50 protein-coding genes (2 of these 50 only partly in view) are annotated in these 57671 nt (G+C 62.5%); 32 read left to right on the forward strand and 18 right to left on the reverse strand.

What is annotated here, in order from left to right; all coding sequences use genetic code 11:
* The 8 genes from QQ992_RS10570 to QQ992_RS10605 all read left to right on the forward strand — a co-directional run.
* On the forward strand, window positions 1–581 hold the 3' end of the coding sequence (locus tag QQ992_RS10570; RefSeq protein WP_286113314.1) for an acetate--CoA ligase family protein. It extends 1537 nt beyond the left edge of the window; 581 of the gene's 2118 nt are visible here — the last part of the coding sequence; the start codon falls outside the window, past its left edge; it ends in the stop codon at window positions 579–581.
* Window positions 574–2181, forward strand: a complete 1608-nt coding sequence (locus QQ992_RS10575) for a 5-guanidino-2-oxopentanoate decarboxylase (RefSeq protein ID WP_286113315.1) — start codon at window positions 574–576, stop codon at window positions 2179–2181. Before QQ992_RS10570 ends, QQ992_RS10575 begins: the two co-directional genes overlap by 8 nt.
* A gap of 34 nt (window positions 2182–2215) precedes the next feature.
* The gene (gene alr, locus QQ992_RS10580; RefSeq protein WP_286113316.1) at window positions 2216–3445 is read left to right on the forward strand and encodes an alanine racemase; all 1230 of its coding nucleotides are present in this window, start codon (window positions 2216–2218) and stop codon (window positions 3443–3445) included.
* Between the two features lie 24 nt (window positions 3446–3469).
* On the forward strand, window positions 3470–4648 hold the full coding sequence (locus QQ992_RS10585; protein WP_286113317.1) for a pyridoxal phosphate-dependent aminotransferase: 1179 nt from the start codon (window positions 3470–3472) through the stop codon (window positions 4646–4648).
* A 43-nt stretch (window positions 4649–4691) separates the two neighbouring features.
* Window positions 4692–5393 (forward strand): NAD(P)H-dependent oxidoreductase, encoded by a 702-nt coding sequence (locus QQ992_RS10590; protein ID WP_286113318.1) that lies wholly within the window; start codon window positions 4692–4694, stop codon window positions 5391–5393.
* Window positions 5394–5585: 192 nt separating this feature from the next.
* Window positions 5586–6689, forward strand: a complete 1104-nt coding sequence (locus QQ992_RS10595) for a polyamine ABC transporter substrate-binding protein (RefSeq protein ID WP_286113319.1) — start codon at window positions 5586–5588, stop codon at window positions 6687–6689.
* Window positions 6690–6723: 34 nt separating this feature from the next.
* A complete protein-coding gene (locus QQ992_RS10600) occupies window positions 6724–8136 on the forward strand; it encodes an aminotransferase (RefSeq protein WP_286113320.1) in 1413 nt (470 codons plus the stop codon).
* A 53-nt stretch (window positions 8137–8189) separates the two neighbouring features.
* Window positions 8190–9023 carry a helix-turn-helix domain-containing protein gene (locus QQ992_RS10605; protein WP_286113321.1) on the forward strand — a complete coding sequence of 278 codons (834 nt, stop codon included), beginning with the start codon at window positions 8190–8192 and terminating at the stop codon, window positions 9021–9023.
* Between the two features lie 145 nt (window positions 9024–9168).
* Here the strand turns inward: QQ992_RS10605 and QQ992_RS10610 are convergent, their stop codons facing one another.
* The 6 genes from QQ992_RS10610 to QQ992_RS10635 form a co-directional block, all read right to left on the reverse strand.
* Window positions 9169–10248, reverse strand: coding sequence for a PAS domain S-box protein (locus QQ992_RS10610; protein ID WP_286113322.1), 1080 nt, complete (start codon window positions 10246–10248; stop codon window positions 9169–9171).
* Between the two features lie 85 nt (window positions 10249–10333).
* Complete coding sequence (locus tag QQ992_RS10615; protein WP_286113323.1) at window positions 10334–11305, reverse strand: PDR/VanB family oxidoreductase; 972 nt, start codon at window positions 11303–11305, stop codon at window positions 10334–10336.
* A gap of 78 nt (window positions 11306–11383) precedes the next feature.
* Window positions 11384–12505, reverse strand: coding sequence for an aromatic ring-hydroxylating oxygenase subunit alpha (locus tag QQ992_RS10620; protein WP_105948536.1), 1122 nt, complete (start codon window positions 12503–12505; stop codon window positions 11384–11386).
* Window positions 12506–12625: 120 nt separating this feature from the next.
* Complete coding sequence (locus QQ992_RS10625) at window positions 12626–13618, reverse strand: BCCT family transporter (protein ID WP_286113324.1); 993 nt, start codon at window positions 13616–13618, stop codon at window positions 12626–12628.
* Between the two features lie 2 nt (window positions 13619–13620).
* The gene (locus QQ992_RS10630; protein ID WP_286113325.1) at window positions 13621–14223 is read right to left on the reverse strand and encodes a BCCT family transporter; all 603 of its coding nucleotides are present in this window, start codon (window positions 14221–14223) and stop codon (window positions 13621–13623) included.
* A gap of 193 nt (window positions 14224–14416) precedes the next feature.
* On the reverse strand, window positions 14417–15508 hold the full coding sequence (locus QQ992_RS10635; RefSeq protein WP_119369588.1) for a tartrate dehydrogenase: 1092 nt from the start codon (window positions 15506–15508) through the stop codon (window positions 14417–14419).
* 97 nt (window positions 15509–15605) lie between these two features.
* Between QQ992_RS10635 and QQ992_RS10640 the strand changes: the two genes are divergently transcribed.
* Window positions 15606–16517, forward strand: coding sequence for a LysR substrate-binding domain-containing protein (locus QQ992_RS10640; RefSeq protein WP_119369589.1), 912 nt, complete (start codon window positions 15606–15608; stop codon window positions 16515–16517).
* A gap of 54 nt (window positions 16518–16571) precedes the next feature.
* Here QQ992_RS10640 and QQ992_RS10645 read toward each other — a convergent pair whose 3' ends face one another.
* A complete protein-coding gene (locus QQ992_RS10645) occupies window positions 16572–17054 on the reverse strand; it encodes an Lrp/AsnC family transcriptional regulator (RefSeq protein WP_119369590.1) in 483 nt (160 codons plus the stop codon).
* A gap of 123 nt (window positions 17055–17177) precedes the next feature.
* Here QQ992_RS10645 and QQ992_RS10650 point away from each other — a divergent pair, with 123 nt between their 5' ends.
* From QQ992_RS10650 to QQ992_RS10665, 4 genes are all read left to right on the forward strand, one after another.
* On the forward strand, window positions 17178–18209 hold the full coding sequence (locus tag QQ992_RS10650) for a histone deacetylase family protein (RefSeq protein WP_286113326.1): 1032 nt from the start codon (window positions 17178–17180) through the stop codon (window positions 18207–18209).
* 85 nt (window positions 18210–18294) lie between these two features.
* Window positions 18295–19698 (forward strand): amino acid permease, encoded by a 1404-nt coding sequence (locus tag QQ992_RS10655; protein ID WP_286113327.1) that lies wholly within the window; start codon window positions 18295–18297, stop codon window positions 19696–19698.
* A gap of 195 nt (window positions 19699–19893) precedes the next feature.
* A complete protein-coding gene (gene eutH, locus QQ992_RS10660) occupies window positions 19894–21126 on the forward strand; it encodes an ethanolamine utilization protein EutH (RefSeq protein WP_060497114.1) in 1233 nt (410 codons plus the stop codon).
* A gap of 116 nt (window positions 21127–21242) precedes the next feature.
* Window positions 21243–22040: a helix-turn-helix domain-containing protein gene (locus QQ992_RS10665; RefSeq protein WP_286113328.1), complete on the forward strand. Its 798-nt coding sequence runs from the start codon at window positions 21243–21245 to the stop codon at window positions 22038–22040.
* A gap of 46 nt (window positions 22041–22086) precedes the next feature.
* Here QQ992_RS10665 and QQ992_RS10670 read toward each other — a convergent pair whose 3' ends face one another.
* The 3 genes from QQ992_RS10670 to catR form a co-directional block, all read right to left on the reverse strand.
* Window positions 22087–23358, reverse strand: a complete 1272-nt coding sequence (locus QQ992_RS10670; RefSeq protein ID WP_286113329.1) for a D-arabinono-1,4-lactone oxidase — start codon at window positions 23356–23358, stop codon at window positions 22087–22089.
* Window positions 23359–23388: 30 nt separating this feature from the next.
* Complete coding sequence (locus QQ992_RS10675) at window positions 23389–24156, reverse strand: SDR family NAD(P)-dependent oxidoreductase (RefSeq protein ID WP_286113330.1); 768 nt, start codon at window positions 24154–24156, stop codon at window positions 23389–23391.
* 123 nt (window positions 24157–24279) lie between these two features.
* Window positions 24280–25152, reverse strand: coding sequence for an HTH-type transcriptional regulator CatR (catR, locus tag QQ992_RS10680; protein WP_286113331.1), 873 nt, complete (start codon window positions 25150–25152; stop codon window positions 24280–24282).
* 135 nt (window positions 25153–25287) lie between these two features.
* Between catR and QQ992_RS10685 the strand changes: the two genes are divergently transcribed.
* The 5 genes from QQ992_RS10685 (at window position 25288) to QQ992_RS10705 (ending at window position 30571) form a co-directional block, all read left to right on the forward strand.
* On the forward strand, window positions 25288–26409 hold the full coding sequence (locus tag QQ992_RS10685; RefSeq protein ID WP_060497110.1) for a muconate cycloisomerase family protein: 1122 nt from the start codon (window positions 25288–25290) through the stop codon (window positions 26407–26409).
* 21 nt (window positions 26410–26430) lie between these two features.
* Complete coding sequence (catC, locus tag QQ992_RS10690) at window positions 26431–26721, forward strand: muconolactone Delta-isomerase (protein ID WP_016715677.1); 291 nt, start codon at window positions 26431–26433, stop codon at window positions 26719–26721.
* A 43-nt stretch (window positions 26722–26764) separates the two neighbouring features.
* The gene (gene catA / locus QQ992_RS10695) at window positions 26765–27700 is read left to right on the forward strand and encodes a catechol 1,2-dioxygenase (protein ID WP_286113332.1); all 936 of its coding nucleotides are present in this window, start codon (window positions 26765–26767) and stop codon (window positions 27698–27700) included.
* Window positions 27701–27816: 116 nt separating this feature from the next.
* On the forward strand, window positions 27817–28311 hold the full coding sequence (locus tag QQ992_RS10700; RefSeq protein ID WP_105948547.1) for a GNAT family N-acetyltransferase: 495 nt from the start codon (window positions 27817–27819) through the stop codon (window positions 28309–28311).
* Between the two features lie 163 nt (window positions 28312–28474).
* Window positions 28475–30571 carry a putative bifunctional diguanylate cyclase/phosphodiesterase gene (locus QQ992_RS10705; protein WP_286113333.1) on the forward strand — a complete coding sequence of 699 codons (2097 nt, stop codon included), beginning with the start codon at window positions 28475–28477 and terminating at the stop codon, window positions 30569–30571.
* Between the two features lie 154 nt (window positions 30572–30725).
* Here QQ992_RS10705 and QQ992_RS10710 read toward each other — a convergent pair whose 3' ends face one another.
* Complete coding sequence (locus tag QQ992_RS10710; protein WP_286113334.1) at window positions 30726–31550, reverse strand: aldo/keto reductase; 825 nt, start codon at window positions 31548–31550, stop codon at window positions 30726–30728.
* A 247-nt stretch (window positions 31551–31797) separates the two neighbouring features.
* On the opposite strand from QQ992_RS10710, the gene QQ992_RS10715 reads away from it, so the two are divergent.
* Window positions 31798–32676, forward strand: a complete 879-nt coding sequence (locus QQ992_RS10715) for a DMT family transporter (protein WP_060497105.1) — start codon at window positions 31798–31800, stop codon at window positions 32674–32676.
* Window positions 32677–32992: 316 nt separating this feature from the next.
* On the opposite strand, the gene QQ992_RS10720 is transcribed toward QQ992_RS10715, so the two are convergent.
* On the reverse strand, window positions 32993–33895 hold the full coding sequence (locus QQ992_RS10720; RefSeq protein WP_019097866.1) for a LysR family transcriptional regulator: 903 nt from the start codon (window positions 33893–33895) through the stop codon (window positions 32993–32995).
* 365 nt (window positions 33896–34260) lie between these two features.
* On the opposite strand from QQ992_RS10720, the gene katG reads away from it, so the two are divergent.
* The 3 genes from katG (at window position 34261) to QQ992_RS10735 (ending at window position 39442) form a co-directional block, all read left to right on the forward strand.
* Complete coding sequence (katG, locus tag QQ992_RS10725; RefSeq protein ID WP_286113335.1) at window positions 34261–36516, forward strand: catalase/peroxidase HPI; 2256 nt, start codon at window positions 34261–34263, stop codon at window positions 36514–36516.
* Window positions 36517–36778: 262 nt separating this feature from the next.
* Window positions 36779–37990, forward strand: a complete 1212-nt coding sequence (gene creA / locus QQ992_RS10730) for a creatinase (protein WP_286113336.1) — start codon at window positions 36779–36781, stop codon at window positions 37988–37990.
* A 117-nt stretch (window positions 37991–38107) separates the two neighbouring features.
* The gene (locus QQ992_RS10735; protein ID WP_286113337.1) at window positions 38108–39442 is read left to right on the forward strand and encodes an MFS transporter; all 1335 of its coding nucleotides are present in this window, start codon (window positions 38108–38110) and stop codon (window positions 39440–39442) included.
* A 69-nt stretch (window positions 39443–39511) separates the two neighbouring features.
* On the opposite strand, the gene cahR is transcribed toward QQ992_RS10735, so the two are convergent.
* The gene (cahR, locus tag QQ992_RS10740) at window positions 39512–40519 is read right to left on the reverse strand and encodes a transcriptional regulator CahA (RefSeq protein ID WP_016715689.1); all 1008 of its coding nucleotides are present in this window, start codon (window positions 40517–40519) and stop codon (window positions 39512–39514) included.
* 181 nt (window positions 40520–40700) lie between these two features.
* On the opposite strand from cahR, the gene pssA reads away from it, so the two are divergent.
* Entirely contained in the window at window positions 40701–42029 is a 1329-nt protein-coding gene (gene pssA, locus QQ992_RS10745) for a CDP-diacylglycerol--serine O-phosphatidyltransferase (protein ID WP_286113338.1), read from the forward strand.
* A gap of 14 nt (window positions 42030–42043) precedes the next feature.
* Here the strand turns inward: pssA and QQ992_RS10750 are convergent, their stop codons facing one another.
* Window positions 42044–43009: a DMT family transporter gene (locus tag QQ992_RS10750; protein ID WP_286113339.1), complete on the reverse strand. Its 966-nt coding sequence runs from the start codon at window positions 43007–43009 to the stop codon at window positions 42044–42046.
* 100 nt (window positions 43010–43109) lie between these two features.
* Between QQ992_RS10750 and QQ992_RS10755 the strand changes: the two genes are divergently transcribed.
* Together QQ992_RS10755 and QQ992_RS10760 are read left to right on the forward strand one after the other, a co-directional pair.
* Entirely contained in the window at window positions 43110–44018 is a 909-nt protein-coding gene (locus QQ992_RS10755) for a LysR substrate-binding domain-containing protein (protein ID WP_286113340.1), read from the forward strand.
* A 186-nt stretch (window positions 44019–44204) separates the two neighbouring features.
* The gene (locus QQ992_RS10760) at window positions 44205–45350 is read left to right on the forward strand and encodes a GGDEF domain-containing protein (protein WP_286113341.1); all 1146 of its coding nucleotides are present in this window, start codon (window positions 44205–44207) and stop codon (window positions 45348–45350) included.
* Window positions 45351–45389: 39 nt separating this feature from the next.
* Here QQ992_RS10760 and ppnN read toward each other — a convergent pair whose 3' ends face one another.
* Window positions 45390–46763, reverse strand: coding sequence for a nucleotide 5'-monophosphate nucleosidase PpnN (gene ppnN / locus QQ992_RS10765; protein WP_286113342.1), 1374 nt, complete (start codon window positions 46761–46763; stop codon window positions 45390–45392).
* Between the two features lie 148 nt (window positions 46764–46911).
* Window positions 46912–47973, reverse strand: coding sequence for a YeiH family protein (locus QQ992_RS10770; protein ID WP_286113343.1), 1062 nt, complete (start codon window positions 47971–47973; stop codon window positions 46912–46914).
* 111 nt (window positions 47974–48084) lie between these two features.
* On the opposite strand from QQ992_RS10770, the gene QQ992_RS10775 reads away from it, so the two are divergent.
* The gene (locus QQ992_RS10775; protein ID WP_105948561.1) at window positions 48085–48975 is read left to right on the forward strand and encodes a LysR family transcriptional regulator; all 891 of its coding nucleotides are present in this window, start codon (window positions 48085–48087) and stop codon (window positions 48973–48975) included.
* 63 nt (window positions 48976–49038) lie between these two features.
* On the opposite strand, the gene QQ992_RS10780 is transcribed toward QQ992_RS10775, so the two are convergent.
* A complete protein-coding gene (locus QQ992_RS10780; protein WP_286113344.1) occupies window positions 49039–50049 on the reverse strand; it encodes an aldo/keto reductase in 1011 nt (336 codons plus the stop codon).
* 92 nt (window positions 50050–50141) lie between these two features.
* Between QQ992_RS10780 and QQ992_RS10785 the strand changes: the two genes are divergently transcribed.
* Window positions 50142–51038 (forward strand): LysR family transcriptional regulator, encoded by an 897-nt coding sequence (locus QQ992_RS10785; RefSeq protein WP_286113345.1) that lies wholly within the window; start codon window positions 50142–50144, stop codon window positions 51036–51038.
* A gap of 42 nt (window positions 51039–51080) precedes the next feature.
* Here QQ992_RS10785 and QQ992_RS10790 read toward each other — a convergent pair whose 3' ends face one another.
* Window positions 51081–52085: a GntR family transcriptional regulator gene (locus QQ992_RS10790; protein WP_286113346.1), complete on the reverse strand. Its 1005-nt coding sequence runs from the start codon at window positions 52083–52085 to the stop codon at window positions 51081–51083.
* 301 nt (window positions 52086–52386) lie between these two features.
* Between QQ992_RS10790 and QQ992_RS10795 the strand changes: the two genes are divergently transcribed.
* The 5 genes from QQ992_RS10795 to QQ992_RS10815 form a co-directional block, all read left to right on the forward strand.
* Entirely contained in the window at window positions 52387–53748 is a 1362-nt protein-coding gene (locus tag QQ992_RS10795; RefSeq protein WP_286113347.1) for an amidase, read from the forward strand.
* A 72-nt stretch (window positions 53749–53820) separates the two neighbouring features.
* On the forward strand, window positions 53821–54702 hold the full coding sequence (locus QQ992_RS10800) for a polysaccharide deacetylase family protein (RefSeq protein ID WP_286113348.1): 882 nt from the start codon (window positions 53821–53823) through the stop codon (window positions 54700–54702).
* 56 nt (window positions 54703–54758) lie between these two features.
* Window positions 54759–56117 carry an MFS transporter gene (locus tag QQ992_RS10805; RefSeq protein WP_110741130.1) on the forward strand — a complete coding sequence of 453 codons (1359 nt, stop codon included), beginning with the start codon at window positions 54759–54761 and terminating at the stop codon, window positions 56115–56117.
* 15 nt (window positions 56118–56132) lie between these two features.
* A complete protein-coding gene (locus QQ992_RS10810) occupies window positions 56133–56894 on the forward strand; it encodes an SDR family NAD(P)-dependent oxidoreductase (RefSeq protein ID WP_286113349.1) in 762 nt (253 codons plus the stop codon).
* Window positions 56895–56943: 49 nt separating this feature from the next.
* Window positions 56944–57671 carry the 5' portion of an SDR family NAD(P)-dependent oxidoreductase gene (locus QQ992_RS10815; protein ID WP_105948569.1) on the forward strand. 22 nt of this gene lie beyond the right edge of the window, so the window shows 728 of its 750 coding nt (coding positions 1–728); its start codon is at window positions 56944–56946; the stop codon falls past the right edge of the window.

A 57671-nucleotide genomic window follows, 5' to 3' on the forward strand; every position in this document is an offset into this window, starting at 1 on the left:
CAGACGCCGCACGCGTGGGTTACCCGCTGGTGCTGAAGGCCGTCAGCGCGCAGTTGCCACACAAGACCGAAGCCGGTGCGGTGGCGCTGAACCTGCGCGATGCTGCAGCGCTGGAAGCCGCACTGGTGCAGATGCGCCAGCGCATCGCCGCCTACGCCCCGCACGTAGCATTCGACCAGGTACTGCTCGAACCCATGGCCGAGCCGCCGCTGGCCGAGGTGATCGTTGGCATCAAGCGTGAACACGACTTCGCCCTGGCTCTGGTGATCGGTGCCGGAGGCGTGTTGGTCGAACTGCTCAAAGACAGCGTCAGCCTGTTGCTGCCCACCACCGACAGCGCCATTCGTGCCGCACTGCTGAACCTGCGCAGCGCCAGCCTGCTGCAAGGCTTCCGTGGTCGCCCGGCCGCCGACCTCGACGCCTTGGTTGCAGCCATCCGCGCGGTGGCCGACTACGCCTGCGAAAACGCCGGGCACCTGCTGGAACTGGATGTGAACCCATTGATGGTGGGTGCCCGTGGCACCACTGCGGTCGACGCGTTGATCCGTCTCGGCCAGGCGCAAGGAGAACGACATGAATAACCACAGCATAACTGCCGGCCAGGCGCTGGTACGCCTGTTGGCCAATTACGGCGTGGAGACCGTGTTCGGCATCCCCGGCGTGCATACCCTGGAGCTGTACCGTGGTCTGGCGGGCAGTGGCATCCGCCATGTGCTGACCCGCCACGAGCAGGGCGCCGGTTTCATGGCCGACGGCTACGCACGGGTCAGTGGCAAGCCTGGGGTGTGCTTTGTCATCACCGGCCCGGGCGTGACCAACGCCGCCACCGCCATCGGCCAGGCCTATGCCGACTCCATCCCGATGCTGGTGATTTCCAGCGTCAACCACACTGCCAGCCTGGGCAAGGGCTGGGGCTGCCTGCACGAAACCCAGGACCAGCGCGCCATGACAGCGCCGATCACCGCGTTTTCCGCTGTGGCCCTGCGCGGCGACGACCTGCCCGAGCTGATCGCCCGCGCCTGGGCCGTGTTCGACAGCGAACGGCCGCGCCCGGTGCACATTTCGGTGCCGCTGGACGTGCTGGCCGCGCCGGTAAGCCGCGACTGGAGCAGTGAGGTGGTGCGCCGCCCCGGCCGTGGCCAGCCGTGCCGGGAAACCCTCGACCGGGCGGCCCTGAAGCTGGCGGCGGCCAAGCGGCCGATGATCATTGCCGGCGGGGGGGCGCTGCACGCTGCCGAGCCACTGGCGCAGTTGAGCACTCGCCTGGCGGCACCGGTGTTCACCAGCGTGGCCGGCAAGGGCCTGCTGCCACCGGACGCGCCACTCAATGCCGGCTCTAGCCTGTGCGTGGAGCCCGGTTGGCAACTCATCAGCGAGGCCGATGTGGTGCTGGCCGTGGGCACCGAAATGGCCGACACCGACTTCTGGCGCGAGCGCCTGCCGATCACGGGTGAACTGCTGCGCGTGGACATCGACCCGCGCAAGTTCAACGACTTCTACCCCTGTGCCATGGCCCTGCACGGCGATGCCCGGCAAACCCTGTGCGGCTTGCTCGACCACCTGCCGGAGCTCGCCCGCGAACCGGCTCAGGCCCACGACGCCGTGGCCAACCTGCGCCAGGCCATCCGCAACGGGCATGCGCCACTGCAGGCCACGCACCAGGCCATTCTGGACCGCATTGCCGCCGTGCTGCCCGACGACGCGTTCATCAGCAGCGACATGACCCAGTTGGCCTACACCGGCAACTACGCCTTCCCCAGCCGGGCGCCCCGCAGCTGGCTGCACCCCACCGGCTACGGCACGCTCGGCTACGGCCTGCCGGCCGGCATCGGTGGCATGCTCGCCACCGATCACCGCCCGGGCCTGGTGCTGGTGGGCGACGGCGGTTTTCTTTACACCGCCCAGGAACTGGCCACTGCGGTCGAAGAACTGGACCGCCCGTTGGTCGTGCTGCTGTGGAACAATGACGCCCTCGGTCAGATCCGTGACGACATGCTCGGCCTGGACATCGAACCGGTCGGCGTACTGCCGCGCAACCCGGACTTCATCGGCCTGGCCCGCGCCTTTGGTTGCGCAGTGCGCCAGCCGCGAGACCTGGACGCGCTGCAGGCCGACCTGGCCATTGGCTTCGCCACACCCGGCGTGACCTTTATCGAACTCAAACACACCTGTGTGTGCTAAACCGCGCACAACACCCATAACAAGAGAAACCACCATGCCATTTCGCCGTACCCTTCTGGCCGCTTCCCTGGCCCTGCTGATCACTGGCCAGGCTCCGCTGTACGCCGCGCCGCCGCTGTCGATGGACAACGGCACCACCGCCTTGACCGTGCAAAACAGCAACGCCTGGGTCGAAATCAGCGCCAGCGCCCTGCAACACAACATCCGCACCTTGCAGGCCGAACTGGCCGGCAAGTCCAAGCTGTGTGCCGTGCTCAAGGCCGATGCCTATGGCCACGGTGTCGGCCTGGTGATGCCGTCGATCATTGCCCAGGGCGTGCCCTGCGTGGCGGTGGCCAGCAACGAGGAGGCCCGCGTGGTCCGCGCCAGTGGCTTCACCGGGCAACTGGTGCGGGTACGCCTGGCCAGCCTCAGCGAAGTGGAAGACGCCTTGCAGTACGACATGGAAGAACTGGTGGGCAGTGCCGAATTCGCCCGCCAGCTCGACGCCATCGCCGAGCGCCATGGCAAGCCGTTGCGCATCCACCTGGCGCTCAACTCCAGCGGCATGAGCCGCAACGGGGTAGAGATGACCACCTGGTCCGGCCGTGGTGAAGCACTGCAGATCACCGACCAGAAGCACCTCAAGCTGGTCGCGCTGATGACCCACTTTGCGGTGGAAGACAAGGACGATGTGCGCAAGGGCCTGGCAGCGTTCAACGAGCAGACCGACTGGCTGATCAAGCACGCCAAGCTCGACCGCAGCAAGCTCACCCTGCACGCCGCCAACTCGTTCGCTACGCTGGAGGTGCCGGAAGCGCGCCTGGACATGGTGCGCACCGGTGGCGCGCTGTTCGGTGACACCGTGCCGAGCCACACCGAGTACCAGCGCGCCATGCAGTTCAAGTCGCGTGTGGCTGCCGTGCACAGCTACCCGGCCGGCAATACCGTCGGTTACGACCGCACCTTTACCTTGGCCCGCGACTCTCGGCTGGCCAATATCACTGTCGGCTATTCCGACGGTTACCGCCGGGCGTTTACCAACAAGGGCCATGTGCTGATCAACGGCCACCGTGTGCCGGTAGTGGGCAAGGTGTCGATGAACACGCTGATGGTGGACGTTACCGACTTCCCGGATGTGAAGGGGGGCAACGAAGTGGTGCTGTTCGGCAAGCAGGCCGGGGGCGAAATCACCCAGGCCGAAATGGAAGACATCAACGGCGCGTTGCTCGCCGACCTGTACACCGTGTGGGGCAGTTCCAACCCGAAGATCCTCGTCGACTGAACCCGCCATTGAAGGGAGATTGCCATGCGCTACGCCACGCTCACCCAACGCATCGCCGGCGACGGGGCTGCGGCCTGGGACATCCACTACCGCGCCCTGGCGCTGCAGGCCGAGGGCAAGGACATCCTGTTGCTGTCGGTGGGTGACCCGGACTTCGACACCCCTGCGCCGATTGTCCAGGCGGCCATCGACAGCCTGCGAGCGGGCCACACCCATTACGCCGATGTGCGCGGCAAGCTGGCGCTGCGCCAGGCCATCGCCAACCGCCACCGGCAGCGTAGCGGCCAGGCGGTCAGCGCAGACCAGGTGACCGTGTTGGCGGGTGCCCAGTGCGCGCTGTACTGCGTGGCCCAGTGCGTGCTGGACCCGGGCGACGAGGTGATCGTTGCCGAGCCCATGTATGTCACGTACGAGGCCGTTTTCGGTGCTTGTGGTGCCAAGGTGGTACCGGTGCCGGTCAAGCCGGAGAACGGTTTTCGTGTCTGCCCGCGAGACGTGGCCGAGCGCATCACGCCGCGCACCCGCGCGCTGGCCCTGAACAGCCCGCACAACCCCTCGGGTGCAAGCCTGCCCCGTGCGACCTGGGAAGCACTCGCCGAATTGTGCATCGCCCATGACCTGTGGCTGATCTCCGACGAGGTGTACAGCGAGCTGCTGTACGAGGGTGAACATGTGAGCCCAGCCAGTCTGCCGGGTATGGCCGAACGCACCGCCACCCTCAACAGCCTGTCGAAGTCGCATGCCATGACGGGCTGGCGGGTGGGCTGGGTAGTCGGTTCGGCTGAACTGGCCACGCACCTGGAAAACCTCGCCTTGTGCATGCTGTATGGCTCGCCTGACTTCATTCAGGACGCTGCGGTGGTGGCGCTGGAGCAGCAACTGCCTGAACTGGACGCCATGCGCGAGGCCTATCGCCAGCGCCGTGATCTGGTGTGCGAGCAACTGGCTGGCTGCCCGGGCCTCAAGGCGTTGAAGCCCGATGGTGGCATGTTCGTGATGGTTGATATCCGCGAAACCGGCCTCAGTGCCCAGGCCTTTGCCGACCGCCTGCTGGACAGCCAGGGCGTGTCGGTACTGGCCGGCGAAGCCTTTGGCCCCAGCGCCGCCGGGCATATTCGCCTGGGGCTGGTGCTGGGCAACGAGGCGCTGGTCGATGCCTGCCAGCGCATCGCCCGCTGTGCCGGCGAGCTGATGCAAGGCTAAGCGACGGCGGTAAAACAACCTGTTTTGTGCAAGGAGAACACGAGTGAATGTACTGATCGTCCACGCTCACCCCGAGCCACAATCGTTTACCGCCGCACTGCGCGACCAGGCCGTGGAAACCTTCCGTGCCCAGGGCCACCAGGTGCAGCTCAGCGACTTGTACGCCATGGGCTGGAACCCGGTGGCCAGTGCCGAAGACTTTACCCAGCGTGAGAACCCGGAGTATCTGGTGTATGCCCTGGAGCAACGCCAGGGGGTCAAGCGCGGTGCCATTGCCGAGGACATCCAGCAGGAGCTGGACAAGCTGCTGTGGGCTGACCTGCTGGTGCTTAACTTCCCGATCTTCTGGTTCTCGGCGCCGGCCATGCTCAAGGGCTGGATCGACCGGGTGCTGGTGTCGGGGGTGTGCTATGGCGGCAAGCGCTTCTACGACCAGGGTGGTTTGGCGGGCAAGAAGGCGCTGGTGACCGTGACCCTCGGCGGGCGCGAGCACATGTTTGGCGAAGGGGCGATTCATGGGCCGCTGGAAGACATGTTGCGGCCGATTCTGCGGGGTACGCTGGCCTATGTGGGGTTCGAGGTGTTGCCGCCGTTCGTGGCTTGGCATGTGCCGTATATCAGCGATGAGGCGCGGCAGGGCTTCTTGCAGCAGTACCGACAGCGGCTGGAGCAGCTCTCGGATGATCAGCCGCTGGTGTTCCCGCGGTTGGCGCAGTTCGATGAGGCGCTGTACCCGCTGACCTGATCTTTCTCCTGTACCAACCCTTGGGGCCGCAACGCGGCCCCAACCTGTTATCGGCATACGACATTGCGCAAACCTGGCAATGGCGTCTGCCAAAAACGACCACCCACACATTCGGGGTATGTTCCCCCTCGGCAAATCCCCCGATAGTGAACCCATCGGCTCGATCCGGAGCATTCACACGATGGAGTTGCCATGCGCAAGGTACTGAAGGTGATGGGTGGTCTGCTGCTGGTGTCTGGCGCAAGCCTCGCCCAGGCGGCAGAGGTGGACAGCGGTAACACGCTGCGGCTGTACAACTGGACCGACTACATCGGCGAAACCACCCTGGCCGACTTCGAGAAGGCCACCGGCATCAAGGTCATCTACGACACCTTCGACGGCTACGAAACGGTACAGACCAAACTGCTCACCGGCCGCTCCGGCTACGACCTGGTCATGCTCAACGCATCCTTGGTACCCCCGCTGATCAGCGCCGGGGTGTTCCAGGCGCTGGACAAGCAGCAACTGCCCAGCTGGCACAACCTCGACCAGCAAGTGGTTAACAACCTGCAGGGCTACGACCCAGGCCTCAAGTACTCGGCGCCCTACACTTGGGGCAGTTCGGGGGTCACTTATAACGTCGACAAGATCACCGCGCGCATGCCCGACGCCCCCATCGGCTCGCTGGCCATGCTGTTCGACCCCAAGATTGTCTCGCGCTTCGCCGACTGTGGCGTCACCCTGATGGACGCACCCACCGAGGTCATTCCGCTGGCCCTGCAATACCTGGGCAAGGACCCGCGCAGCGCATCCGCGGCCGACCTCAAGGCCGCCGAACAACTGCTGCTTAGCATCCGCCCCTATATTCGCAAGTTCGACTCGGTCAACTACCTCACCAGCCTGCCCAATGGCGATGTCTGTCTGGCACTGACCTGGTCCGGTGACTACGCCACCGCCCAGGCCCGTGCGGTGGAAGCGAAGAAGGACATCAAGCTGTCGTTCTTCATCCCCCAGGAAGGCTCGTTGATCTGGTTCGACAACCTGTACATCCCCAAGGATGCGCCGCACGCGGCCAACGCTCACCGCTTCATCGAGTTTTTGCTGCAGCCGCAGACCATGGCCAAGGTCACCGACTACATCCACTACGCCAACAGCAACGCCGCCGCCACTGCGCTGGTGCGTGACGACATCCGCCAGGACCCGGCCATCTACCCCGATTCATCCACCCGCGAACGCCTGTTCGCGCAGAAAACCCAGAGCCCCAAGGACATGCGCGCCATTACCCGGGTCTGGAGCACGGTCAAGACCGGTTTCTGAACACTGCCCACCGATTCCCGCCAAGGAGCTGCCCATGGCCACCCCAAGCAAAGCATTCGCCATCGCCCACGACCCGCTGGTGGAAGCCGACAAGGCCCACTACATGCACGGCTACCATGTGTTCGACGAGCACCGCGAGCAAGGCGCACTGAACATCGTCGCCGGCGAGGGCGCGTACATTCGCGACACCCACGGCAACCGCTTCCTCGATGCCGTTGGCGGCATGTGGTGCACCAACATCGGCCTGGGCCGCGAGGAGATGGCCCTGGCCATCGCCGACCAGGTGCGCCAACTGGCCTATTCCAACCCGTTCTCCGACATGGCCAACGATGTGGCCATCGAGCTGTGCCAGAAACTTGCGCAGCTGGCCCCCGGCGACCTGAACCATGTGTTCCTCACCACCGGTGGCTCGACCGCTGTCGACACCGCCTACCGGCTGATCCAGTACTACCAGAACTGCCGCGGCAAGCCGCACAAGAAGCACATCATCGCCCGCTACAACGCCTACCACGGCTCCACCACCCTGACCATGTCGATCGGCAACAAGGCCGCCGACCGGGTGCCGGAGTTCGATTATCACCATGACCTGATCCACCACGTCTCCAACCCCAACCCGTACCGCGCGCCGGACGACATGGACGAGGCCGAGTTCCTCGACTTCCTGGTGGCCGAGTTCGAGGACAAGGTACTGTCGTTGGGCGCTGACAACGTGGCAGCGTTCTTCGCCGAGCCGATCATGGGCTCGGGCGGGGTGATCATTCCACCCAAGGGCTATTTCGAACGCATGTGGCAGCTGTGCCAGACCTACGACATCCTGTTCGTCGCCGACGAGGTGGTGACCTCGTTCGGGCGCCTGGGCACCTTCTTCGCCAGCGAGGAACTGTTTGGCGTTACCCCCGACATCATCACCACCGCCAAGGGTCTGACCTCGGCCTACCTGCCGCTGGGCGCGTGCATTTTCTCCGAGCGCATCTGGCAGGTTATTGCCGAGCCGGGCAACGGCCGTTGCTTCACCCATGGTTTCACGTACAGCGGTCACCCGGTGTGCTGCACGGCGGCGCTGAAGAACATCGAGATCATCGAGCGCGAGCAGTTGCTGGAGCACGTCAAAGACGTTGGCAGCTATCTGGAACAACGCCTGCAAAGCCTGCGCGAGTTGCCGCTGGTGGGGGATGTGCGTTGCATGAAGCTGATGGCCTGTGTCGAGTTCGTGGCCGACAAGGCCAGCAAGGCGCTGTTCCCGGATGAGGTGAACATCGGCGAGCGCATCCACAGCAAGGCCCAGGCCAAGGGGCTGCTGGTACGCCCGATCATGCACCTGAACGTGATGTCGCCGCCGTTGATCATCACCCATGCGCAGGTGGATGAAATCGTCGAGACCCTGCGCCAGTGCATTATCGAAACCGCGCGCGAACTCACCGCGCTTGGCCTGTACCGGGGCCGATGAACCTGGCGCAAAGGGCTGTGCGGGGGCGTGCCTGGCAGGCTAGACTGCCGGGCATGACCCAGGCCACCCCCGACACCCCGCTTACCCTCACCATGGGCGCGCTGCAGCAATGGCATGCGGCGTTGCAGCGCGCGCTGGCCAATAGCGAAACGCCTGAGGCGCTGGAGTATGTGGCCGCTGCCATCGGCCAGCTGGTGCAGGTGGAATCGATGATGATCAGCCTGGAGTGCCAGGGGCGGGCGCCGCAGCTTTTATACCAGCAAGGCATTCCCGAACTGCACCGCGCCGCTGTGCTGGAACGCTACTTCAGCGCCGGTTACCTGCTCGACCCGTTCTGCCTGGCCGTGCAAGGCGGCCTGGCCGAAGGCTTTTACCACCTGCAGGAAATCGCCCCCGACAACTTCTTCGACAGCGACTACTACAAGGCCTATTACCTGGCCACCGGTTGCAGCGAAGACAGCTACTACATCGTCGACCTCAGTGCTGGCCGCAAGTTGTCGCTGAGCCTGTTCCAGGGTTGCAGCGGCACGCCCCTGAGTGCCGGGCAGGTCGACCTGCTACGGGCACTGGAGCCTATGGTGCGCGAACTGCTGGGGCGCTATGCCCGAAGCAATCTTGAGCCTGGCACTGCACCGGCCGAGCGCGGCGGCTTGCAGGCGGCATTCGACAGCTTTGGCTGCCAGGTACTGACCGACCGTGAGCGCGAGGTGGCACACATGATCCTGCGCGGGCACTCGGTCAAGTCCACCGCGCTGGAGCTGGGTATCTCGCCTGAGACGGTGCGCATGCACCGCAAGAACTTGTACCTGAAGCTTGAGATCAACTCGCAGTCCGAGTTGTTTGCGCGGTTTATTGACTGGTTGCGCAGCGATCACCTCGAAAATTAGAGCCTGATCTCGGTCAGTCTAGGTTGCAGGGGGCTGCTGCGCAGCCCATCGCCGGCAAGCCAGCTCCCACCCCGACCGCATCACATTCAAGCCATGCGCCCTACCTGTGGGAGCTGGCTTGCCGGCGATAGGGCCGGTAGCCCTATCACAAAGTGGCCAGCCGGGCCTCCAGCGCGGCAATGTGCGCCTGCAGCCGCTCATGCTCCTGGCGCTCGGCGCTGATGTCTTCGAACACGCTGATCAGGTGCTCCGGCTCGCCATTGGCATGGCGCTGCAACGAGGTGCGGGCGCGCACCCAGATGTACTCGCCGTTTTTGTGGCGCACGCGTTTTTCTACCTCGTAACGCTCGGTTTCACCGGCCAGCATGCGCTGTAACAGCTGCAGGTTCTGCGCCAGGTCGTCAGCGTGGGTGATCTGCTGGAAGGTCATGCCGTAGAGTTCTTCGGCGCGGTAGCCCAGCAGCTCGCACAGGCTGTTGTTGACCCGCTGCCAGGTGCCGTCCGGGTCGATGTAGGCGAGGGCGCCCCAGGCCAGCTCGAAGATCGCCCGGAAGCGTTCCTCGCTTTGGCTCAGCGCCTGTTGGGCCACCTGACGTTCGGTGTTGTCCATGCTGATACCGACCATTTTCACCGAGCGTCCGGCGCTGTCGCGTACCACCGTGGCGCGGGAGGAAATCCAGCGTACTTCGCCATCGGGGCGGGTGATGCGGAAGTCGCACTCACAACCCGTGCCTTCGGCTACCGCCTCGGCGTACATCGCCTGCATGCGCTGCACGTCTTCGTCGGGCAGGTGCTTCCAGAAGTCTTCGTTGTGGTGCACCGGCCAGCCGTACACCTGCTCGACGTTAGGCGAGTAGGTGACTTCGTCGCTGATCAGGTTCCACTCCCAGGTGACGATGCGCGCGCCTTCCTGGGCCAGCTTCATGCGCGTTTCGCTTTCCATGATCTCGGCGGTCAGGCGCCGGCGCAGGTCGGTCATCGGCAGCTCGACCACCTGCGGTTGCTGGATGTTCTGCAGGGCTTCGTCGCCATAGCGCAACCAGATCCAGTTGACCTTGAGAAAGTCGGCCAGCTTGCGCAGGTTGTCGTAGTCGATCTCGCCGCCACGGGTCCACTTGTGCACCGCGGTGCGCGAAATGCCCAAGGCCGTGCCCACGGCTTGCAGGGTCAGCTTGTGATGCTCAAGCAGTTCCTTGAGGCGGAAGGCGAAGCTGTTTTCCAACATCGGCAGGGTGTCCTGATCTGGGCCAAGAGCCTGCCAGTATACGCAAGCCGTCAACTTTTGGTTGACGGCCTTTGCAGCGGGTCACTTACAGATCCAGCACCAGCCGCGCTGTACGGGCGCGCGAGACGCACAGCATGATGCTCTGCTGGGCAGCCTTCTCCTCGTCGCTCAGGTACTGGTCATAATGCTCGGCCTCGCCCTCCAGAATGGCCGTCTCGCACGTACCGCACACGCCTTCGCGGCACAGGCACTCGACCTTGGCGGCCTTGGACTTTTCAATGGCCTGCAGAATGGTCATGCCTTCTTCCACCTGCAACTCCACGCCCGACTGCGCCAGCACCACGGTAAAGGCGCTGCCGGTGACGGGGGTGGCGGCAAACTGTTCCCAATGCACGCGGCGCTCGGCAATGCCGGCCTGGGCAGCACAAGCGATGACCGCGTCGATCAGCGGTTTGGGGCCGCACACGTACAGGTGCGCTTGCTCGTCCAGCCCTGCGCACAAGGCGGCGAGGTCGAGCTTGCGGTCGAGGCTGTCGATGTAGAAACGGGTATTGGCCGCGTGCGGGCCACTGGCCAGTTGCTCCTGAAACGCGCCGTGCTCCGGTGCGCGGAAGGCATAGTGCAGCTCGTAGTCGGTGCTGCCACCTTCCAGCTCATGCAGTTGCGCCAGGAACGGGGTAATGCCGATACCGCCGGCAATCAGCACATGGCGGCCAGCGGAAGGGTCCAGGGCAAACAGGTTGTTGGGTGACGAAATGGTCAGGCGGGTGCCGACTTCCACCTGCTGGTGCATGAACGCGGAGCCACCCTTGGACTGCTCTTCCAGGCGCACGCCAATCTGGTAGCTGCGGGTATCGCGCGGGTCGCTCATCAGCGAGTAGGCGTTGCTGAACTGGCTGCCATCGGCGCCCTGCATCTGCACGATGACATGGCTGCCGCCGGTGAAGGCGGGCATCGCCGCGCCGTCTTCGCGGGCCAGGGTAAAGCGCTTGATCAGTGGCGTGGCGTGTTCCACGTCGGTTACGCGGACGCTGAACATTTCATAAGAGTTGGCCATGGTTCACCTCGACTGCCTGGGTGCGCGGCAGGCCCTGCCGCGCACCTTTACGTGCAAATAAACGTGGAGCGGTTGCCATCAATCGTCGAGGTGGGCCACTGCGATCAGGTTGTGGAAGTGGGCAATGCCGTGTTCGCTCATGCCGCTGCGCTCGCGGTCGGCCATGATGCGGCCTTGGCCACGGTAGCCACGCGATTTCAGGCCCTTCTGTACGCTTTCGACCAGGCGCAGGTCTTCTGGGCGGAACACTTCGCGGTACCAGTCGATCAGCTTCTGCTGCTCTTCAGTGATGTCCTTGTTGAGGAAGTAGATGTCGTAGTGCTGCAGGGTGGTTTCGGCATCGACCGGGAACTCGTAGATCACGGTCATGAAGTTGGCCCCTGGCGGCACGTTGAACATGGTGCACGGCCAGGCCCAGAAGCCGGCGAACGACGGGTCTTTCACGTTTTCGTCGAACTTGAACGACTGCTCCGAAGGTTTGGCCAGGCCGTACTGCAGGGTCCAGTTGCCGTGCAGGCTGTGGCTGTACTGGCCAACGTCCACCGAGTCGGAGAAGCCTGGGTGAGCAGGGGCGCAGTGGTAGCACTCCAGGTAGTTGTCGACGATCGACTTCCAGTTGGCCGGGGTGTCGCTGACGAAACGCGCCGCCAGGTGCAGGTCGTCGATTACCGCGCAGGCTTCACGCATGCGGGCTTGCATACCTGGCAGCTGGTCTTCGACGGAGCCGGCGTCCATGTCCATGTTGATGAAGATGAACCCTGCGTATTCCTCTACGCGCAGCTGCACCAGGGTGGAATTTTCCTTGTCGAAGTTGACCACGTTGTCGCAGTTGCGGGCGTGGGCCAGTTCGCCGTCGAGCTTGAAGGTCCAGGCGTGGTACGGGCAGGTGATGACGTTCTTGGCCTTGCCGCTGCCGCTGAGCAGCTGGTGGCCACGGTGCGGGCAGACGTTGTAGAACGCACGCAGCACGCTGTCACGGCCGCGCACGACAATGATGCTTTCGCCAATCACTTCGCGGGTGATGTAGGCGTTGTTGTCTGCCACTTCGCTGCGGTGGCCCACGCAGATCCAGCTGCGGGCGAAGATGGCTTCTTTCTCGTGCTCGAACACGGCGGCCTGGGTGTAGAAGTTGGCCGGGATGGTGAAGGCCTCGTCGGCATTCGCGCAGAAATCGGCGGGCAGGCGTTTGAAGTCGTTCATGACAGGTATCTCACAAGCTCGGTTTATAGTTGTTGGTTAACGCGTATCTGTTGGTTAACAGATCAGGCAAAAAAATTTGCAGTCTTGCAAAGGGGCTGTGGCACAGCCCCGATGATTCAATCAATGCACGGCAGCAGCGCTGCGTGGGGCATGTTCGGTGGGCGCTTCACCGGCCATGCGTGCAGCCTCTTCTTCGATGACGTGGGCCGATACCTGGCCGTAGTCAGCGATCATCCATTTGAAGAAGCCGTAGATCTTCACCAGCAGAATCACCATGAACGGGATCGCGGTCAGCACCACGGCCGTCTTCATGGTCGACAACGACGCCTTGGCGAACAGCATGGCCAGCGGCACCAGGGTCAGCACCACGCACCAGAACAGGCGGTGGGTTGGCGTCGGGTCGTCGCCTTCACGCAGGTTGCGGGTGCTGGTGGCGGCCACCGCGTAGGCTGCAGCATCCATGTGCGAAGCACAGAAGATGGCCATGATGAACAGGTATACACCGAGGAACACCTGGCCCCACGGCAATGCCAGCAGCAAGTGCGTCACGGCCGATTCGCCGCCTTGTTCGGCGAGCATTTTCGGCACATCCACCGCGCCGGTGATGAACTGGTGCATGCTGTAGCTTTCCAGCGCGCCGAAGAAGAACCAGCAACCGAAGCTGCCACCCAGCAGCAGGGCCAGTACCACTTCCTTGATCTGCCGGCCACGCGAAACGCGGGTGACGAACATGGCCACGCCTGGTGCGTACGACACCCACCACAGCCAGTAGAACACCGTCCAGTTGCGGGTGAAGGCGCCGTCGCCGGCCGGGTCGGTGAACAGGCTCATGTGCACGTAGTTCTGGATCATCAGGCCAATCGAGTTGGCGGTGTTGTTGATGGTGAACTGGGTCGGGCCGACCAGCAGGATCACGGCAGCAAACACCAGCGCGCCGATGCACACCATCTTGCTCAGGCGCTGCAGGCCGCCATCGATGCCGATGTACGAGCTGAGCGAGAACATCACCGCCACGCCACCGATCACCATCAGTTGCACGGTGAAGGTGTCCGGGGTGCCGGTCAGGTCATGCAGGCCACGGGTGAGGGTGGAAGCGGTCAGGGCCAGCGACACGGTCAGTGCGCCATCATGGTCAGCAGGAAGATCAGGTCGACGCTGCGGCCCACCGGGCCGGTGGCCTTGAAGCCGGTCACCGCTTCGACGATCGAGGCCAGGTTCAGGCCGCTCTTCTTGCGTACATGGAAGTGATAAGCCATGGCCAGCGAAGCCAGGGCGTAGATCGACCAGGCGCTGATACCCCAGTGGAAGAACGAGTAGCCGACGCTGTATTCCAGCGCCTTCGGGGTGGCGGCGGCGATGTTCAGGCCAGGGGTCTGGTAGTAGTAGGCCCACTCCATCACACCCCAGTAGAGGGTAGAAGAACCCATACCGGCGCAGATGAACATGAACACCCAGGTGGCGGTGGCATATTCCGGCTTGCCACTGCCCAGGCGGATGTTGCCGTACTTGCTGAAGGCCAGGTACAGCACGGCCAGGGTACTGGCGAACACCAGCACCTGCACACTGGTACCGAAGGTGCGGGTGGACAGCTCGAACAACTGGTTGGCGGCGCTTTCAGCCTGGGCGGGGAAGGCTGCAAGGCCAATCACGGTGAGCAGTACGGCAATCAGGCTCACGGTAATCAGGAACACATCAATCTTTTTATTCTTGTGCGACATCATCGTCTCCTGGACGTTGGCGTACTTGTTATACCCGGCAGGCATCCGGGGTGTTGCGGTGCTGCTCCTTCCTTGGTTGTTAACCTTTAGTTTACTAGAATCTAATGGTTAACAGATTTTGCATACAATCCACGCCGCTCGCAAGAGGCAAGGGGCCGATTGTCAGACAGTTCTGACAATCGGCCCCTGTGCATCAGGCTTCGACCAGCGCAGTGATGGCCTGGCCCACCTGCTGGGTGGACTGCTGCCCGCCCATGTCGCGGGTCACCTCGCCGGCGGCGATGACCTGCTCGATGGCCTTGAGGATGTCGTCGTGGGCGGCGCGGTAACGTGGGTCGGCGCCGTCGTTGCCGAGGAAGTCGAGCATCAGCGCACCCGACCAGATCATCGCGATCGGGTTGGCGATGTTCTTGCCGTAGATGTCTGGCGCCGAACCGTGTACCGGTTCGAACAGCGACGGGAACTTGCGCTCGGGGTTGAGGTTGGCCGACGGTGCGATGCCGATGGTGCCAGCGCAGGCCGGGCCGAGGTCGGACAGGATGTCGCCGAACAGGTTCGAGGCTACGACCACATCGAAGCGGTCGGGCTGCAGCACGAAGCGGGCGCAGAGGATATCAATGTGCTGTTTGTCCCAGCTGATTTCCGGATAATTGGCAGCCATGGCTGCGGTGCGCTCGTCCCAGTACGGCATGCTTACGGCCATGCCGTTGGACTTGGTGGCCGAGGTGACGTGCTTGCGCTCGCGGGTCTGGGCCACGTCGAAGGCATACTTGAGGATGCGGTCGACACCGCGGCGGGTGAACACCGACTCCTGCAGCACGAACTCGTTGTCGGTGCCTTCGAACATGCGGCCACCCAGGGACGAGTATTCGCCTTCAGTGTTTTCGCGGATGACCACGAAGTCGATGTCACCTGGCTCTCGACCAGCCAGCGGGCACGGCACGCCCGGGAACAGGCGCACCGGGCGAATGTTCACGTACTGGTCGAAATCGCGGCGGAACTTGAGCAGCGAACCCCACAGCGAAATGTGGTCCGGCACCTTGTCTGGCCAGCCCACTGCACCGAAGTACAGGGCGTCGAAGTCCTTGAGCTGTTCGAACCAGTCGTCCGGCATCATCTTGCCGTGGGCCAGGTAGTAATCGCAGCTGGCCCACTCGAAGAACTCGAAGCTGATGTCCAGGCCGTGCTTGCGCGCAGCGGCCTCGACCACGCGAATGCCTTCTGGCAGTACTTCGTTGCCGATGCCGTCGCCAGGGATTGCCGCGATTCTGAAGGTCTTGCTCATGGGGTGCACTCGTTGTCTAGGGAACAGGTGCTGGCCATGCTATAAGGGCTTGGCCTGGAGATAATCTGGCCAATCATGGATTCTTGGAACACGCTACGTGAATAATCTGCCCAGCCTCGACGACCTCAATATCTTCCTGCAAGTGGCCAAGCGCGCCAGCTTCGCGGCCGTGGCCGACGAGCTGGGCATGTCGGCGGCATACATCAGCAAACGCATTCGCATGCTCGAGCAAACCCTGGAGGTGCGGCTGCTGCACCGCACCACACGGCGGGTAACGGTGAGCGAGGAGGGCGAGCGGGTGTATCAATGGGCGTTGCAAATTTTCGACGCGGTACAGCGCATGGGCGATGACATCAGCGCCCAGCACCGCGAACCGGCCGGCCAGCTGCGCATTGCCAGCAGTCTGGGGCTGGGCCGGCGCTTCGTGGCGCCGGCCTTGTCGGAGCTGGCCGAACGCTACCCGCGACTGGACATTCGCCTGGACGTGCACGACCGCCTGGTGGACCTGATTGCGGAGGGCGTGGACCTGGACATCCGCGTGGGTAATGCCATTGCCCCCAACCTGATTGCCAAGCCGCTGGCGCGTAACCGCCGGGTGCTGTGCGCCGCGCCGGCCTACCTGGCGCGGCGCGGTACGCCCAAGGTGCTGGGCGACCTGGCCAGCCATGATTGCCTGGTGATCAAGGAGCGCGATCACCCGTTTGGTGTGTGGCAACTAATGGGGCCTAACGGCGAAGAAAGCGTGCGGGTGACCGGCGGCCTGTCGACCAACCATGGTGAAGTGGCGCACCAGTGGTGCCTGGATGGGCGCGGGATATTGCTGCGTTCGTGGTGGGATGTGCACGACAGCCTGCAGGACGGGCGGCTGGTGCAGGTGCTGGAGGACTATCACCAGCCGGCGGATATCTGGGCGGTGTATACCTCGCCGCTGGCCAGTTCGGCCAAGGTGCGGGTGGCGGTGGACTTTTTCCGGCAGTACTTTGCCGAGCGTTACAGCTTACCGGAGTAAAATCTGGCCCTGGCGTGCGCTCCTACAAAAATCAAAAGCGGAGCGCGGTGGCCTTCAGGTCACAGGTATCCGGGAAACCGCCTTCACTTCCCGTAACGCCAAACTCGACTGGATCGAGGCAATCCCCGGCTGCCTGCGCAACACCTCTTCCACAAACCGCCCATAGCTCTCCAGATCAGTCGCCAGCACTGTCAGCACATAGTCAGCCTCGCCGGTCACCTTGTGGCACGACAACACCTGCGGCAGCTTCCGAATCACCTGCTCGAACTCATCCGGCGCTTCGGCCGAGTGGTTACCAAAACGCACCTGGGCAAACGCCATCACGTCGTAGCCCAGCTTCCGGCGGTCGAGGTTGGCCTGGTAGTCCTTGATGATGCCCAGTTCTTCCAGCCGTTTGCGTCGGCGCCAGCAAGGCGTCACGGTCATCGACAGGCGCTCGCCCAGCGCAGCACTCGACAGGGTGCCGTCTTCCTGCAAAAGACGCAGCAGCTCGCGGTCGGTGTCGTCCAGTTGTTCAATGGCAAAAGCTTTGCTCATAACAGGCTTTCTCTGTGAATACTTTGCTCAATCATCGGGTGCAAATGAGCATAAAGCAAAGCATTTTCAGCGCGCTCTCGCGAAAATTGGTTATCCGGTAACCCCTTGAAAAAGGACATTCGCGTGCTGACAGTCTTTAGCAATAACCACCGCTTGCACCATGGCTCGGAACTCAAGGATGGCGCCATCACGCCATCGTTCGAAAACCCCCGGCGCGCCGACACCGTGCTGGCCCGGGTGCACAGCACCGGCCTGGGCGATGTGATTGCCGAGCAATCCTTCGACCGCGCCTGCTATGTGGCGGCGCACAGCGAGCGCTACGTCACCTTCCTGGAAACCGCCTGGTCGGAGTGGGCCGCCACTGGCAAGACCCACGATGCACTGCCGCTGGTATGGCCGGTGCGTGACCTGGCCATCGACCGCGAACCCGGCTTCATCGACGGCAAGCTGGGTTTCTATGCCATGGACGCCGGTGCGCCGATCACGGCCGGCACCTGGGAGGCCGTGCGCAGCAGCGCCAACGTTGCGCTCACCGGTATGCAGCGCATCATCGACGGCGCCAACAGTGCCTTCGCCCTGTGCCGCCCGCCGGGGCATCACGCCGCCCGCGAATACATGGGCGGCTACTGCTACCTGAACAACGCCGCCATCGCCGCCGAACGCTGCCTGAGCCAGGGCGCCAAGCGCGTTGCCGTGCTGGATGTGGACTTCCACCACGGCAACGGCACACAGAACATCTTCTACGACCGCCCTGACGTGTTCTTCGCCTCCCTGCATGGCGACCCGCATGTGTCCTACCCGTATTTCTCCGGCTATGCCCATGAGCAGGGCGCAGGTGCGGGCGAGGGGTTCAACGCCAACTACCCGATGGGTAAAGGCACGCGTTGGGCGCAGTACCAGCCAGCCCTGCAGGACGCGCTCAAGCGCATCGTCGCGCACAAGCCCGAATTCCTGGTGGTGTCGCTTGGCGTGGACACGTTCGAGGATGACCCGATCAGCCACTTCAAGCTCACCAGCGAAGACTTCCTGCGCATGGGCGCCGAGATCGCCAGTGCCGGCATCCCGACCCTGTTCGTGATGGAAGGCGGCTACATGGTCGACGAAATCGGCATCAATGCGGTGAACACCCTGCAAGGGTTCGAAAGCGCGCGCTGACCGGCACAACACCCCGTGGCCAGGCCCCGTGCAGGCCTGGCACGGCGTAGCACAACCTGCAGACCAACAATAACAAGAGGTCGCCATGCAAGACATGCCCGCAAGCCTTGAGCAAAGCAAACCGGTAACGCCCGACCGTGACGGGCACCTGCAACGCACACTGGAAAACCGCCACATCCAGCTGATTTCCATCGGCGGCGCCATCGGCACCGGCCTGTTCATGGGCTCGGGCAAGGTGATCGCGCTGTCCGGTACCTCGATCCTGCTGGTGTACGCCATTCTCGGATTCTTCGTGTTCCTCGTCATGCGCGCCATGGGCGAGTTGCTGTTGTCCGACCTGCGCTTCAAGTCGTTTGCCGATATCGTCGCCCATTACCTGGGCCCGCGCGCCGGCTTCGTGCTGAGCTGGTCGTACTGGCTGAGCTGGAGTGTGGCGGTCGTGGGGGATGTGGTCGTGGTGGCCGGGTTCTTCCAGTACTGGTACCCGGACACGCCAGCCTGGGTGCCGGCGTTCTTCACCCTGTTCGTGTTGCTGGGGCTGAACATGCTGGCGGTACGTATATTTGGTGAGGTGGAGTTCTGGTTCGGCATCATCAAGATCGTCGCCATCGTGCTACTCATCATCACGGCGGCGGTGATGATCGCCACGTCCTATACCTCGCCCAATGGCGTGGTGGCCTCGCTGTCCAACGTGGTCGCGCCGGGCGCCGTGTTGCCCCATGGCATCAGCGGTTTCTTCGCCGGGTTCCAGATTGCCGTGTTCTCGTTTGCCGGTACCGAGCTGATCGGCACCACGGCGGCAGAAGCGAAAAACCCGCAGCGCTCGCTGCCCAGGGCGATCAACACCATCCCGTTGCGCATCCTGCTGTTCTACATCCTGGCGCTGATGTGCATCATCAGCGTGGTGTCGTGGGCAGAAGTGCCGGCCAACCGCAGCCCCTTCGTCGAACTGTTCCTGCTGGCGGGCTTCCCGGCGGCGGCAGGCATGATCAACTTCGTGGTGCTGACGTCGGCAGCGTCCTCGGCAAACAGTGGGGTCTATTCGGGGTGCCGGATGCTGTTCGGCCTGGCCGAGCGGCGTAACGCGCCGGCCGTGTTCGCCAGGCTTTCGGCACTCAGTGTGCCGGTATACAGCCTGGTGTTTTCCGGGGTGTGCATGGTGATCGGGCTGAGCCTGCTGTTCATCATTCCCGAGGTGATGACGGTGTTTACGCTGATCTCGACGGTGTCGGCGATTCTGGTGATTTTCACCTGGTCGATGATCCTTGCTGCGTACCTTGCCTACCGCAAGCGCAACCCGGCCGCGCACCAGGCTTCGCAGTTCAAGCTGCCGGGCGGGGTGCCGATGGCGGTCACCAGCATGGCTTTTCTCGCCTTTGTGTTGGTACTGCTCGCGCTGCAGCCGGATACCCGGCTGGCGCTGTGCGTGATGCCGTTGTGGTTCGTGTTCTTGCTGGTGGCCTACCGCCGCCGAGGTGAGCCAGGTTAGCGGGACGTAAAGGTGGGGCCGCAAAGCGGCCCCCGAATCACAAGACCACGTATACCTCCCGGTATATGGACAGCCCGCCACCCGCCGCATAGCTTAACCCCTCGACGGGGCGCGCCTTGCACACGCCATAACAACAACGATGCCCCGTGACCTTTCAGTCCTGCCAACCCGACAACTCTAAAAATGAGGCGGCAAATGGAAAGCATCGGCACCTATGTCATCTACGTCATCATGGTGTGCGCGGTATTGGGTGCGGTGGCATCCATTTATAATCCCGAGGGCGAGTTGGGCCAGGAGTTCATCGCCGGCCTGCACAGCATCGGCCCCATCTTTATCCCGGTAGCGGGCATCATGGCGGCGATCCCCTATATCTCGGCGGGCATCAGCCATGTGATCGCGCCGCTGTTCCTGGCCATCGGTGCCGACCCCGGCATTGCCGGCCCCATCTTCATCGCCTCGGACATGGGCGGCTACCAGCTGGCCAAGGCCCTGGCGCAAAGCCCTGAAGGCTGGATCCTGGGCCTGATTACCGGCTTTCAGTGCGGCGCCACGATCATCTTCGTCATCCCGGTGGGGCTGGCCATGCTGCGCAAGGTCGACCACAAGTACATGGCCCTGGGGATCATGGCCGGGCTGCTGACCATCCCGCTGAGCATCATGATCATCGCCATGGCCATGCAGGCCTTGGGCCTGAGCGTGCGCCCCGACATCGCCACCACTGGCGCCGCCACCCAGGCGCTGCACTTCACCTGGGCGATGCTGCTGCGCAACCTGATGCCGCTGATTCTGTTCTGTATCGCCCTGGCGGCGGCGTTGCGCTATTTCCCGACGCTGATGGTGTACCTGTTCCTCAAGCTCGGCCAGTTCATGTACATCGCCGTGGTGCTGGTGCTGGTGGCGTCCATCGTGCAGTACTTCACCGGCCTGTTCAGCCACCTGTTCGGCAGTTGGGGGTTCGCGCCAATCATTGCCGACGCCGACGACCAGTTCCGTGCCCTGGAAATAGCCGGCTACATCGGCCTGATGCTGTGCGGTGCGTTCCCCATGGTGCACCTGCTCAAGCGCTTCCTGGCGCGACCGATCGAGCGGGTGGCCTCGCGCTTTGGCATGTCCGGTGTCGGTGCGGCCGGGGTGCTGGCGGCCTCGGCCAATATCCTGGCCATGTTCCGGCTGGTCAGCGAAATGCCGCCCAAGGACAAGGTGCTGGTGATCGCCTTTTCGGTGTGCGCCGCTTTCACCTTTGGCGACCACATGGCCTTCTCGGCCAACTTCCAACCCTCGCTGATACTGCCGCTGATGATCGGCAAGCTCAGTGGTGGCCTGATCGCCATGCTGCTGGCCAGTTGGCTGGCGGTGCCCAAGGCGCAGGAGATGGGGCGCCAGGATGATGCCGCCGGTGCGTTCAAGGTAGCGGCCGAGCCGTCCTGAGCCAGAAACGTCATGCACATGATCCGGAGCGTCCAGGGCGCTCCGGATTTTGTGCTTTTTGCCAATCAAGCCGGTAAGGTCGCACAGGCCTTCCGTGCACGAGAGCGTGGTGAACAATGACAAAAGATGAGGCGAAGGGGCTGGCGGCGGCAATCGAGGCGATTGGCAGCGAGCAACTGGGGCTGGCGCTGGATACGTGGCTGCGGGGCACGCTGGCGTTCGACATGAGTTGCGCTTACCTGTTCCAGTTCAACCAGCCTGCGCTGCTGGTGCATAACGGCTACAACCATTCGGTAACCGAGCGGACCCTGAATGCCTACGTGCGAGGCGGTTACCTGCTCGATCCTTTCTACGTTGCCTGTGCCAACGAGCATCCGGCCGGGGTGTGGCGCATGAGCGAGCTGGCGCCTGACTGCTTCTTCTCTTCGGGCTTTGCCATCTCCAAAGACATCCACCCCTGCGTGTCGTCCGACTACGGCACGGCGGTGGAGGAGGTGGGCTTCATCATTCCCTTGCAGCCGCAGGTAGCCATTGTGTACTCGTTGATGCGCAATCACAGCAGTGGCGATTTCAGCGCTGAGGAAATGGATCTGCTGGCGGGCATGGCCCCATTGCTGGCTTCGGTGTTCGGCCAACATTGCCGGTTACGCTATGCCGATTGCCTGCGCGCGACGCCAGAGGGGGCGGTGCTGGAGGATGCGTTTGTCGAGATCCTGCAAGGGCAGTTGACCGAGACCCAGCGCTTGATCGCCAAGTTGCTGCTGCAGGGGCACAGCAATGCGTCGATTGCACGGCAGCTGAGTATTTCCGATGGGACGGTGAAGGTGCACAAGCACAACATCTACCAGCGTCTGGAGATTTCCACCAACGCCGAGTTGTTCCGCCTGTTCATCGACTACCTGGCCAAGGCCTGATAAAGAAAGGGGCCGCAAAGCGGCCCCAGTATGTGAAAGCAGCAGGTTACTTGAACAGCGGGCTCAGGTGCTCGCTGAGGTAGATGCCCTGCGGATCCAACTGTCGGCGCAAATTACGGAAGGCCTCAGCCCGCGGGTAGATGGCACTCACATCCTCACCGGTCAGGAAGTGCAGCTTGCCCCAGTGCGGCCTGGCGCCATACGAACGCAGAATCTGATCCACCGCCCGCAGGTAGTCCCAGTAATCGGTACCCGGTTGGCCAGACACCGAAATGGTCACGCTGTCCTGCTCGAAGAACGGGCTCATCCATGCGCCGTCTCCGGCCGTGAAACGGTACTCGATGGGGTAGATGGCCTCGGGGAAGTCTTCCAGCATCAGCTTGCGCACTGCCCGCAGCGCTTCCTTGCTGTGTCGCAGCGGCACGGCGTATTCCAGCTCGTGGAAGTTGGGCAGGTACTCGATCGGGTACACATCCGAGCTGTACGCCACTTTCTCGAATTCGCTCTCCCAGGCCGGGCGGTCGGTAATGTCCATGACCTTGACTTCGCACACGTCGGTAGTGCGCCCGGTGGTGGAGGTGGCGGCAGTATCGGGCAGGCAATAGCAGTGGCGGCTTTGTTCGTAGGGGCACCAGAAGAAGCTGAAGTGGCGGTGCGTGCGCGCCAGCTCATCGTGCTTTTCCATCACGCTTTCGAAGTCTTCGCGCCAGATGCGCTCGTGCAGGTTGAAGCTGTCGGTCACCTGCAGGGTGAGTTCCGAAACGATGCCCAGCACCCCGAGAGAAACCCGGCCAGCCTGCAACAAATCGGGGGTGCTTTCGTCCACCACCAGGATTTCGCCATTGGGCTGCACCAGCTTCATGCCAACGATGGACGACGCCAGGTTGCCCAAGGTAAGGCCGGTGCCGTGGGTGCCGGTGGTCAGGGCGCCGGCAATCGACTGGCTGTCGATGTCGCCCTGGTTGACCATCGACAAGCCCGCTGCACGCAATGCCTTGCCGAAGGCATTGATGGTGGTGCCGGCGGCAGCGGTGACGCGCTTTTTCTCAGGGTCGATGTGGCGTACGCCACTCATGTTGGCCAGGCTCAGGTGCAGGCCATTGGTCAGCGCCACCGGGGTAAAGGAATGTCCGGAACCGGCCACGCGCACACTCATGCCATTGCTGCTGGCCTGGTTCACCATCGAACACAGTTCGTCTTCACTGGCTGGCGCCCCGCGTGCTGCACGGATGCAGGACTGGTTGCCGGCCCAGTTGCGCCAATGCGCGTGTTCCAGGCCAAATTCGTTGATGTGCATGTTGTTGGAAGAGGTGGTCACGTTGGTCTCTCCTGCTTGTTGTTCTTCTGCTCAGATGGCCGTGTAGCCGTTGTCGGCAAACAGGTGTGCGCCGTTGACGAAACTGGCGTCGTCACTGGCCAGGAACAAGGCTGCGCTGGCCACTTCCGAAGGCTCACACAAGCGCCCCTGGGCGGCCGCAATGGCTTCTGCGCTCACATCCACGCCATGCTGGCGCAGCATGTCGATCTCGCGAAGGCCGTGGGCGGTGGCGATAAAGCCTGGGCAAATGGCGTTGGCGCGGATGCCCCGGTCACGGAACTCCACGGCGATGGCCCGGGCGAACATATGGGTGGCGCCCTTGCTGGTGCAATACAGCACCTCCATGGGTGTGCCCACCACGGCCGAGATGGAGGAGGTGCAGACGATGCTGCCGCCACCGGCGGCCAGCATGCCCGGCAGGACGGCGCGGGTGACCAGGAACATGCTTTTCACGTTCACCGCCATCACCCGGTCCCACTCTTCTTCGCTGGTGTCCAGGAAGGGCAGGGCGGCGAGGATGCCGGCGTGGTTCATCAACACGGTAATGTGCCCGAAGGCGTGCTCTACAGCCGCCACTGCAGCCTTCACTTGCTGTGCGTCCGACACATCGGCCGCCGCAAAAATGACGTCGTGGCCTGCATCGCGCAGTGCCCGGGCTACCTCGGCGCCCTTGCTGCCTGGCAGGTCGACAATGCCCACCCGGGCCCCTTCCGCTGCAAACAGCTGCGATGCAGCCAGCCCGCAGCCCCCCGCGCCGCCAGTAATCAGCGCTACCTTGCCGTTGAGACGTCCCGCCATGTTCGACTCCCGTTGTTTGTTATTGGTCTGTTCTTGCAGCCCGGGCGTTTCGCGATTCGCGTGGCGGAGCATGAAACAGAACAACGGGAACATCCATATACCGATGGGTATACGGGCGGCGGGCTACTGGTTTTGCCGTTCGATCAACGTCAGGCACCGCTGCACGACCGGGCTTACATCACCCTTGCGGCGGCTGAGGATGATCGGGCTCACCGCGCCGCTATCCAGCAAACCGACATACTCGATATCGGTACGGTGCTGCTGTTGCACCGACGCCGGCACCAGGGTCACCCCCACGCCCACCGCCACCAGGCCGATGGCGGTTTGCAGTTCGTTGGCCCACTGGCTGACGCGGATGCTCATGCCGTGCTGGGCGAATAGCGCCAGTACGTGGTCTGCATAACTGGGCCGGGGGTTGGCCGGGTAGAGGATGAAGGCCTCGCTCGCCAGCTGGGCAAGGCTAAGCGGGCTGCCCGCCAGCGGGTGGCCCTTGGGCAGCACGGCCACCAGCGGGTCTTCGCGCAGTACCTGCTGGTGAATGGCTGCGTCATCGATGCGAATGCGCCCGAAAGCGATGTCGATGCGCCCGCTCTTCAGCGCTTCCACCTGCTGCAGCGTGGTCATCTCGCTCAGGCCCAGTTCCAGCTCGCTGTCCTGGCGCAGCTCGCGGATCAGCTCCGGCAGCACGTTGTACAGGGTCGAGGGGGCAAAGCCGATGCCCAGCCACTGGCGCTGGCCCTGGCCAATGCGCCGGGTGTTGTCGCTGATATTCTGCAATTGCTGCAACACGGTGCAGGTCTGCTCATAGAAGAAACGACCCGCCTCGGTCAGCCGCAGCGGGCGTTCACGCACCACCAGCAGGGTACCGAGCTGGTCCTCCAGTTGGCTGATCTGCCGGCTCAGTGGTGGCTGGGCAATGTGCAGCAGCTCGGCGGCGCGGGTGAAATTGAGGGTTTCGGCCAGGACTTTGAAGTAACGCAGGTGGCGCAGCTCCACAAGACCTCCAGGGTATGGTGGGAGATTCATTTGATATTGGACGGTCATCAGGGTCTCGCGCAATCCTTGAACAAGCAAGTAAATGCACCATTCGGGATTGCCACTGGCAGCCCGACCTGACGGGACCTGGCTACAATGACAAGCGCGCTGATTGAACGCATAGAAGCAATTATCGTCGACCTGCCGACCATTCGCCCGCACAAGCTGGCAATGCACACCATGCAGCAACAGACCCTGGTGGTATTGCGCGTGCGCTGCAGCGATGGCGTGGAAGGTATCGGCGAGGCCACCACCATCGGTGGCCTGGCCTATGGCTACGAAAGCCCCGAGGGCATCAAGGCCAATATCGACGCGCACCTGGCGCCTGCGCTGATCGGCCTGGCGGCGGACAACATCAACGCCGCCATGCTCAAGCTGGACAAGCTGGCCAAGGGCAATACCTTTGCCAAATCGGGTATCGAAAGCGCGTTGCTCGACGCCCAGGGCAAGCGCCTGGGCCTGCCGGTCAGCGAGCTTCTGGGCGGCCGTGTGCGTGACAGCCTGGAAGTGGCCTGGACCCTGGCCAGTGGCGACACTGCCCGCGACATCGCCGAAGCTCAGCACATGCTGGAAATTCGCCGTCACCGTGTGTTCAAGCTGAAGATCGGCGCCAACCCGGTGGAGCAAGACCTCAAGCACGTGGTGGCCATCAAGCGTGAGCTGGGCGACAGCGCCAGCGTGCGCGTCGACGTCAACCAGTACTGGGACGAATCCCAGGCCATTCGCGCCTGCCAGGTGTTGGGCGACAATGGTATCGACCTGATCGAACAACCGATTTCACGCATCAACCGGGGTGGCCAGGTGCGCCTGAACCAGCGCAGCCCGGCACCGATCATGGCCGATGAATCGATTGAAAGCGTCGAGGATGCCTTCAGCCTGGCCGCTGACGGCGCGGCCAGCATCTTCGCGCTGAAGATCGCCAAGAACGGTGGCCCGCGTGCCGTATTGCGCACCGCGCAAATCGCCGAGGCCGCCGGTATCGCCCTGTATGGCGGCACCATGCTCGAAGGTTCGATCGGCACTTTGGCGTCGGCCCATGCCTTCCTTACCCTGCGCCAACTCACCTGGGGCACCGAGCTGTTCGGCCCGCTGCTGCTGACCGAAGAAATCGTCAACGAGCCGCCGCAGTACCGCGACTTCCAGCTGCACATTCCCCGTACCCCAGGCCTGGGCCTGACCCTGGACGAACAGCGCCTGGCGCGCTTCGCCCGTCGCTGATCAGCAAGCAAGGAGATAATCATGCTGTTCCACGTGAAGATGACCGTGAAACTGCCGGTCGACATGGACCCGGCCAAGGCTGCCAAGCTCAAGGCCGATGAAAAGGAACTGGCTCAGCGCCTGCAGCGCGAGGGCACCTGGCGCCACCTGTGGCGCATTGCCGGGCACTATGCCAACTACAGCGTGTTCGATGTGCCCAGCGTCGAGGCGCTGCACGATACCCTGATGCAACTGCCGCTGTTCCCGTACATGGACATCGAGGTGAACGGCCTGTGCCGCCACCCTTCGTCGATCCACAGCGACGACCGCTGATTCGCACCTGACTACCCGACAAGAACAATACGAGGTAAGCACGATGACCGTGAAAATTTCCCACACTGCCGATGTTCAAGCCTTCTTCAACAAGGTGGCTGGCCTGGACCATGCCGAGGGCAACCCACGCTTCAAGCAGATCATCCTGCGCGTCCTGCAGGACACCGCGCGCCTGGTCGAAGACCTGGAAATCACCGAAGACGAATTCTGGCACGCCATTGACTACCTCAACCGCCTGGGCGGCCGTAACGAGGCGGGCCTGCTGGCCGCAGGCCTGGGTATCGAGCACTTCCTCGACCTGCTGCAAGACGCCAAGGACGCCGAAGCCGGCCTGGGTGGCGGCACACCGCGCACCATCGAAGGCCCGCTGTACGTGGCCGGTGCGCCGCTGGCGCAAGGCGAAGCGCGCATGGATGACGGCACCGACCCGGGTGTGGTGATGTTCCTTCAGGGCCAGGTGTTCGATGCCGACGGCAAGCCGCTGGCCGGTGCCACCGTCGACCTCTGGCACGCCAACACCCAGGGCACTTATTCGTACTTCGATTCGACCCAGTCCGAATACAACCTGCGCCGCCGCATCATCACCGATGCCGAAGGCCGCTACCGTGCGCGCTCCATCGTGCCGTCGGGGTACGGCTGCGACCCGCAGGGCCCGACCCAGGAATGCCTGGACCTGCTCGGCCGCCACGGCCAGCGCCCGGCGCACGTGCACTTCTTCATCTCGGCACCTGGGTACCGTCACCTGACCACGCAGATCAACTTCGAGGGCGACAAGTACCTGTGGGATGACTTCGCCTACGCTACCCGTGACGGGCTGATTGGCGAGCTGCGCTTTGTCGAAGATGCCGCTGCCGCGCGTGATCGCGGTATTCAGGGCGAGCGCTTTGCCGAACTGGCGTTCGACTTCCACCTGCAGGCGGCTGCAGCGCCGGAGGCCGAAGCGCGCAGCCATCGGCCGCGTGCATTGCAGGAAGGCTGAGTTCTAGCCTGGATTCACCGTGTTTTGGCCTGGGCCTTTCCGTGCGGGGAGGGCCTGGGCTTTTTGCTGTCGGCCGCTTGTCATCTAGAATCGGCCTTTTACCCCGAGCCCGCACCATGCTCCCGATCGCACTGTTACCGACTACCGCCGACCAGGCCCCGCTCATCCGCAACCTCTACCAGTTCTATTCTTACGAGTCCTCCGACTGGGAGCAGGAAGACGTCGAAGTGGATGGCCGGTTCTACATCCACGACGAGCACCTGCAGCGCTACTGGCAGGACGACGGTTGGGGCGCCTACCTGGTGCTGGCGGACGGCTTCATCGCCGGTTTCGTGCTGGTGGAACGCAGCGAGTTGCCGGGCATCGATGCCCTCGAACTGGCCGACCTGTTCATCCTGAAAAAGTACCGTCGTCAGGGTATCGGCCAGGCGGTGGCGCTGCAGTTGCTGAGCGGGGAGGGCGACTGGTTGCTGCGCTGCTACGCACAGGATCCGCCCGCGGTGGCGTTCTGCAACGCTGTGCTGGCGAACCTGTCGCGCCCGGCACAGGCGATTGCCTTGGACGATGAGCCTGACTTGCTGAATTTCCTGGTGAGTGGCGCCCGCCATTGAGGTTTTATCCGTCTTCGTTCGTCCTTGAAGGGGAATAGCGAGATTTTTGTGAGCCACTTCACAAAATCGTCATGAGCGGCATAATGCCATCAACGCATTCCAAGACCCGGCCACAGCGTGCCAGGATCCCTTCTCATGCCCCTCGAGGGTTCAGGTAAAGTTCATGTCGCTAGCTGCAAATCCCGACATCATGTACCGGCTGTTGATCCAGAGCGTGGTGGACTACGCCATCTACCTGCTCACCCCCGAGGGTATTGTCGCCAACTGGAACCCCGGTGCCCAACGTGCCAAGGGCTACCATGCCGATGAAATCGTCGGCCAGCATTACTCGTTGTTTTACAGCGATGCCGAGCGTGCAGCCGGGCTGCCGGCGCTGAACCTGGAGCAAGCGCGCAGCACCGGGCGCTTTGAAGAAGTGGGTTCGCGCCTGCGTAAGGACGGCACCGCCTTTCACGCCCATGTGGTCATCGAAGCGGTGCACGACGATGCCGGGCAACTGGTGGGGTTCGCCAAGGTCACCCGCGACATTTCCGAGCGCCATCGCCAGGAGCAGGAGTTGTTGCAGGCCAAGGAACTGGCCGAGCAGTACAGCCAGGAAATGACCAAGCTGTCTCAGTTTCTGGATTCGGTGATTGCCAACATTCCTGCCAGCGTCATCGTCCAGGACCTGGAAAGCCAGCGCATCCTGTTGGCCAACCAGCAGGCCGAGCGCCTGTTCGGCGGGCCGGGGCGCAGCATGATCGGCCAGTTGCCCGGTGACTGCCTTGCCCCCGCAGCGGCCGACTACCTTGAGCAGCAACTGGCGCGTGGTGCCCGCAGTACCAAGGGCCATGCTGCCGAAACCCGCGTCGACACGGCCCGCGGCCCGCGCACCCTTCGCAGCCGCACCTTGCTCAGCCAGAACCGCGAGGGCCAGGCTGACTACGTGCTGTTCGTCGCCGAAGACGCCACTGAAGAGTTGGCCGCCCATGCGCAGATCCACCACATGGCGCACCATGATGCGCTCACCGGGTTACCCAACCGAACGCTGTTCAACGAACGCCTGCGACAGGCCCTGGTGCGCGGCAGCGAAAACGCCAAGCTGACCGCTGCCTTGTGCCTGGACCTGGACAATTTCAAGAACATCAACGACTCGTTGGGCCATGCCTTTGGTGACAAGCTTTTGCGGGCCTTGGGCAAGCGCTTGCGCCGAGAACTGCGTGAGCACGACACCTTGGCCCGTCTGGGCGGTGACGAGTTTGCCGTGGTGCTGACAGGCCTTGATGGTCGCGATGCAGCGTGCAACACCGCGCAGCGGCTGATCAACGCCATTTGTCCGCCGTTCCAGATCGAAGGGCATCAGTTCACGGTCGGGGTGAGCATCGGCATTGCCATTGCCCCCGATGACAACGACCAGGCCGAGCAGCTGCTCGGTTATGCCGACATGGCGCTGTACGAGGCCAAGCGCAATGGCCGCAACCGCTACGAGTGTTTCGACGTAGAGTTGGACGTCGCGGCCCGCCAGCGCCGTCTGGTAGAAACCGACCTGCGTACCGCACTGCATCTGGGCCAGTTGCAGCTGCACTATCAGCCGGTGGTCGACCAGCAGACCAGCAGCGTTACCGGTTACGAGGCGTTGCTGCGCTGGGAGCACCCGACCCGTGGCATGGTCATGCCCATGGACTTCATCCCCATCGCCGAAGAAACCGGGCTGATCCACGAATTGGGCACGCGTGCCCTGAACCTGGCTTGCCAGGAAGCGGCCAGTTGGGACAGCGAGCAGACCGTGTCGGTCAACCTGTCGGCCGTGCAGTTCAAAAATGGCAACCTTGTCCATATCGTCGCCCTGGCGCTGGCCGATTCAGGCCTGCCACCGCAGCGGCTGGAGCTGGAAATTACCGAATCGGTACTGCTGGGCAACAGCGAGGAAAACGTGCGCACCTTGCGTGCGCTGAAAGACCTGGGTGTGTCCATTTCGCTGGACGACTTTGGGACCGGCTACTCATCGTTGGGGTACCTGCGGTCGTTCCCGTTCGACCGGATCAAGATCGACAAGTCGTTCGTGCACGACATGTGCGACAGCCGCGAAGCCATGTCGATCATTCGCGCTATTACCGACCTGTCCAATAGCCTGATGATCAAGACCACGGCCGAGGGGGTGGAGTCGGAAGAGCAGATGCGCCGGTTGGCGGCGGAAGGCTGTTCGCACTTTCAGGGTTACCTGTACGGGCGGCCGGCGCCGGCGAGTGAGCGCCTCAAGCAGGTCATTACACCAGAGTAATGGCTTACGCGGTCCCCTTGTAGGAGCGGCCTTGTGTCGCGATGGGGCGCGCAGCGGCCCCACTTTTTAGCGTCGCCACAGAGATTGCCGGGGCCGCTTTGCGGCCCGTCGCGACACAAGGCCGCTCCTACAGGGGCCGCGTCAGCTTTTAAGGTCAGCTATTCCAATCCGGCGCAAACGCCGGGCTTACTACGCGCTGATCCTTCGGCAACCCGGCAATCGCCGCACGGTCTTCGTCATCCAGTTGCACGTCCAGCGCTGCCAGGTTGGCCATCTGGTTCTCGCGGCTGCTGGCCTTGGGAATCGCCGCCACGCCATCCTGATCCAGCAGCCACTTCAGCGCCACCTGGCTGGGCAGCACGCCGTGCTTGTGGGCAATCGCCTGGATCACCGGCTGCGCTGCTGCCTGGCCGCGGGCCAGCGGGGTATAGGCGGTGAGCAGCAGGTCATGGCGACGGGCGTAGTCCAGCAGTGGTTGCTGGTCGAGCAGCACGTGGTATTCCACCTGAATGACCGACAATGGCGCACCGAGGTTTTCTACCACCTGGCGCAGTAACCCCAGCGGGAAGTTGGCCACGCCGATGTGGCGTGTCTTGCCTTCGTCACGCAGCGCTACCAGGGTTTCGATGCTGCGGGCCAGGTCCCAGTCCTGGCCGGGCCAGTGGATGTGGAACAGGTCGACCTGCTCGGTACCCAATGCGCGCAGGCTGTCTTCCAGCGATTGGCGCATGGCTTTGGGTTCCAGGCGGTCCCACCACACCTTGGTGGTCAGGTGGATCTGTTCGCGCGGCACGTCGCTGTCACGCAGGGCCTGGCCTACCGCTGCTTCGTTGTTGTAGGCAGTGGCCGTGTCGATGTGGCGGTAACCCACATCCAGCGCCTGGTGTACAGCCTGGGTGCACTCGGTGCCAGTCATCGGCCAGGTGCCCAGGCCAATCGCAGGCAGGGCCAGGCCGTTACGGGTGGTGAGCCTTTGCATGTAAATTCCTTGTAGGGTGTGCAGGGTTCAGCGTCGATGGTCGACGATCAGCACGGCACGGACCATGCGTGTGGAGCACAAAGTGGTCGATCAGCGAACAGAAATTGCAGTCGGCCTGGACAAGCGGCAATTGAACTTCCTTATGCTGCATCATCTCTTCTAGAATCCGAACTGTTGCATCCGCCAGGCCACGCCTGTGCGGCCTTCCCTGGGCGCCGCCTGCTGGCGCGCCGTCATCGAGAGAGCCATGAGTTCCAGCACACCGCTGTCCGGCGTCAACCAACCTCTGCGTGGCATCGCCCTCGTCGTGGTGGCGACGTTTCTGTTTGCCAGCCACGATGCCTTGTCCAAGTTTCTTGGCGGCCTCTACCCGATCATCATGGTGGTGTGGGCACGCTATTTAGTGCATACGCTGCTGATGGCCGGTATCTTTCTGCCCAAGTCGGGTATGAACGTGCTGCGCACCCGTCGGCCGCTGTTGCAGACGCTACGTGCCCTGAGCCTGCTCAGTACCAGCTTGTTGTTCACCACCGGCCTGCAATACCTGCCGCTGGCCGAGGCCACGGCGGTCAACTTTCTTGCCCCGGTGCTGGTCACCGCGCTGTCCGCGCCGCTGCTCAAAGAGCGGGTGACAGTGGGGCAGTGGGTGGCGGTGGTGTTGGGCTTTATCGGCGTGCTGGTGGTGGTACACCCGGGGGGAGCGATGTTCACCCCTGCCATTCTGTACCCGTTCGGTTCGGCGCTGGGGTTCTGCTTCTACCAACTGCTGACGCGCATCCTGGCGGCGCACGACAGCCCGACTACCAGCAACTTCTATGCGGGGCTTTGCAACACCTTGGCGTTGAGTGCGCTGGTGCCGTTCTTCTGGGAAATGCCGCGTTGGGACCATGCACTGCTGATGCTGGCGCTGGGGGGCTTTGGCATGACGGCGCACCTGCTGCTGACCCAGGCCTTCCGCCATGCGGCGCCAGCGTTGCTGGCACCGTTCAGCTACTGCCAGATCGTGTTTGCCGGGTTGCTCGGGTTCGTGATCTACAGCCAGGTGCCGGATACCTTGAGCCTGGTGGGTATTTCGGTGATTTGCCTCAGTGGGCTGGGGGCGGCGTGGATGCAGCGGCGCAAGTAAGGTTTTTCCGCTGCGATAATGTCAGGGCTGGTAGGTGCCCGCCTTGAGGTTCTCAGCGCCTGTGAGATCGAGCGCCGCCCGCGCGGCGCATCGCGAGCAAGCTCGCTCCTACATTTGTTTCGGGCCAGTAACGCCTGCGCCAACGCACGCGACCGCCTTGTTTGTACGACGCGATATCGTGCCATGCGCCAAGGCGTTCGCGCGCAAATCCCCCAGGAATAACTGGCCCGAAACAGATGTAGGAGCGAGCTTGCTCGCGATGCGCCGCGCGGGCGGCGCTCGATCTCACAGGCGGCAAATTTCTTCAGCCAAGCACCTACCGAGCCATGAACTGCAGGATGCGCTCGCGCAGCCAGCGCTCGGCGGGGTCGTTGTCCTGGGCGCCGCTCCACACCATCGACAGCTCGGCCTCGGTGATATCGAACGGTGCCGGGTCGGCGCGCAAGCTGCCGTCGTCGGCCAGGGCGCAGGCGGCATAGTCCGGTACCGTGGCGATCATCTCGGTATTGCGTAGCAGGGCGCGCAGGCTGCCGAACTGCGGCACTGCCAGCACCACTTTGCGGCAACGGCCGATGCGCGCCAGGTCCAGGTCGATATTGCCGCTCATGTCGCCGGAGAACGACACCATCACATGCGGGCGGGCGCAGTATTCGTCGAGGGTCAGCGGGCCGGGGCGGTCGTCGGCGCGCAGCACCCGCACGCCGATGTTACGCAGCTTGCGGCGCTTGGCGGTGGCCGGCAGGTCGGTGGTGTAGCTCACACCGACGGAAATTTCACCGCTGGCCAGCAAGCCGGGCATCAGCAGGAAGTTGGCACGCCGTACCACCACACTGATATCCGGGGCCTCTTCGCGAAGGGCCTGCAGAAGCGCCGGGAACAGGCCGAACTCGGCATCGTCCGACAGGCCCAGGCGGAACACGTTGCAACTGCTGGCCGGGTCGAACTCGCGGGCTCGGCTGATGGCGGCGGAAATCACGTCCATGGCCGGGCCCAGCTCGGCGAAGATCTGCATGGCCCTTGGCGTGGGCTCCATGGCACGGCCGCTACGGATCAGCAGCGGGTCGTCGAACAGCTCACGCAGGCGGGCGAGGGCGGCGCTGACGGTGGACTGGGTGATGAACAGCTTTTCACCCACGCGGGTCAGGTTGCGTTCGATCATCAGGGCTTCGAACAGCACCAGCAGGTTCATGTCGACGCGGCGCAGGTCGTTGCGGTTCATTGGGCTCGGGTTCCGGGGGTAGAGGGCTTGGCGGTGTATTGAAGCATGGGGGTGGCCTGCTTGCCTTGTATGAATGTGTCGGCTTCTTCGGGGGGACAGGAATACCTGACAGAGCCAGCCTATCAAGCTGCAACAGCCACTCTATTAGAAGTCTGCCCAAGCTCGGCTAGTCTTTCCCCTGGCCCCGCGAATTCCGCGAGCGGGCGGTGTGTCAGCACCTGCGTGCAAGACCGCACCGGCCCGCCGTGACAGCTTCGCAAGCCCCGTGTAGACCTGATGAGGGGTAGCACGAGCCCACACGCTCGGCTGAAAGAACACCTGGCATAGACCGGAAATCTGGATAACCGACCCAAAGGTACCCGCAGATGTCGAACGAATCGAAATGCCCGTTCCATCAAACCGCAGGTGGCGGCACCACCAACCGTGACTGGTGGCCTGACCAGCTCAACCTGAGAATTCTTCACCAACACTCGTCCAAGTCCAGCCCTGACCCGGACTTCGATTACGCCAAGGCGTTCAAGAGCCTGGACTTCCAGGCCCTGAAAAAAGACCTGACCGCCTTGATGACCGATTCGCAGGACTGGTGGCCCGCCGACTTCGGTCACTACGGCCCGCTGTTCATCCGCATGGCCTGGCACAGCGCCGGTACCTACCGCATTGGCGATGGCCGGGGTGGCGCCGGCTCGGGTCAGCAGCGTTTCGCCCCGCTCAACAGCTGGCCGGACAACGTCAGCCTGGACAAGGCCCGGCGCCTGCTGTGGCCGATCAAGCAAAAGTACGGCAACAAGATTTCCTGGGCCGACCTGATCGTGCTTACCGGCAACGTCGCTCTCGAATCCATGGGCTTCAAGACGTTCGGCTTCTCGGGCGGGCGCGCCGATGTGTGGGAGCCCGATGAAGACGTGTACTGGGGCTCGGAAAAGGTCTGGTTGGGGGGCGATACCCGCTACGGCAAGGACCAGGTCAAGGCGCAGCCGCCAGGCCAGGGCGACCTGGTGGCCGAGCCGGCCAAACATGGCGAAGAGCAGAACCGCGACTTGTCGGCCGAGCGCAACCTGGAAAACCCGCTGGCCGCCGTGCAGATGGGCCTGATCTACGTGAACCCGGAAGGGCCGGAGGGTAACCCCGACCCGGTGGCGTCGGGCAAGGACATCCGCGAGACCTTCGGCCGCATGGCCATGAACGACGAAGAAACCGTGGCGCTGATTGCAGGTGGCCACGCCTTCGGCAAGACCCACGGTGCCGGCCCCGCCGACAACGTCGGCCCCGAGCCGGAAGCCGCAGGCCTTGAACTGCAGGGCCTGGGTTGGGCGAACAAGTTCGGCAGCGGCAAGGGCGGTGATGCCATTACCAGTGGGCTGGAGGTGATCTGGACATCGACCCCGACGAAGTGGAGCAACGAGTACCTCAACAACCTGTTCAACTTCGAGTGGGAGCTGACCAAGAGCCCGGCGGGCGCTCATCAGTGGCGGCCAAAAGAAGGCAAGGGCGCAGGCACCGTGCCGGATGCGCACGACCCGGGGAAAAAGCACGCACCGTCCATGCTGACCTCCGACCTGGCGCTGCGCTTCGACCCGATCTACGAACCGATCGCCCGCCGCTTCAAGGACAACCCCGAGCAGTTGGCGGATGCTTTCGCCCGCGCCTGGTACAAGCTGATCCACCGCGACATGGGCCCTCTGGCGCGTTACCTGGGCCCGGAAATGCCCAATGAAGAGCTGCTGTGGCAGGACCCGTTGCCCAAAGCTGATGCATCCACCGTCAGTGAGCAAGACATCGCGGCCCTCAAGGCCAAGGTTTTAGCTTCGGGCTTGAGCGTGGGCGAGCTGGTTTCCACCGCCTGGGCATCGGCCTCGACCTTCCGTGGCTCCGACAAGCGCGGTGGTGCCAATGGCGCCCGCTTGCGCCTGGCGCCGCAGAAGGGCTGGGCTGCAAACCAGGGTGTAGACAAGGTGCTGGCGGCGCTGGAGAAGATTCAGGCCGACTTCAACAATGGCGGTAAAAAGGTCTCGATGGCCGACCTGATCGTGCTGGCGGGTACCGCCGCCGTTGAAAAGGCCGCCAAGGATGCCGGCTACAGTGGCAGCGTTGGGTTCCGCCCGGGCCGTGTCGATGCGTCCCAGGCGCAGACCGATGTCGAATCGTTTGCCGTGCTGGAACCGTTGGCCGATGGTTTCCGCAACTTCACCAAGGCTCGCTATAGCGTCAAGGCCGAGAAGCTGTTGCTGGACAAGGCCCAGTTGCTGACCCTGACCGCGCCGGAGCTGACCGTGCTGATCGGTGGCCTGCGCGTACTGGGCGCCAACCATGGAGGCAGCAAGCAGGGCGTGTTCACCGACAAGCCCGGCACCTTGAGCAATGACTTCTTCCGCAACCTGCTGGACATGGGCGTGGAATGGAAGGCGACTTCGGCAGACAACGAAAGCTTCGAAGGCCGCGATCGCAAGACCGGGCAGGTGAAGTGGACCGGTAGCCGGGTTGACCTGGTGTTTGGTTCGCATGCCCAGTTGCGGGCGCTGAGTGAGGTGTATGGCAGCAGTGATGGAGGTGACAAGTTCGTCCGGGACTTCGTTGCGGCCTGGCAGAAAGTCATGGAGCTGGACCGCTTTGACCTGAAATAGCAGCGCTGAAAACGGGGGCGCGTTGCGCCCCATTCGCGGCACAAGGCCGCTCCCACAGGTATTGTGCAGACTTCACGGCCTGCGCAATACCTGTGGGAGCGGCCTTGTGCCGCGAATGGGCTGCAAAGCAGCCCCCAGGGGCAGTGGCCATCCCGCCAATTCCAGGTCGGATAGATACAAAAGCGTCCTCGTCGGTTCTGTTGCAATGCTTCTCAGGCGGCAAGCCTGAACAGCGTGCTCACAACGACAAGGAACCCCGACCATGCAAATGCCCAAGACCCTGAAAATCCGCAATGGCGACAAGGTGCAGCCAACCTTCTCGGCCCAGGAATATGCGGCCCGCCATGCCCGGCTGCGGGCGTATATGGATGAGCAGGACATCGAAGCGGCGATCTTCACGTCGTACCACAACGTCAACTACTACAGCGATTTTCTCTACTGCTCGTTCGGCCGCCCCTATGCGCTGGTGATCACCCAGGACAAGGTGGTCTCGATCAGTGCCAACATCGACGGCGGGCAACCCTGGCGGCGCACGGTGGGCACTGACAACATCGTCTACACCGACTGGCAGCGCGACAACTTCTTCATCGCCATCCAGCAGGCCCTGCCGCTGGCCTCGCGCATTGGCGTGGAACATGACCACCTCAACCTGCAGAACCACGGCAAGCTCGCCGCCTGCTACCCCAAGGCCGAGCTGGTAGACATCGGTGCACCCTGCATGCGCATGCGCATGATCAAATCGGCCGAGGAGCAGGCGCTGATTCGCCATGGCGCGCAGGTGGCCGATATCGGCGGTGCGGCGGTGGTAGAGGCGCTGCGCGATCAAGTGCCTGAATATGAAGTGGCGTTGCATGCCACCCAGGCGATGGTCCGCGAGATCGCCAAGCGCTTCCCCGATGCCGAGCTGATGGACACCTGGACCTGGTTCCAGTCCGGGCTCAACACCGACGGTGCGCACAACCCGGTAACCAGCCGCCGCGTGGGCAAGGGTGAAATCCTCAGCCTCAACTGCTTCCCGATGATCGCTGGCTACTACACCGCGCTGGAGCGCACACTGTTCCTCGACCACTGCCCGGACGAGTACCTGCGCCTGTGGCAGGCCAACGTCGAGGTGCACGAGGCCGGGTTGAAGCTGGTGCGTCCGGGCATGCGCTGCAGCGATATCGCCCGTGAACTGAACGAGATTTTCCTGCGCCACGACCTGCTGCAATACCGCACCTTCGGTTATGGCCACTCGTTCGGCACCTTGAGCCACTATTACGGCCGCGAAGCCGGGCTGGAGCTGCGCGAAGACATCGACACGGTGCTGGAGCCGGGCATGGTGGTGTCGATCGAACCGATGATCATGCTGCCCGAAGGGCGACCGGGTGCGGGCGGGTATCGCGAGCATGACATCCTGATCGTCAACGACAGCGGCGCCGAGAACATCACCAAGTTCCCGTATGGGCCGGAGCACAACATCATTCGCAAGTAAGCACCGGTGGTGCCTCGTCGCGGCTTCAGCCGCGACGAGGCCTGCCCAGACAACAAAAAAATCACTGTATGACCACCAGACCCTGCCTCCAATTAAAAGAACCAGAGGGTACCCGTCATGTCCAGCACCACACTTGACCCATCCACCGTCGACGGCCCCGCGCTCAGTGCCGAACGCCAGGCCCTGCGCAAGGCCGCCCGGGCCAGTTTCATGGGCAACTTCGTCGAGTGGTTCGACTACGCCGCCTACGGCTACCTGGCCACCATCATCGCCGCCACCTTCTTCCCGCAAACCGACAAGACCACCGGCTTGCTGGCCACCTTTGCAGTGTTTGCCCTGTCGTTCCTGGTGCGGCCACTGGGCGGCGTTGTCTGGGGCCATTTCGGCGACCGCCATGGCCGGCGCAACGCACTGTCGTGGTCGATCCTGATCATGTCGGTATCCACCTTTTGCATTGGCCTGTTGCCCGGTTATGCGCAAATCGGCCTGTGGGCACCCTGCCTGCTGTTGCTGATCCGCCTGGTGCAGGGCTTTTCGGCTTCGGGCGAGTACGCCGGTGCCGCCGCGTTTCTGGCTGAATACGCACCGCCTGGCCGGCGCGGCTTGTACACCAGCATCGTGCCGGCCAGCACGGCAGCGGGGTTGCTGTTTGGTGCGGCATTCGTGGCGGTACTGCACGAGCTGCTCAGCAGCGAAGCCCTGCATGAATGGGGCTGGCGGCTGCCGTTCCTGCTGGCGGCGCCGTTTGGCCTGGTGGGGCGCTATATTCGTATGAGCCTGCAGGACACCCCCAAATTTCTGGAGATGGAGCAGCGCCTGGAAAACAAAGCCTGCATGGCGCGGGCGCCAATACGCGAACTGATGAGCCAGCACCGCCGCAGCCTGGGCATCGGCATTGGCGTTACCTGCCTGAACGCCGTGGCGTTCTACCTGCTGCTTAGCTACATGCCGACCTACCTGTCCACTGAAATGGGCATGAGCGAGCGGGATTCGTTCATTGCCTCGACGGTGTCGCTGGCCACCTATATCGGCTTGATCTTCCTGATGGGGCGTTTGTCCGACCAGTTTGGCCGCAAGACCATGCTGGTGGTGGCATCGCTGTTGTTCCTGGGGCTGACCGTGCCGTTGTTCCGCCTGCTCGATGGGCAGCCGCTGGTGGTGATCCTGGCGATCCAGATTTGCTTCGGGGCGATACTGGCGATGAACGATGGGACCTTGCCGTGCCTGCTGGCGGAGATTTTCCCGACCCGGGTGCGTTTCAGTGGCTTTGCCTTGAGCTTCAATCTGGCCAATGCACTGTTTGGCGGGACTGCGCCGTTCATTGCCACCTGGCTGATCCAGGTGACCGGCAGCAAGCTGGCGCCGGCGGGGTATCTGCTGGCGGCGGCACTGGTGGCGCTGGTGGCCATGCTGATGTGTCGGGAAACGGCGCACTCGGCTCTTGAAGATTAGTTGACCTGTACTGGCCTCTTCGCGGGTTTACCCGCGAAGAGGCCGGTAAAAGCAATACAAAAACTTGAATTAATGCAGCGAGGCCTGCCGCCGCTCTCCCAGCGGCGACAACCCGAAGAATCGGCTATAGCTTTTGGAAAAATGCGCCGGCGAACTGAACCCGCAAGCCAGTGCCACTTCACGCACCTGCACATCGCTGCGCAGCAGCAACTCCCGCGCCCTCGACAGCCGTAACTCCAGGTAATACTGGCTGGGCGTACGCTGCAGGTACTTGTGAAACAGCCGCTCCAACTGGCGCACGGTCACTTCATTGAGGCTGGCCAGCTCTTCCAGCCCGAGCGGTTCCTCCAGGTTGGCTTCCATGATCGCCACCACCTGGCTCAGCTTGGGTTGGGCGCTGCCCAGCAGGGTGCGCAGCGGCACCCGCTGGCGCTCGCGCTCGCCACGCATGCGGTCGCACAGCAACAGCTCGGCAGCCTTGGCCGCGATGTCCTGGCCGCCAGCCTCGCGGGCCACCAGTTGCAGCATCATGTCCATGGCCGCCACACCGCCCGAGCAGGTGTAGCGGTCGCGGTCCAGTTCGAACAGCTGGCTGGAGATCACGATGCCGGGGAAGTGTGCCTGCAATGTCGGCAAGTCTTCCCAGTGGATGGTGCAGCGGTAGCCCTTTAGCAGTTCGGCCTTGGCCAGCAGGTAGCTGCCGGTACAGATACCGCCCAACGGCATGTGTTGGCGGGCCAGCTGGCGCAACCAGTCGATCAGCGGGCGGTTACCACGACTACGGTCGATGGGGTTGGCACCCACCACCAGCAGGGCATCCAGTGCGGGCGCGTTGGCGATGCTGTAGTCGGGCAAGACGCGCATGCCGTTGCTGGCCGTCACTGGTGCGTCGTCTGCTGCGATGAGCACACTGCGAAACAGTGGCTTGCGCGCGGCCAGGTTGGCCATGCGCAAGGTCTCTACCGCCGAGGCCAGGCCGATGGTGGTGAAATTGGGCAAAATCAGAAAGCCGAAGGTCTTCGCGGAACAACTCTTTACAATAGACGGCGATGGGGTTGCAGAAGCGGGGTGGACCATTGCGCTGTTCCTGTGCAAGCTGAGGCATAGTTCGTCAGGGGCAGTGAGAAAATACAGCCTCGCGTGGTTCTTGTTGTTATAGGTCGTTGCCGGGTCGATCTTACACCCCCGGCGCAGCGACCAGGAATGGCCCCGCCGGCTGGCAGGGCCGACAGTGATTGCACAGAGAAGGTGATCGTTCGTGAACCCCGAATCCATGCTGGCGGCATTGCCAGGCTACGCCATGTCGCCCGAGTCGATCCAGGTGCTGCCCGATGCCAAGGCCTACCGCGCCTGCCTGTTCGAGCGCATCCGCGCTGCAACCCGGCGCATCGTCATCGTTGCGTTGTACTTGCAGGAAGACGAGGCTGGCCAGGAAGTGCTGGATGCCTTGTACCAGGCCAAGGCCGAGCGGCCGGGCCTGGAAATTACCATCGTGGTCGACTGGTTCCGTGCCCGCCGTGGCCTGCTCGGGGCCGGTCGCCAGCCGGGTAACGCCGCCTGGTACCAGGCCCAGCGCCAGTTGCGCGGGCTGGATATCGTCATTCACGGGGTGCCAGTGCAGACCCGTGAGCTGTTTGGTGTGTTGCACCTGAAGGGCAGCATCATCGACGACTGTGTGATCTACACCGGCGCCAGCCTGAACAACGTGTACCTGCACCGCTTCGACCGTTATCGCCTGGACCGCTATCACCTGTTCCAGTCGCCGGCGCTGGCCGACGCCATGGTCGGCCTGGTAGGGCGCCTGCTGCACCACACCGCCACACCGCGCCTCGACTTGCCCGCACCCCCCGCCACCCGTAGCCTGCGCAGCGACATCCGGCGCTTGCGTGCGCGGTTGCGGCGCATGGCGTACGAGGCACCGGCCGCCGTGCCTGGGGAGGGGTTGCGGGTGGTGCCACTGTTGGGCGTGGGCCGTGGCAACCCGTTGAACCGGGCGCTGTGTGCCCTGCTGGCGTCGGCGCGCACGCACATCATCATCAGCACGCCGTATTTCAACCCGCCACGGGTGGTGATGCGCGAGCTCGATCATGCGCTGGAGCGGGGCGTGCATGTTGAGCTGATCGTGGGAGACCGCACGGCCAACGACTTCTACATCGCCCCCGGTGAGCCGTTCAGTGCCAGTGGCGCTTTGCCTTATCTGTATGAAGACAACCTGCGAGCCTTCGCCCGGCGCCGCCACGCGGCCATTACCCGTGGCCAGCTGGAAGTGCGGATCTGGAACGATCCCGGGCATACCTTCCACGCCAAGGGCGTGTGGGTCGACCAGCGCTATTCGCTGCTGACCGGCAACAACCTGAACCCGCGCGGGTTCAACCTGGACCTTGAGAACGGCCTGCTCATCGATGACCCGCAGGGGCAGTGGCTGGCGCCACGGGCTGCGGAGTTGAACGAACTGCGCCGGTACGCGCCAAAAATCGGCTCTGCAGCGGCGCTGGGGGTGAAGGCCGAACATCCCAAGGAAGTACGCAAGTTTCTGCGCCGGCTGCGCTTCAGCCGGCTGGAGCCGTTGATCAAGCGTGTGCTCTGAGGTTTGCTGGGGCGTCAGGCCGCAGCTTTGGCCTTCTCGGCCGAGGCTGCCTCGGCCTGCTTCTTGCTCCGAGGCTTGAGCTGCGACACCGCAAACAGCACCACCGCCAGCCCGACGACCTGATACAGCGAAATGTCTTCACTCAGAATCGCCCACGACGCCAGTACTGTCAGCACAGGCCCGAGGTTGCCCACCGCTGCCGTATGGGTAGGCCCCAGCCGCTGGATCGCCAGCGCCACCCAGTAGATTGGCAACACCGTGGAAAACACGGCCATCAACCCGGCATTGGCCCACACCGCGCCCGGCAACTGCCACAACTGCCCGACCGGTGCCACCAGCAGGTAATGCGTCAGCACCATGAGTGAAGACGCAGTGCCGCACAGCCCGGCCAGGCGCATCGAGCCCATACGCTTGAGCATCATCCCGGTGCCCGAGTAGTAGAGCGCGTAGGTCACCGCACTGGCGAACACCCACAGCGAGCCCAGCACCACCTGGCTGCCAGCCCCGGCGACGCTGACGTCATGGACAAAGGCGATGCCAAGCCCCAGGTAGCAGAGGCCCATGGCCGACAAGGTGCGCAGGCTTGGTCGCTCACGCAGGGCGATGGCCTGGAACACCAGCACCAGTGTCGGGTAAGTGAACAGGATCAGCCGTTCCAGCCCGGCACTGATGTACTGCAAGCCATAGAAATCGAAAAGGCTGGCCAGGTAGTAGCCGAGCAGCCCAAGCACGGCGACCCGTAACCCGTCACCCAGGTTGAGTGGCGCGTTGCCTTGAGTGCGGCTGGCCCATACCAGCCAGGCAAACAGCGGCAGCGACAGCCCCATGCGCATTGCCAGCAAGCTGATGGCGTCCACGTGGCCCGCCGCATAGGCGAGTTTGACGAAGATGGCCTTGAAGCTGAAACCCAGTGCCGCCAGCACGGCGTAGAGGGCACCACTTTGCAACTGGCGCTGGATCAGGCTGCGTAATGCGTTCATGGGGGGCTCGCGGCAGAAAATGACAGGGTTATTCTGAACAGAAGGCGCACGCGCTAGAATCGCTTTTTATCGAACACGGTGTTCGTTTCTGGAGAAGGCTATGCCGTTCGACCTGACGGATCTGCGCCTGCTGCTTGCCATCGCTGCCACGGGCAGCCTGAGCAAGGCGGCTGCGACGTTCCCGGTGGCTGTGTCGGCCGCCAGTAATCGTTTACGGCTGCTGGAAGAGCGCTGCGGGCTGGCGCTGTTCATCCGCAACGCCGGCGGCATGCAACTGACGCCTTCCGGGCGGTTGGTGCTTGAGGGGGCACGCGGTGTACTTGCCGAAGCGCAGAAACTGCAAGGCACCTTGAAAGAACTTTCGGGTGAGCGCCGAATCACGTTGCGCCTGGCGGCGTCCACCGTTACCAACAGCACGTTGCTGCCCGCCGTGTTGGGGCCGTTTCTGGCGGACTACCCGGAAGTCGACCTGCAACTGGTGGAGCACAAGAGCGTGGACGTGCTGCGGGTGGTGATTGCCAACGAGTGCGAGATCGGTGTGTATGACGGCATCCTGAACAGTGAGGGGGTGGTGTCGTTGCCGTTTCGCACCGAGCGGCTGGTGATGCTGGTGCCCAACAGCCACCCACTGGCCGGGCGCGAGCAGTTACGCCTGGTCGATGCCTTGGGCTTTGCGTTCATCTGCCTGCCGGGTGAGCGGCCGATGCAGCGTTTTGTCGAGGAAATGGCGATGAAGCTGGCCATGCCCCTCAAGGTACGGGTGCGTGCACCGAGTTTCGAAGCGATTGCCCAGTTGGTCGCGCAGCGTGCTGGTGTCGCCATGCTGCCTGAAACCGCCGCCGTACGCGCCGAGCAAGAGCTGCCTGTGCGCCGGGTAGCCTTGGCCGAAAGCTGGGCCACCCTTGAGCTTCGCTTGTGTTTCCGTGACTGGGAGCGCCTGAGTTCCCACGGGCGGCAACTGGTAAGTTTTCTCTCCGGGCTTGAAGCGGGCGAGCGTGCAGCGATTTGAGTGGTGCGCACGGTGGCTTGATGCCAATATGATATTACTTGGGCGCGGCCATCGACAGGGGCTGGGCTATCATTTGCAGGCAACCGTGCAAGGCCCCTCTGAAAAGTCATCACGAGCGCATACAATCGGGCCTTTTCTTCGTTAACCAGATAGGCCAATGCGTATATGGCGCTAGATCCACCCACGATGCTGACCATCTCGGTCGCCCTGGCAGCAGCAGCTGCGTTGTACCTGGCGATTGAGTGGCGCAGCGTCCGCGAAACCTCTTTGCTGTTCTGGAGTGCAGGTTTTGCCACCATTACTGTCGGCTGTGTTCTGGCCTTGCTACGTGGGATCGGCTTGCTGTTCATCGGCATCTGGTTCGCCAATGGCTTGCTGGTGGTTGCGCACTGGTTTTTCCTGATGGGCGTGTTGCGTTTTACCCAAGACCGTTTGTCGCGGGCCTGGTTATTGGTTGTGGTCGTGTGGTTCGCCTTGCTTTTGCTGCCCGTGGGGCCGCAGTGGTCGAAGGTGATGTTGATGGTCAACTCGCTGCTGGTGGCCGCGCTGACGTTGAAGGCCAGCTTCCTGTTGCGGCCGCACGGCAAGTCGCTGAGCGTGGGGGCGGTACAGCTGCGCTATGTGTTGCTGCTCCACGGGCTGTTCTACGTGGCCAAGGCGGTCATTGCGATCACGCCGGGCACCTTGATTGACCTGGCCACCTTTGGCGGGCTGATCATTCAGATTTCCCTGGTCGAGGGGGCGATGGCGATCATGCTGATTGCCTTGTCGATGACCGGCACCGTGCGTTATCGACGCGAGGAGCGGATTGCCCGGCTGGCCGCGCGCGACCCGTTGACTGCGCTCTATAACCGCCGCGCGCTGGAAGTGCGGGCCGGGCATTTCTTCAAGGAAGTGAGCCCGGCTCAACCCGGGGCCTTGCTGCTGATCGACATCGACAACTTCAAGCTGGTCAACGACCTGCATGGGCATATCGCGGGTGATCGCTTGCTGATTGCCCTGAGCGAACTCATTCGCACAGTGCTGCCCGAGCGCTCGCTGGCAGCGCGTTTGGGCGGTGATGAGTTCGTCATCTTGCTGTGCGGGGCGAGCAGTGAGCGGGTCATGGAGTTGGGTGAGCTGTTGCGTGAACAGTTCCAGCAGTACGCCAGCAAGACCGTGCCTACACCGCAGGCCGTCACCTTGAGTATCGGTGCCAACCTGTTCGACCAGCCTCCAGCCAGCCTGGCGGCGTTGATCGAGCAGGGGGATGTGGCGTTGTACCAGTCCAAACGCAGTGGGCGGGACAGTATCCGGTTTGTAGAGCGGCCGATGGCAGACCTTAGCCAATAGACCATTGGGGCCGCCAAGCGGCCCCGTTGGTATGGGCTATCAGCTCACCACCTGGTAGCACGGCACATACGCTGCGCCGCCAGGCAGCTTCATCCGGTGCTGATCGACGAAGGCCTGCAACAGCCGGCCCAGTGGGTCCAGTACGGCGCTGTCGCCGTGGATCTGATACGGCCCGTGTTCCTCGATCAGGCGGATGCCCTTGTCCTTGACGTTGCCGGCGACAATGCCGGAAAACGCCCGGCGCAGGTTGGCTGCCAGTTCATGGGGCGGCAGCTCGCGGCGCAGGTCCAGCTCGGCCATGGCCTGGTGGGTCGGGTCGAACGGGCGCTGGAAGCTCTCCTCGATCTTCAGCAGCCAGTTGAAGTGGAAGGCGTCGTTGCGCTCGCGGCGGAACTGCTTGACCTCTTTGAGCCCTTCGACCATGTGCCGGGCAACTTCCGCCGGGTCGTCGATGATGATTTCGTACAAGCGGTGCGCTGCCTCGCCCAGGGTGGCACCGACGAAGGCGTGCAACTGCTGCAGGTAAGGCTCGGCACTGCGCGGGCCGGTGAGTACCACCGGGAACGGCAGGTCGTGGTTGTCCGGGTGCATGAGGATGCCCAGCAGGTACAGGAACTCCTCAGCCGTGCCGGCACCGCCTGGGAAGATGATGATGCCGTGGCCGACACGTACGAAGGCTTCCAGGCGCTTCTCGATGTCTGGCAGGATCACCAGTTCATTGACGATAGGGTTGGGCGCTTCGGCGGCGATGATGCCCGGTTCGGTCAGGCCCAGGTAACGGCTGCCGTGCATGCGCTGCTTGGCGTGGGCGATGGTGGCGCCCTTCATCGGCCCCTTCATCACGCCAGGGCCGCAGCCGGTGCACACGTCCAGTTTACGCAGGCCAAGCTCGTGGCCGACCTTCTTGGTGTACTGGTATTCCTCGGTGCTGATCGAGTGGCCGCCCCAGCACACCACCATTTTCGGCTCCACGCCCGGGCGCAGGGTGCGCGCGTTGCGCAGCAGGTGGAAAACGTAGTCGGTGATGCCCTGGGAGCTTTCCAGGTCGATGCGCTGGCTGGCCAGTTCGCTTTCGGTGTAGACGATATCGCGCAGGGCGCTGAACAGCATTTCACGGGTGCTGGCGATCATTTCGCCATCGACGAAGGCGTCGGCCGGGGCATTCAGGAGCTCCAGGCGGACACCGCGGTCCTGTTGGTGGATTTTCACCTCGAAGTCCTTGTAGGCCTCGAGGATGGTCTTGGCATTGTCGACATGGGCGCCGGTGTTGAGGATGGCCAGGGCGCACTGGCGGAACAGGGTGTAAAGGCTACCGGTACCGACTTCACTCAGTTGCTGCACTTCACGTTGTGACAGCGTTTCCAGGCTGCCTTTGGGGCTGACGGATGCATTGATGACATTGCGTTGAGGCATCTAAGTCTTTCCTGTGCGGGTAAAACATCCTTCTTTGACAACACCATACCGAGAAATGTGGGCGGCAACGAGAGGGCTGGTGAAAAAGCTTGAGGCCGGGTTGGCTTCTTCGCGTTTTTACCCGCGAAGAAGCCAACCCGGCCTCAAGTCAGCCCAACAGCTTCTGCACGCCGAGTGTAATCGTCAAACCACCCCCGACCAGCCACAGGTTGAGAATCGCCCCGGTCGCCAGCGCCTTTGGCCCAGCCTGGCGGATCTGGCTGAAGCGGGTTTCCATCCCCAGTGCCGTCATGGCCATGGTCAGGGCAAAGGTGTCCAGGCTGTTCACCGCCTGGGTCACGCTACCAGGCAGCACCTGCAACGAATTCACCAGTACCAGAGCGAGGAAGCCGAAGGCGAACCAAGGCATGGCGATACGCCCATTGCCCTGCGCCTGGCCGGCTTTGCGCGAACGGCTGATCCACAGGCCTACCACCAACAGTACCGGCACCAGCAACATTACCCGGGTCATCTTGACGATGGTTGCGATATGGGTGGCTTCAGGGCTTACGTTACTGGCGGCGCCAACTACCTGGGCCACTTCATGAATAGTGCCGCCCAGGAACAACCCGGCACCCATCGTGTCGAGGTGCAACCAGCCGGCGTTGATGGCCAGCGGGTACAGGAACATCGACAAGGTGCCGAACAGCACCACGCTACCGACTGCCATGGCGCTCTTGTGCGGGGCACTGCGCAGTGCCGATTCGAAGGCCAGCACCGCAGCGGCGCCGCAGATGGCGCTACCGGCGGCCGTCAGCAAGGCGGTATCGCGGTCCAGCTTGAACAGTTTCATGCCGCACCACAGGCCGATCAGCAGCGTGCTGGATACCACCAGCAGCGACACGATCAGCCCCGACCAGCCGACTTCGGCGATCTCCTGCAGGCTGACGCGCAGGCCGAAGAAGGCCACGGCGATGCGCAACAGGCCGCGCGCAGAAAAGTTGATACCCGCCGCCCAGCTAGCCGGTACGCCGTCACGCAGCGCGTTGCCATACAGCGCACCGGCGACAATACCGACGATCAGCGGGCTGATGCCCAGGTTGGCGATGGCGGGCATGGCGGCCAGCTGAGTGACCGCGAGCGCGAACAACGCGACGAACAGGATGCCATTGAGCCGCCCTCGGGTAGAGAGGGTAGGTGCAAAAGCAGGGTTGGACGGAACCGTGGCCATGTGAGTCCTCCGGAAAGGTGTTTCGACAAGGCCTACGTTAATCTGGTTATAAGCTTATAAAAAATCGTAATTTAGGATGGCAAATATCCGAATAGCTGATATTTTTCATTCATGACCCCAGAACAGCTGATAACGTTCGCCACCGTTGCCGAGCATGGCAACATCAGCCATGCGGCCCAGGCCCTGCATCTGTCGCAGCCGGCGGTGTCCGGCCAGCTCAAGCTGTTGCAGGAGGCGTTTGGCGAGCCGCTCTATCAACGTGCCGGCCGTGGTGTGCGGCTGACGGCGGCTGGCGAGCAACTGCTGGCTCATGCCGAGCGCCTGCGCGAAACCTTTCGCCAAGCCCAGGCGCTGCGTGAAGCCATGCGCGGGCTGGAGCGCGGGACCTTGCGCATCGGTGCCAGCACCACGCCGGCCAGCTATCTGCTGCCTTACTTGATTGCCGACTTCCACGGGCGCTATCCAGACGTGCTGGTTACCACTTCACATGGCAACACGGCGGAAATTGTTGCCGCCCTGGACAGTGTCGATATCGCCCTGATCGAAGGCCCGCCGGGACAGGAGCTGCCGCTGGGCACGGAAGTGACGGCATGGCGTGAGGACGAGATCGTGGCCATCGTGCCACGTGGTCACCCCTTGGCTGACAGTGATCAGCAGACCCTGGCGTCACTGGGAGCCTGCCCATTGGTGCTGCGCGAAAGCGGCTCGGGTGTGCGGCAAATCGTCGAGCGGGCGTTTGCCCGTGAGGGTGTGGCGATGCGCGTGGCGCTGGAGATTGCCGGGGTGGAAGGGGTGAAGGAGGCGGTGCGGGCCGGGATGGGGGTTGGCTTTGTGTCGGCGATGTCCATTCGCCATGAAGATGGGGCGCTGCACCGGCTGCAGGTTACGCCGCAGGCGCTGGTACGTCGGTTTTCCATTCTGGTGCCGCATGCGGCTACCCCGTCACGGGCGGCCGCACGGTTTCTTGAGTTGTGTGTTGGCAGGCAACATCAACTCAACTGAAATACAGGCTTCATAGCGGCAACAACATTCTCATCCCGGCGTTAGAGGGCTGCCGACATTCGATCAAGCCACACTGGTGGGTACGTTGGTACCCATGCCTTGAGGTAGATAGGGGGCTATTTCTTGTATTTCAGCCTCGCTGAGATAAACCCTGGTGGCGTCTAACAAACCATCCACTTGGCTGGGGCGGCGTGCGCCTACGATAGCTCCGGATACCGCTGGGTTGCGCAGAACCCAAGCGATCGCTACAGCCGCCGCACCGACCCCGTGCCTGGCACCGATATCTGCCATGACTTCTACCAAAGCGAGGTTCTTGCTCAGGCGAGGTTCCTGGAAATCCGCGCTGCGCGTTTTTCGCCAGTCGTCATCGGGCAGTTGTGCAATTCGCTCGCGGCTCATGCTTCCCGTCAATAGGCCAGATTGCAACGTTGAGTAAGCAATGACACCTACCTGCGACGCTGCACAATAAGGCAGGATTTTCGTCTCTACATCGCGCATGAGTGCGGAGTAGGGCGGTTGAAGGGAGGCGATATCAGTGACTGATCGCGCTCGCTCAAGCTGTATGACATCGAAGTTCGATACTCCAATTGCCCTGATTTTGCCCTGTGCCTTCGCCTGGGCCAACGCTGCGACAGCATCCTCGATGCCCCCGCTATCCCCATCTGCAGGAAAAGCGGGCCAGTGAATCTGATAGAGGTCGATTACCTCTACCTGTAAGCGACGCAGGCTGTCCTCGATTTCTGTCATCAATGACTGGGGGGAGAGTGAATGGGAGATCTCACGGGTCGTCGAATCCCACACCAGGCTGCCCTTGGTAAAGACAAGCGGGCGACGCGATGGGGGTATCTGGCGCAGCAATTTCCCAGTCAGCGTCTCGGCATGGCCAAGTCCGTATACTGCTGCTGTGTCGATCCAGTTCACGCCTCGCTCTACCGCCAACTCCAGGGCAGCGAGGCTATCGCCGTCATCCTGAGCCCCCCAGCTGTACTCCCACCCTTGCCCTGCAATGGCCCAAGTGCCCATTCCGATTGGTGAAATCAGCAAGTCGGATGTACCTAACCGATTCTTTTGCATGGAAACCTCACGTCGATGAATCAGCAAAGTATCCTTCCAGTGATTGGCAACGATAAGATGGGTAATTGTGTTTGAGCTGCTGAATTTTTTTCATGAAAAATCCTTGCGACTTATCCGATCTGGACGCGTTTGCCGCTGTGGCTCGCCACCAAAGTTTTCGAAAAGCAGCGGACGAGCGTGGGGTATCCGCTTCGGCGCTGAGCCATGCAATGCGTACATTGGAGGGCAAGCTGGGTGTAAGGCTCCTCAACCGCACCACGCGTAGCGTGACCCCTACCGAAGCAGGCAACCAATTGCTGGCCACGTTGATTCCCGCTTTGGCCGACGTCGCTGAAGCCTTGCATCAGCTGACCTCCAGGCAGGAAATCCCCACGGGCACATTGCGATTGAACGTATCGCGACCTGCTGCTCGCCTCGTCATCGCGCCATTACTTGCGCCATTTACGGCTGCCTACCCACGTGTCAACGTGGAGTTGGTGACTGACGATGGGTTGAGCGACATCGTGGACAAGGGCTTCGATGCGGGTGTGCGTTTCGGCGAAAGCCTCGCTGGGGACATGATTGCTGTCCCGGTCGGATCCCCCCAGGCATTCGTCACCGTCGCTTCTCCTCGCTATCTCTTGAGTCGCGGAACACCGGAAACACCCCAGATGCTGCTTGAGCACGCGTGCATTGGCAGGCGCTTTCCCAGCGGGAAACTATACAAGTGGGAGTACCTGGCTGAGGGACAGCCGATTCGCCTGGCAGTCTCGGGGCCGTTGATACTTGAGGATGACACGTTGATGATCCAGGCCGCGAAGGACGGTGCTGGAATTGCCTACGTGTATGAGGCGATGGCAAGGGAACATATCGCTCAAGGGCATCTGGTAGAGCTTCTGAGTGGCTGGAAGGCCCTCCCTGAAAAGTTCTTCATCTACTACCCCAGTCGGCGTCACGTACCGCCACCGCTGCAGGCATTGATCGAGTTTGCACGCCTGCCGCAGCCCTGACGGCGAAGAGAAAGACGCAGGCTTCATGCACCTCCATCCCGGTCATGCCATGCGCTGGAGGTAACCGGGTACTTGTGGCTCGGGCAGCACGGAGAGCACCTTGAGGCGTTGAAGGGTTCGCTCGCGAGCTTTCAGAATGTGGTCGCGCAGGCAAGAACAGGCTGACTCTACCGTTCCGTAGAGCAAGGCTTCAAAGATCAAGCGGTGTTCAATCAGCATCGCTTCGTCATTGCTGGTGTGCAGTGCTTCGTGCAGTACTCGCCCGACGTTCATGGGGATCTGGCACTGGCGAATCACGGCTGCCATTCGGGTATTGCTCACCCCGGCAATGCAGGTTACATGCAGGTCCTGTTCAAGCTGCTCAATGTCGGCCCGCTGGACGTGTCGACCTGCCTCCTGGGCCGTGATGATGCGCTTCAACATGCTTTCAAGTTCGCTGCGAGGCACATGCTCGATGCCCTGTCGCAAGGCGTCGGGCTCCAGCAGTATGCGCAACTCGTAGTCCTGCTTTACTGCCTGGGCCGTCAATGGCCCGGCCAGCCATTGGGCGTACGGCTCTTTTTCCACCAGGCCCTTGTCACGCAGCCGCATCAGTGCTTCCCGGACAACGTTTCTGCTGACGTTCAGTTCTTGCGCTGCACTCTGCTCATCGATGCGGTAATGGCCGAACACCATGAAGCGGATAACCGTCTCGGCAAGGTGGTCGTAGATACGCTCACCCAGCGGGCGATAATCGATAAGGTCTTCCTGAGGTTCGAGGCCAAGCAGCTTGCGCGTCAGGGGCACCCGAAGCGGGGCCTCGCAGGTGCCCTCGGGGTCGATCAGAAAGCCCCGTCCATCAAAGCGACGGATCAGGCCTTCGTCGTGGAGAAGGTTGAGTGCCTGGCGCACAGGCACACGGCTTGTGCCGAACAGCTCCGCCAAAGGCCCTTCTACCAGAACCAGCCCGGGAATCGCCTGCCCGCCGAGGATCGCTTCGCGCAGTGTATTGCGGATTGTCTCGTAGCGTGAGGCCGTACGCTCTTCCATTGGCTGTGTCGCTGACATCAAGGCTGTTCTCATCAAGCGTGACGGGTAAGTTTCTCATAAGTGAGGCGAGATGTGATCGCGCGCCGGTAACAGCTGCGCGGTCGATTTTGGGGCAGGCTGTTACCAAAAATCCCAAAATGGATCATTTTAATAAACATACATTTTACGAGCCAGGCGAGCGTCTGACCGGTTGCTTGCGCCTGTCGCCCTAGTGGCAGAGCGCTTCGATGATTTTCCGCAATCTGCGTTTAAAGACTTGGCACGGTCGATGCTTTTGCAAATGTATGTATTTATAAAATGTACATTTTAGAGGCTGATCATGTTTACCGATGCCCACGCCATGGCCCGGAAATTTGCCGATGGAACGTCCGACCCGCTCAGGGCCCTTGAGGACGCACTGCAGGCGTCACAGGGGGTACCTGCTGCGTTCATTTGCATGAGTGAAGAGCGAGCGCGGCGTGAAGCGGCTGCCGCCCAGAAACGTTGGCAAGCAGGGCAACCCTTGTCCCTGTTCGATGGCGTTCCGCTAGCCTGGAAAGACCTCTACGACCTGGCTGGCTGCGTAACGACTGCCGGTGCGAAAGTACGCCTGTCCAACCCGCCTGCCATGTGCGATTGCGCGCTGGCAACGGCACTGAGCCGTGGCGGCCTGGTAAGCATCGGCAAAACCAACCTGAGCGAACTGGCCTACTCGGGCCTGGGGCTCAATCCTCATTTCGGCACCCCTGGGCGCCTTGATTCGAACGGCCAGATGCGCGCTCCCGGGGGATCGTCATCGGGCTCCGCTATCGCTGTCGCGCAGGGTGTTGTGCCTATCGCGATGTCTACTGACACCGCAGGCTCGATACGTGTGCCGGCGGCCTTCAATGGCCTGGTGGGTTATCGAAGCAGTGGCAAGCGATATTCGTTCGTGGGTGTCACGCCACTTGCAAGCTCACTGGACGCCCTAGGACCAATTACCAACAGCGTTCGTGATGTCATCGCTGTCGACAACCTGTTGCTTGGCGATCCGCGTGGCCTGCCATTGGACACGCCAGGATTGCCTGTCGCCGGGTTGAGACTGTGTGTCGATAGTGAGCTGCTCGACGATCCGCGCATTCAACCAGAGGTCAAGGCCAACCTGCTTGCGGCAGTTGCTCGCCTGGCATCGGCAGGTGCGGTGGTCGAGTACAAACAAGTGATGGCATTCAGGCAAGCGCTGGATGCCATCGAGCACATCGGTTGGCTTGGCAGCGCAGAGGCCTTTGCCCTGCACCAGGGGCTTCTGGATAGCCCGGATGCCGAGCAGCTCGATCCTCGTGTGCGCCAGCGGCTGGAGGCTGCCCGAGCGTTCCCGGCGAGCCAGCAGGTTCGCCTGTATCAAGCCGCTGATGCATTGAAACAACAGATTGCACGTGAGTTGGACGGTGCATTCCTCATCACCCCAACCGTGGCGCACGTAGCGCCCCTGCTCGCGCCCCTGGAACAGGACGCGAAGCTGTTTGCGCTCACCAACCTGGCAACGCTTCGGTTGACCATGCCGGGCAGCATGCTGGACATGCCAAGCGTTGCGATGCCAAGCGGGACGGGGGAGGCGGGGATGCCTACCAGCCTGCTTGTTTCCAGCTTCAGTGGCGATGACGTGCGGTTACTGCGTGCTGCCTTGACCATCGAGCCCCATGTTCGAGGCGTTGAACGGTAAATGCTCGAAGCGCGGGCGGTGCATGCCTGCAATTAATTGAACAACTACATGAATAGCGACGAGGTTTAGAGAATGGCGAAAGAAATTCTTGTATCCATTGGCGTGGATGTCGATGCGGTAGCGGGTTGGCTCGGTTCCTATGGCGGGGAGGATTCGCCAGACGATATTTCCCGTGGTCTTTTTGCCGGTGAAGTGGGCGCGCCACGCCTGCTCAAACTTTTTGAAAAGTACGACCTGCGGACAACCTGGTTCATCCCGGGACACTCGGTAGAAACCTTCCCCGAACAAATGAAAGCGGTGGCGCAGGCCGGCCATGAAATTGGCATTCATGGTTATAGCCATGAAAACCCGATTGCGATGACCCCGGAGCAGGAAGAAGCCGTTCTGGACAAGTCGATCGAAATCATCACCCGGCTGGCTGGCAAGCGACCCACCGGTTATGTGGCGCCATGGTGGGAGTTCAGCAATGTCACCAACGAATTGCTGTTGAAGAAGGGTATCAAGTACGACCACAGTTTGATGCACAACGACTTCCATCCTTATTACGTTCGGGTCAAGGACAGCTGGACAAAGATTGACTACAGCCAGCACCCGGACACGTGGATGAAACCATTGGTGCGTGGTGAAGAGACCGACCTGGTTGAAATCCCGGCCAACTGGTACCTCGATGACTTGCCGCCGATGATGTTCATCAAGAAATCACCCAACAGCCACGGCTTCGTAAACCCTCGGCACCTGGAAGAGATGTGGCGCGATCAGTTTGACTGGGTGTACCGCGAAAATGACTACGCGGTTTTCCCGATCACCATCCACCCCGATGTTTCTGGCCGCCCTCAAGTGTTGCTGATGTTGGAGCGTTTGATCGAGCACATGCAAAGCCATGCCGGCGTGAAGTTCGTCACCATGGATGAAATCGCTGACGACTTCATCCGGCGTCACCCGCGCACGCGTTAAGCCCTCAGTACGGTCCGCACGTTACATAAGTGCAACATAAAAAGAGACATGCCGATATGACCACTACGCAAGCCACAGCAGTGACGCCGGTCACTGAGTCCGGGGCATGGAAACCGGTGCAACTGGAATCCAGAGATGTCAGATATGCGACTTGGATTGCCTTCTTTGCTTGGGTTTTTGCTGTTTACGACTTCATCTTGTTTGGTACTTTGTTGCCGGTCATGGGGGGGCATTTCACCTGGAGTGAGGCCGAGCAGGCGGAGATCGCCACCTGGGTTGCGGTCGGCGGCGCGGTAATCGCGTTCGTGGTAGGCCCACTGGTTGATCGCATCGGCCGACGTGGCGGCATCATCCTCACCATTGGCGGCACGGCGTTGTGCTCGGCCCTGACCGCAGTGTGCGCCGGCATGGGCAAGGTACCCTTGATTGCGGTGCGCTCTGTCGCCGGCCTTGGCTATGCCGAGGAGGGCGTCAACGCGACCTACCTGACAGAGGTGTACGCGGCCTCGACCGACCCCAAGCTGATCAAGCGCCGGGGCTTCGTATACAGCCTGGTGCAAAGTGGCTGGCCAGTGGGCGCGCTGATTGCGGCTGGCCTGACTGCGCTGCTGTTGCCACACATTGGCTGGCAGGGTTGCTTCATCTTTGCCGCCATACCTGCTCTGGTTGTCGCGGTGCTGGCTCGCAAGCTCAAGGAAAGCCCGCAGTTCCAGGTTCACCAGCGTATCAGCCAGTTGCGCAAGGCAGGCGATGACGCTGCTGCGCGCAGCCTGGCGCGCGAATACCACGTGGATTACGACGAACATGCCAAGGCGGGTGTTGCTGCGGCGTTTCGCGGAGCTGCATTGCGCCCGACCGTAGTATTGAGCCTGGCAATCCTGCTCAACTGGTCGGCCATTCAGGTGTTCAGTGTTCTGGGTACGTCGGTCATCGTCAGTGTTCACCAACTGTCGTTCCAGAACTCTCTGTGGATCCTGGTGTTGTCGAACCTGGTTGGTTTTATCGGCTACCTGTTCCACGGCTGGCTCGGTGACCGGCTTGGGCGTCGTAACACCGTAGCCCTTGGCTGGATGTGCGGCGGCGTGGCGTTCTTCGCCATGCTGCAGGCGCCCAGCCAGCTCACTACCGTGGTCGCGCTGTACAGCCTGGGCTTGTTCTTCCTTACCGGCCCTTACTCGGCCATGTTGTTCTTCATGGGCGAAAGTTTCCCCACCAGTATTCGCGCCACGGGCGGCGCGATTGTGCATGCCATGGGGCCTATCGGCGCCATCGTTGCCGGGCTGGGGATTACCAGCGTGCTGACGACCGGTGGCGAATGGCACAGCGCTGCACTGTGGTTTGGTGCATTGCCTTGCTTCCTGTCGGGTGTGGTGATGTTTGCCGCCCGCCACGTAGAACCCCATTCCGTAAAGTAAACAGGAGCGTCAACCATGTCTCAACCTGTTGCGTTGATCACCGGGGCCGCCAGCGGCATTGGTGCAGCGGTTGCAGTTGCCTTTGCCAGGAAAGGTGTTCGTGTGGTGGGGGGCTATCTGGCAGGCGGCCCGCATGATCCTGCGTACACACAACGCAGGGTCGAGGAAGCCGGTGCCGAGTGTTTGATGATGCCGATGGATGTCACCGACAGTACTTCTGTCGATGCAATTGCTGGCGCCGCATTCGATCGCTTCGGCCGACTTGACTATGCCATTGCCAACGCCGGGCTTTTACGCAAGGCGCCGCTCATGGAGATGTCCGATGAGCAGTGGAATGAAATGCTCGATGTCGACCTGACCGGTGTTATGCGCACCTTCAGGAGTGCAAGCCGCTACATGGGCGAAGGTGGCGCGATGGTCGCGATCTCGTCGATTGCCGGTGGCGTGTATGGCTGGCAAGACCATAGCCATTATGCCGCTGCCAAGGCGGGTGTGCCGGGCCTTTGCCGCTCGCTTGCGGTGGAACTTGCAGCAAGGGGAATCCGCTGCAACGCCGTTATCCCTGGCCTCATCGAAACCCCGCAATCGCTCGACAGCAAGAACTCGCTGGGCGCGGATGGCTTGGCCAAGGCGGGTAAAGGTATCCCGCTGGGGCGCATCGGCCGGGCCAGCGAAGTGGCTGATCTGGTTTGCTACCTGAGCGGCAGCGAGTCGAGCTACATCACCGGGCAGAGCATCATCATCGATGGCGGCCTGACGGTCCGCTGGCCTGAATAACGTTTCAAGCAGCCGCAAGCTTGCCTTGCGGCTTACAAGGACAACAAGAATGAAAGCATTACACGATCGTCGAGCAGTTATCACGGGTGCCGCAAGCGGTATTGGCGCAGCTATCGCCTATGCATACGCAGACGCTGGCGCCATGCTGGTATTGTGTGATCGAAACGCCGAGCGCTTGGCCAACGTTGCTGCTCACTGCCGGGACCGTGGGGTTCTGGTCATCGAGTGCATCGCTGATGTCGGTGTCAGGGAAGGCGCGCAAGCCGGAGTGGATGCCTGTGTGGATGCCTTTGGCGGCATCGACATTCTGGTGAACAACGCAGGCATGCTGACCCAGGCTTCGTGCGTGGACCTCACCCAGGAAATGTGGGACGACATGCTGCGCGTCGACCTGACCAGCGTATTCGTGGCCAGTCAGCGTGCCTTGCCGCATATGCTGCAACAGCAATGGGGTCGCATCATCAATGTCTCCTCGCAGCTTGGCATCAAGGGCGGCGCCCAGCTTACCCATTACGCGGCGGCTAAAGCCGGGGTCATCGGCTTCACCAAGTCGCTGGCGCTTGAAGTCAGCAAACATAACGTTCTGGTCAACGCAATTGCACCAGGGCCCATCGAAACCCCGCTGGTTGATGGCATCAGCCAAGAATGGAAAGCAGCCAAGGCCAAGGAACTGCCACTGGGCCGCTTCGGCAGGGCAGAGGAGGTGGCGCCCGTTGCGGTCTTGCTGGCCAGCGAGCCTGGCGGCAATTTGTTTGTCGGCCAAACCCTCAACCCGAA

The organism is Pseudomonas kurunegalensis (genome assembly GCF_030291635.1).
GTDB lineage: Bacteria > Pseudomonadota > Gammaproteobacteria > Pseudomonadales > Pseudomonadaceae > Aquipseudomonas > Aquipseudomonas monteilii.

What these genes read in the sequence shown, in the direction of transcription:
- QQ992_RS10575 (WP_286113315.1), top strand. Translation starts at nt 574, where the DNA reads ATGAATAACCACAGCATAACTGCCGGCCAGGCGCTGGTACGCCTGTTG.
- alr (WP_286113316.1), top strand. Translation starts at nt 2,216, where the DNA reads ATGCCATTTCGCCGTACCCTTCTGGCCGCTTCCCTGGCCCTGCTGATC.
- QQ992_RS10585 (WP_286113317.1), top strand. Translation starts at nt 3,470, where the DNA reads ATGCGCTACGCCACGCTCACCCAACGCATCGCCGGCGACGGGGCTGCG.
- QQ992_RS10595 (WP_286113319.1), top strand. Translation starts at nt 5,586, where the DNA reads ATGCGCAAGGTACTGAAGGTGATGGGTGGTCTGCTGCTGGTGTCTGGC.
- QQ992_RS10600 (WP_286113320.1), top strand. Translation starts at nt 6,724, where the DNA reads ATGGCCACCCCAAGCAAAGCATTCGCCATCGCCCACGACCCGCTGGTG.
- QQ992_RS10605 (WP_286113321.1), top strand. Translation starts at nt 8,190, where the DNA reads ATGACCCAGGCCACCCCCGACACCCCGCTTACCCTCACCATGGGCGCG.
- QQ992_RS10610 (WP_286113322.1), bottom strand. Translation starts at nt 10,248, where the DNA reads ATGTTGGAAAACAGCTTCGCCTTCCGCCTCAAGGAACTGCTTGAGCAT.
- QQ992_RS10615 (WP_286113323.1), bottom strand. Translation starts at nt 11,305, where the DNA reads ATGGCCAACTCTTATGAAATGTTCAGCGTCCGCGTAACCGACGTGGAA.
- QQ992_RS10620 (WP_105948536.1), bottom strand. Translation starts at nt 12,505, where the DNA reads ATGAACGACTTCAAACGCCTGCCCGCCGATTTCTGCGCGAATGCCGAC.
- QQ992_RS10630 (WP_286113325.1), bottom strand. Translation starts at nt 14,223, where the DNA reads ATGTCGCACAAGAATAAAAAGATTGATGTGTTCCTGATTACCGTGAGC.
- QQ992_RS10635 (WP_119369588.1), bottom strand. Translation starts at nt 15,508, where the DNA reads ATGAGCAAGACCTTCAGAATCGCGGCAATCCCTGGCGACGGCATCGGC.
- QQ992_RS10645 (WP_119369590.1), bottom strand. Translation starts at nt 17,054, where the DNA reads ATGAGCAAAGCTTTTGCCATTGAACAACTGGACGACACCGACCGCGAG.
- QQ992_RS10655 (WP_286113327.1), top strand. Translation starts at nt 18,295, where the DNA reads ATGCAAGACATGCCCGCAAGCCTTGAGCAAAGCAAACCGGTAACGCCC.
- eutH (WP_060497114.1), top strand. Translation starts at nt 19,894, where the DNA reads ATGGAAAGCATCGGCACCTATGTCATCTACGTCATCATGGTGTGCGCG.
- QQ992_RS10665 (WP_286113328.1), top strand. Translation starts at nt 21,243, where the DNA reads ATGACAAAAGATGAGGCGAAGGGGCTGGCGGCGGCAATCGAGGCGATT.
- QQ992_RS10675 (WP_286113330.1), bottom strand. Translation starts at nt 24,156, where the DNA reads ATGGCGGGACGTCTCAACGGCAAGGTAGCGCTGATTACTGGCGGCGCG.
- QQ992_RS10685 (WP_060497110.1), top strand. Translation starts at nt 25,288, where the DNA reads ATGACAAGCGCGCTGATTGAACGCATAGAAGCAATTATCGTCGACCTG.
- catC (WP_016715677.1), top strand. Translation starts at nt 26,431, where the DNA reads ATGCTGTTCCACGTGAAGATGACCGTGAAACTGCCGGTCGACATGGAC.
- catA (WP_286113332.1), top strand. Translation starts at nt 26,765, where the DNA reads ATGACCGTGAAAATTTCCCACACTGCCGATGTTCAAGCCTTCTTCAAC.
- QQ992_RS10700 (WP_105948547.1), top strand. Translation starts at nt 27,817, where the DNA reads ATGCTCCCGATCGCACTGTTACCGACTACCGCCGACCAGGCCCCGCTC.
- QQ992_RS10705 (WP_286113333.1), top strand. Translation starts at nt 28,475, where the DNA reads ATGTCGCTAGCTGCAAATCCCGACATCATGTACCGGCTGTTGATCCAG.
- QQ992_RS10710 (WP_286113334.1), bottom strand. Translation starts at nt 31,550, where the DNA reads ATGCAAAGGCTCACCACCCGTAACGGCCTGGCCCTGCCTGCGATTGGC.
- QQ992_RS10715 (WP_060497105.1), top strand. Translation starts at nt 31,798, where the DNA reads ATGAGTTCCAGCACACCGCTGTCCGGCGTCAACCAACCTCTGCGTGGC.
- QQ992_RS10720 (WP_019097866.1), bottom strand. Translation starts at nt 33,895, where the DNA reads ATGAACCGCAACGACCTGCGCCGCGTCGACATGAACCTGCTGGTGCTG.
- katG (WP_286113335.1), top strand. Translation starts at nt 34,261, where the DNA reads ATGTCGAACGAATCGAAATGCCCGTTCCATCAAACCGCAGGTGGCGGC.
- creA (WP_286113336.1), top strand. Translation starts at nt 36,779, where the DNA reads ATGCAAATGCCCAAGACCCTGAAAATCCGCAATGGCGACAAGGTGCAG.
- QQ992_RS10735 (WP_286113337.1), top strand. Translation starts at nt 38,108, where the DNA reads ATGTCCAGCACCACACTTGACCCATCCACCGTCGACGGCCCCGCGCTC.
- cahR (WP_016715689.1), bottom strand. Translation starts at nt 40,519, where the DNA reads ATGGTCCACCCCGCTTCTGCAACCCCATCGCCGTCTATTGTAAAGAGT.
- QQ992_RS10750 (WP_286113339.1), bottom strand. Translation starts at nt 43,009, where the DNA reads ATGAACGCATTACGCAGCCTGATCCAGCGCCAGTTGCAAAGTGGTGCC.
- QQ992_RS10755 (WP_286113340.1), top strand. Translation starts at nt 43,110, where the DNA reads ATGCCGTTCGACCTGACGGATCTGCGCCTGCTGCTTGCCATCGCTGCC.
- QQ992_RS10760 (WP_286113341.1), top strand. Translation starts at nt 44,205, where the DNA reads ATGCTGACCATCTCGGTCGCCCTGGCAGCAGCAGCTGCGTTGTACCTG.
- ppnN (WP_286113342.1), bottom strand. Translation starts at nt 46,763, where the DNA reads ATGCCTCAACGCAATGTCATCAATGCATCCGTCAGCCCCAAAGGCAGC.
- QQ992_RS10770 (WP_286113343.1), bottom strand. Translation starts at nt 47,973, where the DNA reads ATGGCCACGGTTCCGTCCAACCCTGCTTTTGCACCTACCCTCTCTACC.
- QQ992_RS10775 (WP_105948561.1), top strand. Translation starts at nt 48,085, where the DNA reads ATGACCCCAGAACAGCTGATAACGTTCGCCACCGTTGCCGAGCATGGC.
- QQ992_RS10780 (WP_286113344.1), bottom strand. Translation starts at nt 50,049, where the DNA reads ATGCAAAAGAATCGGTTAGGTACATCCGACTTGCTGATTTCACCAATC.
- QQ992_RS10785 (WP_286113345.1), top strand. Translation starts at nt 50,142, where the DNA reads ATGAAAAATCCTTGCGACTTATCCGATCTGGACGCGTTTGCCGCTGTG.
- QQ992_RS10790 (WP_286113346.1), bottom strand. Translation starts at nt 52,085, where the DNA reads ATGTCAGCGACACAGCCAATGGAAGAGCGTACGGCCTCACGCTACGAG.
- QQ992_RS10795 (WP_286113347.1), top strand. Translation starts at nt 52,387, where the DNA reads ATGTTTACCGATGCCCACGCCATGGCCCGGAAATTTGCCGATGGAACG.
- QQ992_RS10800 (WP_286113348.1), top strand. Translation starts at nt 53,821, where the DNA reads ATGGCGAAAGAAATTCTTGTATCCATTGGCGTGGATGTCGATGCGGTA.
- QQ992_RS10805 (WP_110741130.1), top strand. Translation starts at nt 54,759, where the DNA reads ATGACCACTACGCAAGCCACAGCAGTGACGCCGGTCACTGAGTCCGGG.
- QQ992_RS10810 (WP_286113349.1), top strand. Translation starts at nt 56,133, where the DNA reads ATGTCTCAACCTGTTGCGTTGATCACCGGGGCCGCCAGCGGCATTGGT.